This window comes from Bradyrhizobium sp. Leo170 (assembly GCF_004296405.1).
GTDB lineage: Bacteria > Pseudomonadota > Alphaproteobacteria > Rhizobiales > Xanthobacteraceae > Bradyrhizobium.
Genome location: NZ_PSRR01000008.1, coordinates 1 through 55779, shown reverse-complemented (window position 1 = coordinate 55779; position 55779 = coordinate 1). Strand labels below are relative to the sequence as shown.

The 55779-nt window shown below is 60.4% G+C and carries 59 protein-coding genes and 1 tRNA gene (1 of these 60 only partly in view); 31 read left to right on the top strand and 29 right to left on the bottom strand.

Translation table 11 applies throughout. The features are described from left to right. The 9 genes in view from CWO89_RS03125 to CWO89_RS03090 are tightly spaced (at most 38 nt apart) and all read right to left on the bottom strand, a layout consistent with a single transcriptional unit that may run on beyond the window. Positions 1 to 541: the 5' portion of a 2,5-dihydroxypyridine 5,6-dioxygenase NicX family protein gene (locus CWO89_RS03125; RefSeq protein WP_130577199.1), read on the bottom strand. It extends 512 nt beyond the left edge of the window; only the first 541 of its 1053 coding nucleotides appear in the window; the start codon lies at positions 539 to 541; its stop codon lies off the left edge, out of view. Beyond that, positions 522 to 1412: an alpha/beta fold hydrolase gene (locus CWO89_RS03120; protein ID WP_130577198.1), complete on the bottom strand. Its 891-nt coding sequence runs from the start codon at positions 1410 to 1412 to the stop codon at positions 522 to 524. Before CWO89_RS03120 ends, CWO89_RS03125 begins: the two co-directional genes overlap by 20 nt. After that, positions 1409 to 2125 carry an isochorismatase family protein gene (locus CWO89_RS03115; protein ID WP_130577197.1) on the bottom strand — a complete coding sequence of 239 codons (717 nt, stop codon included), beginning with the start codon at positions 2123 to 2125 and terminating at the stop codon, positions 1409 to 1411. Before CWO89_RS03115 ends, CWO89_RS03120 begins: the two co-directional genes overlap by 4 nt. Positions 2126 to 2158: 33 nt before the next feature. Then, complete coding sequence (locus CWO89_RS48780) at positions 2159 to 2692, bottom strand: FAD-dependent monooxygenase (protein ID WP_283813495.1); 534 nt, start codon at positions 2690 to 2692, stop codon at positions 2159 to 2161. Beyond that, the gene (locus CWO89_RS48775; protein WP_283813494.1) at positions 2689 to 3369 is read right to left on the bottom strand and encodes an FAD-dependent oxidoreductase; all 681 of its coding nucleotides are present in this window, start codon (positions 3367 to 3369) and stop codon (positions 2689 to 2691) included. The genes CWO89_RS48780 and CWO89_RS48775 overlap by 4 nt, the downstream gene beginning before the upstream one ends. Positions 3370 to 3407: 38 nt before the next feature. After that, a complete protein-coding gene (locus CWO89_RS03105; RefSeq protein WP_130577196.1) occupies positions 3408 to 3896 on the bottom strand; it encodes a (2Fe-2S)-binding protein in 489 nt (162 codons plus the stop codon). 1 nt (position 3897) lies between these two features. Continuing rightward, positions 3898 to 4767 (bottom strand): FAD binding domain-containing protein, encoded by an 870-nt coding sequence (locus tag CWO89_RS03100; protein ID WP_130577195.1) that lies wholly within the window; start codon positions 4765 to 4767, stop codon positions 3898 to 3900. A gap of 2 nt (positions 4768 to 4769) precedes the next feature. Continuing rightward, positions 4770 to 5207: an SRPBCC family protein gene (locus CWO89_RS03095; protein WP_245475674.1), complete on the bottom strand. Its 438-nt coding sequence runs from the start codon at positions 5205 to 5207 to the stop codon at positions 4770 to 4772. Between the two features lie 15 nt (positions 5208 to 5222). Beyond that, positions 5223 to 7463, bottom strand: a complete 2241-nt coding sequence (locus tag CWO89_RS03090) for a xanthine dehydrogenase family protein molybdopterin-binding subunit (protein ID WP_245475673.1) — start codon at positions 7461 to 7463, stop codon at positions 5223 to 5225. A gap of 208 nt (positions 7464 to 7671) precedes the next feature. Between CWO89_RS03090 and CWO89_RS48770 the strand changes: the two genes are divergently transcribed. Together CWO89_RS48770 and CWO89_RS03085 are read left to right on the top strand one after the other, a co-directional pair. After that, positions 7672 to 7800: a hypothetical protein gene (locus tag CWO89_RS48770; protein ID WP_283813493.1), complete on the top strand. Its 129-nt coding sequence runs from the start codon at positions 7672 to 7674 to the stop codon at positions 7798 to 7800. A 130-nt stretch (positions 7801 to 7930) separates the two neighbouring features. After that, positions 7931 to 8398, top strand: coding sequence for a MarR family winged helix-turn-helix transcriptional regulator (locus CWO89_RS03085; RefSeq protein WP_165420968.1), 468 nt, complete (start codon positions 7931 to 7933; stop codon positions 8396 to 8398). A 352-nt stretch (positions 8399 to 8750) separates the two neighbouring features. On the opposite strand, the gene CWO89_RS03080 is transcribed toward CWO89_RS03085, so the two are convergent. Beyond that, positions 8751 to 9320, bottom strand: coding sequence for a branched-chain amino acid ABC transporter permease (locus CWO89_RS03080; RefSeq protein ID WP_245475671.1), 570 nt, complete (start codon positions 9318 to 9320; stop codon positions 8751 to 8753). A gap of 222 nt (positions 9321 to 9542) precedes the next feature. After that, entirely contained in the window at positions 9543 to 9905 is a 363-nt protein-coding gene (locus CWO89_RS03075) for a flavin reductase family protein (RefSeq protein ID WP_245475669.1), read from the bottom strand. A gap of 20 nt (positions 9906 to 9925) precedes the next feature. Here CWO89_RS03075 and CWO89_RS03070 point away from each other — a divergent pair, with 20 nt between their 5' ends. Continuing rightward, the gene (locus CWO89_RS03070; RefSeq protein ID WP_130577220.1) at positions 9926 to 10261 is read left to right on the top strand and encodes an Lrp/AsnC ligand binding domain-containing protein; all 336 of its coding nucleotides are present in this window, start codon (positions 9926 to 9928) and stop codon (positions 10259 to 10261) included. Positions 10262 to 10285: 24 nt separating this feature from the next. After that, entirely contained in the window at positions 10286 to 11362 is a 1077-nt protein-coding gene (ribB, locus tag CWO89_RS03065; protein WP_130577192.1) for a 3,4-dihydroxy-2-butanone-4-phosphate synthase, read from the top strand. Between the two features lie 9 nt (positions 11363 to 11371). Here the strand turns inward: ribB and CWO89_RS03060 are convergent, their stop codons facing one another. After that, a complete protein-coding gene (locus tag CWO89_RS03060) occupies positions 11372 to 12217 on the bottom strand; it encodes an AraC family transcriptional regulator (RefSeq protein ID WP_130577218.1) in 846 nt (281 codons plus the stop codon). A gap of 93 nt (positions 12218 to 12310) precedes the next feature. Here CWO89_RS03060 and CWO89_RS48765 point away from each other — a divergent pair, with 93 nt between their 5' ends. The 5 genes from CWO89_RS48765 to CWO89_RS03035 all read left to right on the top strand — a co-directional run bounded on the left by CWO89_RS48765 (position 12311) and on the right by CWO89_RS03035 (position 16290). Further along, positions 12311 to 13642 carry an FUSC family protein gene (locus tag CWO89_RS48765; protein ID WP_130577191.1) on the top strand — a complete coding sequence of 444 codons (1332 nt, stop codon included), beginning with the start codon at positions 12311 to 12313 and terminating at the stop codon, positions 13640 to 13642. Next, positions 13582 to 14388, top strand: a complete 807-nt coding sequence (locus CWO89_RS48760) for an FUSC family protein (protein WP_283813492.1) — start codon at positions 13582 to 13584, stop codon at positions 14386 to 14388. Before CWO89_RS48765 ends, CWO89_RS48760 begins: the two co-directional genes overlap by 61 nt. Then, entirely contained in the window at positions 14385 to 14603 is a 219-nt protein-coding gene (locus tag CWO89_RS03045; protein WP_165420967.1) for a DUF1656 domain-containing protein, read from the top strand. Before CWO89_RS48760 ends, CWO89_RS03045 begins: the two co-directional genes overlap by 4 nt. Then, positions 14600 to 15574 carry an efflux RND transporter periplasmic adaptor subunit gene (locus CWO89_RS03040; protein ID WP_130577217.1) on the top strand — a complete coding sequence of 325 codons (975 nt, stop codon included), beginning with the start codon at positions 14600 to 14602 and terminating at the stop codon, positions 15572 to 15574. The genes CWO89_RS03045 and CWO89_RS03040 overlap by 4 nt, the downstream gene beginning before the upstream one ends. A gap of 512 nt (positions 15575 to 16086) precedes the next feature. After that, entirely contained in the window at positions 16087 to 16290 is a 204-nt protein-coding gene (locus tag CWO89_RS03035) for a hypothetical protein (RefSeq protein WP_130577188.1), read from the top strand. Here CWO89_RS03035 and CWO89_RS03030 read toward each other — a convergent pair. From CWO89_RS03030 to CWO89_RS03020, 3 genes are all read right to left on the bottom strand, one after another. Then, positions 16272 to 18557: an AAA family ATPase gene (locus CWO89_RS03030; protein ID WP_130577187.1), complete on the bottom strand. Its 2286-nt coding sequence runs from the start codon at positions 18555 to 18557 to the stop codon at positions 16272 to 16274. The genes CWO89_RS03035 and CWO89_RS03030 overlap by 19 nt on opposite strands. Positions 18558 to 18751: 194 nt before the next feature. Continuing rightward, positions 18752 to 18826, bottom strand: a tRNA-Glu gene (locus tag CWO89_RS03025). Between the two features lie 53 nt (positions 18827 to 18879). Continuing rightward, a complete protein-coding gene (locus CWO89_RS03020; protein WP_130223081.1) occupies positions 18880 to 19215 on the bottom strand; it encodes a hypothetical protein in 336 nt (111 codons plus the stop codon). Between the two features lie 117 nt (positions 19216 to 19332). Here CWO89_RS03020 and CWO89_RS03015 point away from each other — a divergent pair, with 117 nt between their 5' ends. Both CWO89_RS03015 and rpoH read left to right on the top strand, forming a co-directional pair. Then, on the top strand, positions 19333 to 20337 hold the full coding sequence (locus CWO89_RS03015; protein ID WP_130577216.1) for an RluA family pseudouridine synthase: 1005 nt from the start codon (positions 19333 to 19335) through the stop codon (positions 20335 to 20337). 191 nt (positions 20338 to 20528) lie between these two features. Then, positions 20529 to 21425, top strand: coding sequence for an RNA polymerase sigma factor RpoH (gene rpoH / locus CWO89_RS03010; protein ID WP_130577186.1), 897 nt, complete (start codon positions 20529 to 20531; stop codon positions 21423 to 21425). Between the two features lie 88 nt (positions 21426 to 21513). Here the strand turns inward: rpoH and CWO89_RS03005 are convergent, their stop codons facing one another. The 3 genes from CWO89_RS03005 to CWO89_RS02995 all read right to left on the bottom strand — a co-directional run bounded on the left by CWO89_RS03005 (position 21514) and on the right by CWO89_RS02995 (position 24389). After that, positions 21514 to 22137: a peptidoglycan recognition protein family protein gene (locus tag CWO89_RS03005; RefSeq protein ID WP_130577185.1), complete on the bottom strand. Its 624-nt coding sequence runs from the start codon at positions 22135 to 22137 to the stop codon at positions 21514 to 21516. Between the two features lie 23 nt (positions 22138 to 22160). Then, positions 22161 to 23378 (bottom strand): GGDEF domain-containing protein, encoded by a 1218-nt coding sequence (locus CWO89_RS03000; RefSeq protein WP_130577184.1) that lies wholly within the window; start codon positions 23376 to 23378, stop codon positions 22161 to 22163. A gap of 621 nt (positions 23379 to 23999) precedes the next feature. Then, a complete protein-coding gene (locus tag CWO89_RS02995; protein ID WP_130577183.1) occupies positions 24000 to 24389 on the bottom strand; it encodes a response regulator in 390 nt (129 codons plus the stop codon). A 126-nt stretch (positions 24390 to 24515) separates the two neighbouring features. Here CWO89_RS02995 and CWO89_RS02990 point away from each other — a divergent pair, with 126 nt between their 5' ends. Beyond that, complete coding sequence (locus tag CWO89_RS02990; protein ID WP_130577182.1) at positions 24516 to 25370, top strand: SDR family NAD(P)-dependent oxidoreductase; 855 nt, start codon at positions 24516 to 24518, stop codon at positions 25368 to 25370. A gap of 269 nt (positions 25371 to 25639) precedes the next feature. Here the strand turns inward: CWO89_RS02990 and CWO89_RS02980 are convergent, their stop codons facing one another. The 3 genes from CWO89_RS02980 to CWO89_RS02970 all read right to left on the bottom strand — a co-directional run bounded on the left by CWO89_RS02980 (position 25640) and on the right by CWO89_RS02970 (position 28350). After that, positions 25640 to 26128: a DUF417 family protein gene (locus CWO89_RS02980; protein ID WP_130577181.1), complete on the bottom strand. Its 489-nt coding sequence runs from the start codon at positions 26126 to 26128 to the stop codon at positions 25640 to 25642. A gap of 237 nt (positions 26129 to 26365) precedes the next feature. Then, positions 26366 to 27226: an alpha/beta fold hydrolase gene (locus CWO89_RS02975; protein ID WP_130577180.1), complete on the bottom strand. Its 861-nt coding sequence runs from the start codon at positions 27224 to 27226 to the stop codon at positions 26366 to 26368. A 119-nt stretch (positions 27227 to 27345) separates the two neighbouring features. Further along, a complete protein-coding gene (locus tag CWO89_RS02970; protein ID WP_130577179.1) occupies positions 27346 to 28350 on the bottom strand; it encodes an alpha/beta fold hydrolase in 1005 nt (334 codons plus the stop codon). Positions 28351 to 28770: 420 nt separating this feature from the next. On the opposite strand from CWO89_RS02970, the gene CWO89_RS02965 reads away from it, so the two are divergent. Then, positions 28771 to 29505, top strand: coding sequence for a sigma factor-like helix-turn-helix DNA-binding protein (locus CWO89_RS02965; RefSeq protein WP_245475667.1), 735 nt, complete (start codon positions 28771 to 28773; stop codon positions 29503 to 29505). Between the two features lie 92 nt (positions 29506 to 29597). Next, a complete protein-coding gene (locus tag CWO89_RS02960; protein ID WP_130577178.1) occupies positions 29598 to 30257 on the top strand; it encodes a CGNR zinc finger domain-containing protein in 660 nt (219 codons plus the stop codon). Between the two features lie 68 nt (positions 30258 to 30325). Here the strand turns inward: CWO89_RS02960 and CWO89_RS02955 are convergent, their stop codons facing one another. Then, entirely contained in the window at positions 30326 to 31216 is an 891-nt protein-coding gene (locus CWO89_RS02955; RefSeq protein WP_130577177.1) for a cyclase family protein, read from the bottom strand. Positions 31217 to 31247: 31 nt separating this feature from the next. Next, positions 31248 to 31862 (bottom strand): SRPBCC family protein, encoded by a 615-nt coding sequence (locus CWO89_RS02950; protein WP_130577176.1) that lies wholly within the window; start codon positions 31860 to 31862, stop codon positions 31248 to 31250. Positions 31863 to 32197: 335 nt separating this feature from the next. Here CWO89_RS02950 and CWO89_RS02945 point away from each other — a divergent pair, with 335 nt between their 5' ends. The 7 genes from CWO89_RS02945 to CWO89_RS02920 all read left to right on the top strand — a co-directional run bounded on the left by CWO89_RS02945 (position 32198) and on the right by CWO89_RS02920 (position 38229). Then, positions 32198 to 33337: an MFS transporter gene (locus tag CWO89_RS02945; RefSeq protein WP_245475665.1), complete on the top strand. Its 1140-nt coding sequence runs from the start codon at positions 32198 to 32200 to the stop codon at positions 33335 to 33337. Next, positions 33334 to 33501 carry a hypothetical protein gene (locus CWO89_RS47530; protein WP_245475663.1) on the top strand — a complete coding sequence of 56 codons (168 nt, stop codon included), beginning with the start codon at positions 33334 to 33336 and terminating at the stop codon, positions 33499 to 33501. The genes CWO89_RS02945 and CWO89_RS47530 overlap by 4 nt, the downstream gene beginning before the upstream one ends. Before the next feature lie 46 nt (positions 33502 to 33547). Beyond that, positions 33548 to 34297, top strand: coding sequence for a maleate cis-trans isomerase family protein (locus CWO89_RS02940; RefSeq protein ID WP_130577175.1), 750 nt, complete (start codon positions 33548 to 33550; stop codon positions 34295 to 34297). A gap of 112 nt (positions 34298 to 34409) precedes the next feature. Then, complete coding sequence (locus tag CWO89_RS02935) at positions 34410 to 35150, top strand: GntR family transcriptional regulator (RefSeq protein WP_245475661.1); 741 nt, start codon at positions 34410 to 34412, stop codon at positions 35148 to 35150. Further along, complete coding sequence (locus CWO89_RS02930; protein ID WP_130577173.1) at positions 35147 to 35920, top strand: aspartate/glutamate racemase family protein; 774 nt, start codon at positions 35147 to 35149, stop codon at positions 35918 to 35920. Before CWO89_RS02935 ends, CWO89_RS02930 begins: the two co-directional genes overlap by 4 nt. Beyond that, a complete protein-coding gene (gene hydA / locus CWO89_RS02925; RefSeq protein ID WP_207234383.1) occupies positions 35920 to 37329 on the top strand; it encodes a dihydropyrimidinase in 1410 nt (469 codons plus the stop codon). Before CWO89_RS02930 ends, hydA begins: the two co-directional genes overlap by 1 nt. A 15-nt stretch (positions 37330 to 37344) precedes the next feature. Next, positions 37345 to 38229 (top strand): alpha/beta fold hydrolase, encoded by an 885-nt coding sequence (locus CWO89_RS02920; protein WP_130577171.1) that lies wholly within the window; start codon positions 37345 to 37347, stop codon positions 38227 to 38229. A 74-nt stretch (positions 38230 to 38303) separates the two neighbouring features. Here CWO89_RS02920 and CWO89_RS02915 read toward each other — a convergent pair whose 3' ends face one another. Both CWO89_RS02915 and CWO89_RS02910 read right to left on the bottom strand, forming a co-directional pair. Next, positions 38304 to 39170: a hypothetical protein gene (locus CWO89_RS02915; RefSeq protein WP_165420966.1), complete on the bottom strand. Its 867-nt coding sequence runs from the start codon at positions 39168 to 39170 to the stop codon at positions 38304 to 38306. Positions 39171 to 39235: 65 nt separating this feature from the next. Continuing rightward, positions 39236 to 40285, bottom strand: a complete 1050-nt coding sequence (locus CWO89_RS02910) for an AraC family transcriptional regulator (protein ID WP_130577170.1) — start codon at positions 40283 to 40285, stop codon at positions 39236 to 39238. Positions 40286 to 40621: 336 nt separating this feature from the next. On the opposite strand from CWO89_RS02910, the gene CWO89_RS49060 reads away from it, so the two are divergent. Then, entirely contained in the window at positions 40622 to 41008 is a 387-nt protein-coding gene (locus tag CWO89_RS49060) for a helix-turn-helix domain-containing protein (protein WP_130577213.1), read from the top strand. On the opposite strand, the gene CWO89_RS46805 is transcribed toward CWO89_RS49060, so the two are convergent. Next, complete coding sequence (locus CWO89_RS46805; protein ID WP_207234387.1) at positions 40890 to 41216, bottom strand: hypothetical protein; 327 nt, start codon at positions 41214 to 41216, stop codon at positions 40890 to 40892. The two genes, CWO89_RS49060 and CWO89_RS46805, sit on opposite strands and share 119 nt — an antisense overlap. On the opposite strand from CWO89_RS46805, the gene CWO89_RS02900 reads away from it, so the two are divergent. From CWO89_RS02900 to CWO89_RS02880, 5 genes are all read left to right on the top strand, one after another. Further along, entirely contained in the window at positions 41210 to 41878 is a 669-nt protein-coding gene (locus tag CWO89_RS02900; RefSeq protein ID WP_502702884.1) for a hypothetical protein, read from the top strand. The genes CWO89_RS46805 and CWO89_RS02900 overlap by 7 nt on opposite strands. Positions 41879 to 42029: 151 nt before the next feature. Beyond that, entirely contained in the window at positions 42030 to 43460 is a 1431-nt protein-coding gene (locus CWO89_RS02895; protein WP_130577169.1) for a DUF1254 domain-containing protein, read from the top strand. A gap of 228 nt (positions 43461 to 43688) precedes the next feature. Beyond that, on the top strand, positions 43689 to 44702 hold the full coding sequence (locus tag CWO89_RS02890) for a SphA family protein (RefSeq protein WP_165420970.1): 1014 nt from the start codon (positions 43689 to 43691) through the stop codon (positions 44700 to 44702). A 241-nt stretch (positions 44703 to 44943) separates the two neighbouring features. Continuing rightward, complete coding sequence (locus CWO89_RS02885; RefSeq protein WP_165420965.1) at positions 44944 to 45462, top strand: GNAT family N-acetyltransferase; 519 nt, start codon at positions 44944 to 44946, stop codon at positions 45460 to 45462. A 211-nt stretch (positions 45463 to 45673) separates the two neighbouring features. Then, positions 45674 to 46759 carry an IS5 family transposase gene (locus CWO89_RS02880; RefSeq protein WP_502702883.1) on the top strand — a complete coding sequence of 362 codons (1086 nt, stop codon included), beginning with the start codon at positions 45674 to 45676 and terminating at the stop codon, positions 46757 to 46759. A 123-nt stretch (positions 46760 to 46882) separates the two neighbouring features. On the opposite strand, the gene CWO89_RS02875 is transcribed toward CWO89_RS02880, so the two are convergent. Then, the gene (locus CWO89_RS02875) at positions 46883 to 47893 is read right to left on the bottom strand and encodes a pyridoxamine 5'-phosphate oxidase family protein (RefSeq protein ID WP_130577165.1); all 1011 of its coding nucleotides are present in this window, start codon (positions 47891 to 47893) and stop codon (positions 46883 to 46885) included. A gap of 209 nt (positions 47894 to 48102) precedes the next feature. Between CWO89_RS02875 and CWO89_RS02870 the strand changes: the two genes are divergently transcribed. After that, positions 48103 to 48858 (top strand): AraC family transcriptional regulator, encoded by a 756-nt coding sequence (locus tag CWO89_RS02870; RefSeq protein ID WP_349644860.1) that lies wholly within the window; start codon positions 48103 to 48105, stop codon positions 48856 to 48858. A gap of 64 nt (positions 48859 to 48922) precedes the next feature. On the opposite strand, the gene CWO89_RS45670 is transcribed toward CWO89_RS02870, so the two are convergent. Next, complete coding sequence (locus tag CWO89_RS45670; protein WP_165420964.1) at positions 48923 to 49138, bottom strand: hypothetical protein; 216 nt, start codon at positions 49136 to 49138, stop codon at positions 48923 to 48925. Positions 49139 to 49339: 201 nt separating this feature from the next. On the opposite strand from CWO89_RS45670, the gene CWO89_RS02860 reads away from it, so the two are divergent. Next, the gene (locus tag CWO89_RS02860; protein WP_130577164.1) at positions 49340 to 50992 is read left to right on the top strand and encodes an alpha-keto acid decarboxylase family protein; all 1653 of its coding nucleotides are present in this window, start codon (positions 49340 to 49342) and stop codon (positions 50990 to 50992) included. 110 nt (positions 50993 to 51102) lie between these two features. Here the strand turns inward: CWO89_RS02860 and CWO89_RS02855 are convergent, their stop codons facing one another. Continuing rightward, positions 51103 to 52329, bottom strand: a complete 1227-nt coding sequence (locus CWO89_RS02855; RefSeq protein ID WP_130577163.1) for a cupin domain-containing protein — start codon at positions 52327 to 52329, stop codon at positions 51103 to 51105. Between the two features lie 519 nt (positions 52330 to 52848). Between CWO89_RS02855 and CWO89_RS02850 the strand changes: the two genes are divergently transcribed. Continuing rightward, on the top strand, positions 52849 to 53208 hold the full coding sequence (locus CWO89_RS02850; protein WP_245475660.1) for a hypothetical protein: 360 nt from the start codon (positions 52849 to 52851) through the stop codon (positions 53206 to 53208). Positions 53209 to 53422: 214 nt separating this feature from the next. Continuing rightward, positions 53423 to 55483 carry a DUF1217 domain-containing protein gene (locus CWO89_RS02845; protein WP_130577162.1) on the top strand — a complete coding sequence of 687 codons (2061 nt, stop codon included), beginning with the start codon at positions 53423 to 53425 and terminating at the stop codon, positions 55481 to 55483. The last annotated feature ends 296 nt before the right edge of the window (positions 55484 to 55779 follow it).

Sequence of the window (55779 nt, the reverse complement as noted above, 5' to 3'; positions counted from 1 at the left end):
GCTCATCCGTGTATCCGTATTCGGAAATGACCGGGTATTGCTTCAGGCCATAAGTTACATCCGTTCCGCCGGGCGACGTGATCCGCATTTTGCTGGCCGACTGCAGGAGGGTTCGAGAGAGCTCCGTTCGCCGGCGCAGATCTTCGGTCGGGAACATCTTCTTGAGGATGTGGAATGGCTCCATCACGCGCAAGATGCGCGTGCCCGCTTCCTGAATTTCGGCTTGCTCACGAGAGAACAGCAACCCCAGGAGATCGATCACCATATCCACGCGCTTGAGCGTATCGATCGCCGGCTGGTTGCCCGTGAGCGCATGCCGGCCCTGCAAGCCCGCGACCTTGCCCTGGCCGTACTTGGGCACGTTGAGATGAAAGGTCGTTGCGCCCAGGCTTTGCGCGGCCAGCATGAAGGCTTGGGCGTATTCCTGCTGATCCTCGCCGCCGCTCAGGACCGCAACGACTTCGCCCTTCTTCACCTTGCAGAGCGTCAGCTCGGCCTTGAAGAGCTCAAGCATTTCAACATCAACGATTTGTCGGGACATCTTCACTGATCTCCTGTTTGCCGAACGTAGACACGCGGCCGTCGAACCGATCGCGCGGTCGCGCTAGAAGCTCTTCAACGATCGAAAGGAAGCCGTCGGTATCGTCGATCTGCATTTGGTGACCCGCGCTTTCCAGCGTCCTGATCGCGATGGACGGCAGCAATCTGCGAATTTCTTCTTCATCTTCGGGCCGAATGACCCCTCCCCGCCCGGCGACGATCAATGCGGTGGGGACGCTGAGATGGGCGAGGTCGCGGTGAATATCATCGTGATGAAAGCCCTTGTGGCTCTCGATGAGCGCGCGCTCGTCGCAGGTATGCATCCACTCGGCCCGGGTGCGGATGTGCTGCTCGGGCCACCACGGAGCAGAGGGGCTTCGCAGCGCCGCGTCGGCTTCTCCGCGCTTCGCGCTTTGAAGCAATTTGAGAAGCGGTTCGACCGGAATCGGATAGGCGCGACGTCCAGGACCGGAGACCGGCGGATCGACCAGTATCAGTTGGTCCATGGACGATGGCCGCCAACGCGCGGCGCGGATTCCGATGCGGCCACCCATCGAGTGGCCCAGCAGCGTATAAGGGCCCATTCCAAGCACTTCAGCGAACCCGATGAGGTCGGATGCGCATGCGTCGAGCGAATAGTTGAGGTGCGGGCCGCCTTCAGAAAGGCCGCGACCGCGGACATCGAGCACGAAAACGTCGTGTGCGGAGCACAGGCGCTCTGCGATGAAGGCCCATTGCGCCGCAGTCGTCGAGATGCCGGGGACAATGACGATCGCCGGCCCGGACCCGCCGAACCGCAGATAGTGCTGCCGAATGCCGTTGGCGCGCACATGCGCGCCGTAAAGCAATCCGGATGCCGCGGCGCCGCTCACGTCTGCTGATCCTTTATGCGGTCATCCGACAGCGCGTGAAGCCGCTCGATGGCGGCCTGCGTCGGCATGACATCCGCGTATTTGCTGGCGATATCGAACAGGTTGACGGCGTGGGATGTGGGCGAGCGGTCGTAGACGGCGTCGCTCGGCACAATCGATTTGAAGTTCAGCGCGCACGCATCCACGACCGACGCCCGCACGCAGCCGCTGGTCGTGCAGCCGGTCACCACCAGCGAGTCGACGCCGGCACCGATCAGATAAGTCGCAAGCGGAGTGCCGAAGAACGCGCTTGCCTGCGTCTTCGGTAGGAGCAACTCGCCGGGCTCTGGAGCCACCTCGCGGACGAAGTCATAGCCCTCGGGCGGGATCCGCATGATACCAGGGATCTTCGCGGAGAACGCGCCCTGGTCCTGGCCCACCTTCCGCGCGACATGCGGGAAAATCACCGGCCACTCTTTCTCGCGAAACAGCCGTACCAATTCGGCGATGTGTGCGATCGCATGCCAACCGGCCTCGCCGCAGCTGGTGGGGTATTGCTTGATCGCTTCGCGGATCGGCATCGGCCGGTCGCCGACCGAACGATACTGCACGTCGATGACCAGCAATGCTGGTCGTTTGCCGAATCCCGCCGCGCCACCCAGCCCGGCGAGCGCATAGGTCTCGCGCTCGTCCAGCGGTATCACATCGTCCCAGGGTTGCTTGGTGCCAGTCACTGTTGCGCTCCAGCGGTCCCAATCGTGAGCACGTCAGTGAAGCGGCACGGTGGTCGCGTCGTACTGGTAGATCCAATCGTATCGCGCAGCCGTCGCTTCCGGCGCCCATTGCGTCTTGATGTAGTTACCCGCTGTTTCGGCCTTGCACAGTGCCTGGTTATGGAAGATCGGCAGCATGCCGGCCGCGGACTTCACGACCTTGGTGGTACGATCGAGCCGCAGGCCCTGATACGTCTTGAGTGCCGCCGCGATGTCATCGGGATTCTCCTCGAAACAACGCGCGAGGACGGATGCATCCTCCAGGGCCATGTTCACACCCTGCCCGAGGTACGGCAGCATCGAATGGCAGGCGTCGCCGAGCAGGGTGATGCGTCCCTTCGACCACGTACCCAGCGCCGGCCGCACGAACAGGCCCCACTTATTCAGGGTATCCACATTCTTGACCAGCTCGATGATGTCCGGATGCCAGCCCTCGAAGTCCTTCAGGCATTCCTCGACCGAGCCCTTCTCCGACCAGGATTCGAGCAGCCAATCGTTATGGTCGACCTGGCCCGAAAAGGTCATCATGACCGTGTTCTGCCAGCGCACTGGATAGGCCGTGACATGCGCGGTGGGCCCGATCCAGGTTGCCACCTCGGGTTCGCGCTGATGCGGCGCAAGGCGTCGACCGGCACGAGACCACGCCAAGCGATGGCCTTCGTGTACTGGCTCTCGATGTTGCCGATGAGACCAAGACGAACCTTCGAATGAGCACCGTCTGCGCCGATCAGGGCGCGTCCTTCGATTTCGGAGCCGTCAGCGAGCTTGGCCCGAATCCCTTCGTCGTTTTGACTGAAGCCGACAACGTGGCCGTTCAGATGAATGGCACCCGGCTTCAACTGACGCACGCCGTCAACGAGGATCTTCAGCAGGTGAGCGCGCAGCAGCAAATAGGGCTGGTTGCGCGCCGCGTCGGAGCTGCGGTTGTAGAGGGGCCACCTATCACCGGTGTTCCAGAGGCGGATCGAGCGTCGCTCGGCCGCAATGCAGTTCTGCTCGACCTGTTCGGTGAGGCCGAGATCCCGAAGAACGCGCACGCCGTTCATGGAGATCCAAAGACCCGCTCCCACCTCGCGCAACTCGGACGCTTGCTCAAACACGTCACAGTCGATGCCGCGACGAAGCAGCGATAGTGCCATCGCCAAGCCGCCAATGCCGGCGCCGGCAATGAGGACGCTTGATTTACTGACCTGTTCAATGCTCATGACATCTCCAAACGATAATTGCGCTATCTCGCAAGGGGTTAGGCGGCATCTTCGGAGACTTGCTCGACTGCAAGGCTCCTTACGGCCTCGAAAATCTTGGTGTATCCGGTGCAACGGCAAAGGTTGCCGTGCAGGTAGTGACGGATTTGTTCGTCGGTGGGGTGCGGCGTCGCCTTCAGCAACGCTGTGACCGCCATGATGAAGCCCGGCGTGCAGAATCCGCACTGAAGGCCACCGTGAAGCACGAACGCCTTCTGAATCCGCGATAGGCCATCGGACGGCGTCACGCCCTCAATTGTCGTGACTTCGCGCTGATCGACATCGACGGCGAGTGTGGTGCAACTCGATATCGGTTCACCGTCGAGCAGAACGGTGCAGGCGCCGCACACCTCCATGTCGCAGGAGCGCTTGGTTCCCTTCAGGCCAAGGCGATCCCGGATAAGATCGATCAATAGCGTATGGGTCGGAACCTCGATCGCGATCGCCTGACCGTTCAACGAGAATGAAATGGGCAGCACATGTGTCATTTCACGCGCTCCCGCCTGCGGCGATCGCTTCTTCGGCGTTTCGCAGAAGCAAGACACCTGCAAGGTGGCGCTTATAGTCGGCGCCGCCATGCCGATCCTCGTTGACTTCAAGCTCATCCAGCGCCGTCGGGAGCACCGCCTCGATAGCCGGGCGGACTTCGGCGACGGATATGCCCTGGAGGGCGTCTTCGACGGCCTTCAGGAGCTGAGGTCGCGAACCGAGCGCTCCGACCCGCACGCGGGCGCTTGTGATCGTCCTTCCGCCGGCGCCGAGCGACCAGGCCATCGCGACATTCACCGAGGGCCTCTCACCATGCTTGAACCGCCGATAGGTCACCGGCCCGGTAGGGCGCGGAAACGCAATGACCGTCAGCAACTCATCCGGCTCCCGCACCGTTTCCAGCTCGCTCCGGATGAAATCGTCAGCGTGAACGACACGCGTGCCGCTGGGGCCAATAAGCACCAGCCGCGCGTCCAGCGCCGCGAGCATAGTCGGCGGATCGGCGTGGGGCTCTCCGAAGCACAGATTGCCTCCGATCGTTCCGACGCTGCGGACCCTGACGTTTGCGACGTTGGCACAGAGCGAGGACAGCGCCGGCACGTACTCGCGAATAACAGGATCACTGGCGATCTTCTTGTGCGTACAGCGTGCACCGATTTCGATGTCATTCGCATCGTTCAGAGCAATGCGATCAAGTCCAACGATTCCCTTGATGTCGACAAGCCGGTCCGGATGGATGACGCGCATCTTCATCGCCAGCAGCAGTTCAGTTCCGCCGGAGTAGAACATGCCGTCGCCGGACTCCCCGACCGCACGCACGGCGTCGGCGATCGTCGAAGGCCTCTCGAATTCGAAGGGTGACGGCAGCATGATCAGGTCGCGCCCAGCATTTCTTTGAGCCGCTTCTCGAACTCTTCGAAGTTCTGATCGACGCGACGCTTGATGACGCCGAACCCCATGGTCGCGAGGCGGCCTTGCACGTCGACCTTCGCGTCCACAGCGAATGTGGACCCCGCCCCTTCCGGCGTCACGGTCACGTCGAGAACAACCGCCAGCCTCGTCCCGGTGATCTTGTCGCGACCCGTGGCGCGCGTGCGGACGTGAGACGGCTCCGTTACCGATTCAACGATGATGTCGGCCGGGACCTCGACCTTGAAAGGACCGATCTTCTGTTTGACGGTCGCTTTGTAAGTTGCAAGCCGCTCGATTTCCTCGACGTTTTCGCAGCCGGGGATGCAACCCGATATGCGAGGGATGTCGAGCAGCGTGCTCCAAAGCTCCGCCGGCGTCGCTGGCACCACCATCGACATATTGAATTCCATGATTCAGCTCCTCTTCTGCAGGGCGCGCCATACCTTTTCGGGCGTCATTGGTAGGTCGGTGATCCGAATGCCGTAGGTGGAGAACAGCGCGTTGGCGATCGCTGGCGCGACCGGGAGGATCGCTCCCTCGCCCATTCCCTTGGCGCCGCCTGGACCAGGTCCGTCGCCATTTTCGACAAGGATGGTGTCAAACACGGGGGGAACGTCGGAGATGCGCGGGATCGAATAATCGATCGGCGTCGCATTGATGGGTTGGCCATCCTCGAACTCCAGCACTTCATAAAGCGCGTGTCCGAGGCCCATGACGGCAGCCCCCTCGTCCTGCCCTTCCGCGGCGACGCGATTGATTACGCGGCCGACGTCAGCGGCGCTGGCATATCGAGGGACTTGGATTTCGCCGGTGTCTTCATCGACAACGATTTCAGCGAGGCCCGCCGAAGTCTCCCAGAACAGGGGGGACTCGACCAAGGCGCCCTTCTTCGAGCGCGGCGTAATCGCGCCGCGGCCGATGACCTCTCCCGAGTCGACACCCAACGTGCGGTGAAAAATCTGATGGAAGGTGAGAACCTCCGATCCAGTCGATACACCACCCTCAACGAGCGACAGGTTCTCCCGGGGAAGCTCCCAGACGCCAGCAACCATTTCGAGGATCTGATCAGCCGCGTCGAGCGCAGCATTTTCGACGGAAAGGCCGACGACAACGGTCGATCGGCTTGCGCCGGTGCCCCAATCGTAAGGGGCGACGGCGGTATCGGTGCGCAAGACGGTTACCGCCGAGGTCGGCTGCTTCAAGGTCTGCGCCGCGATCCGCCCCATTGTCGCGTGTGCACCCTGGCCGACTTCGATGCTGGAGACCGAAACGAGGATCGACCCGTCGATCTTGAGACGTACGATCGCGTTACTGATCGGCGTATTGGCCGGATCGGTTGCGGCGACTGCCAGTCCGCGCGCCTGCCGGTTGGATGCTTGCACCTCCGATGCGAACGACTGGGTCACCCGACCCATCAGCTCGCCCATATCCATGTCGAGCGCCCGCAAATCGGGGCGGATGCGTTCACCGCGGGACGCCAAATTCAGCAACCGAAACTCGGCCGGATCCATGCCGATTGCCGCCGCAACATTATCCATGTGCGATTCTTTGGCCCAAACAGCTTGCGGTCCTCCGATCGAGCGGAATGCCGCACCTGGAACGGTGTTCGTGTAGACCGCGCACGCCTCGAGACGCAGATTGGGCACCACGTAAGGGCCCATGATGCGATTTGCCGCTTTCGTGGCGACGGCTGAGCCTGTGTCGGAATATGCCCCGCCATCGAGCAGCAGTTCGGCGCTCTTGGCGACGATCCGTCCCTTGGCGTCCACAGCCGTTCGAATCGTAATGTCAGCGCCCAACCGTCGGCAGGTGAGCATTGAGTCGGTCATGGATTGCGCAATGCGAACGGGACGCCGCACCTTCCACGATGCAGCGGCAACCAAAGGCTCGATCTTCACCGAGGCCTTGCCGCCAAACCCTCCGCCGACAAACGGAACGATCACGCGGACCTTGGCCAACTGCAGCCCATAGAGTCGCGACAGCACCTTCTGAACAGCGGTCGGCGTTTGTGCACCTGCCCAAACCGTCAGGGAGTCCCTCTGGAAATCCGCAATGACCGTATGCGGCTCCATTGCGAAGTGAGAAATGGCTGGAAAGGTGAAACGATCTTCGTGGATGTAGGCCGCGGCCGCCTCCGCAGCCTCAACGTCTCCGACGTTATTCCGGTAAGTGTGGAATATATTGCTGTTCTGGGTCGGCCGGGCGCCGCCCTTAAAATAGAAGTCTTCGAGATTTTCGTGGCGCTCATGGATGAGCGGCGCGTCTTCCGCCAGGGCTTCCCGGATGGTCGTTGCGCGCGGAAGCTCGTCGTATTCGACATCGACCATTTCTGCGGCATTTTCCGCGACCTCGATCGTCTCCGCGATCACCACTGCGACGGGCTCGCCCACATATCGCACGCGGTCGGTCGCGATGATCGGCCGGTCTTTAAGCACGACGCCCCAGCAACCGAACGAAGCGACATCTTCGCCGACGAGCACGTCCACGACGCCGTCCATCGATCGTGTGGCGCTCGTATCGATCGAAACGATGCGCGCGTGAATGGCCGGCGAGCGAACCACAAACCCGTGCAGCATTCCCGGAACCGTCAGGTCGGTAACGTACTCGGCGCGTCCCGTGACCTTCTCAATCAGGTCGGGTCGAACGGAACTCATGTTGTCAGTTGCCGACATCCGCAAATCCGATGGTATCCAGATGCCTCCGCCGAAGGTTGCAGGGGCCTGCTTGGCTCCTCACGAAGGCAATCCGCGGACGCTAAGCTATTTAGCACTCGCATACAAGCGCTACGCTTGTACACAATTGGTGAGATCGTGTGCATCGGCCCAGAATCGGAGGCAGGGCGCAACAATTCGCTTGCAGCCAATGTTCACCGCCGCGCGGTTTCAATCCTTCGATGTTCTAGATTTCAGCGCCCGGAAGACCGATGCGCCGGAAAAAGGGCAGCCGTCGCCGGAGCGCCTCGACGCGGCAAAGCGCGATAAAGCAGACTGAGGTCGAACAAAGATGGATTCCTGAGTTCAACGAATGTAGACAAACGACCGGCGCCGAAGACTTTCGGAGCTGAACATTCACACTTTTCTCAAAACGAGCTAAGGCAACGTGCCGCGAGGGGACGAAAGTCGTGCAACCGAAAACAAAGGGGCGCTCGGCGGAGAGGCTGAAGGAAGCTGTACAGTCCTACAGGCTGGATGACGCACCGGGCTTCTTATTGCGCGTCGCGCTCCGTACTCACACGTCCATCTTTGCCGCGAAGATGATTGAAGGACTAACTGCACCCCAATTCTCAACGCTGGCGAAATTGAGGGAGGTCGGACCTTGCTCTCAAAACCACTTGGGACGGCTGATTCACTACGACTCAGCCACGATCACCGGCGTTATCAATCGTCTCAAATCCCGCGGCCTGATCAAGAGCTCCGAGGATCCTTTAGATCCACGACGGCGAGAAATCGATTTGACTGAAAAGGGCAGGCGGGTAGCGGACGCCGCGATCGAGACTATCGGCGAGATTTCAAGCGAGACATTCGCTCCCTTGACCCGGGAAGAATTTCGAACGCTTACCGAAATCCTCAAGAAAATCATACGCCGCTGAGCCGGCCGCGGTCCACATTACGATCATCGATGAGCCGAATTCGCTGGCCAAACGTTTTTAGCCGACTGTGGTGAGAGAAAATGGCCCGGCGATGGAGCCGGGCCAAGTAAGGGGAGGAAGCGAAAGATAGGGATCTCTCGCGAACGCCGAATGCAGATTTCGATCGAAGATGGCTCAACGAACGATCTCAGCGGCAGAACTATCGGACATTCCGCACAGCATTTTGTACCGAAGATGATGCCACTGCATGACTTTTCCGACATCTATCGCACGGATCTCGGTCACACACCGACAGTGCCGCGAAGAGATCAGCTGCGACCAAACCTGCTACAGTGAGATATTACCTGAGTGACTATACCCGCGGAATGTTCAGCCCTACGACCAGGCCGCCCAACCGATTGTCTGCGGCCGCTCTCAAGGACCGGCCAAACGACGAAAACTTCAGATACGCTCCCAGCACGACGATGAGCACGCCTGCAGTCGCCGCCGCTTGCAGCCTCGCCAGATCCAGCGTCAAGAAGCCAAGCGATACGGTACGAAACGACAGCTGGGACGCAGTGGGACGGGGATCCGGTCCGAACGTCACCAGCAGGGCGCCGCTGAAAAGCAGCGATAGACCGATAAAGACGATGAATTGATAGTGATGGGGTCGGTTGACGAACCGCTTCACGATCACGGTCTCCAACAGGTATCCGAAGGCGAACATCACGACCGCTGCTATCGCCGCCGCGACAATGATTGGAACGTCCCAAATGCGGACGGCCCAATACCCGATGTAGACGCCGAAGACGACCATCTCACCATGCGCGAAGTTGACGACGCGCATGACGCCGAAAATGATCGTCAGGCCGAGCGCGACGAGCCCGTAGACCAGACCGAGCAGTATTCCGCTCGCGAGAACATTGAGCCAAAGCGACAACATTAGCGGCCACTAAACGGTACGAGTGGACATTGCGGCTTCGACACCGCGACGCTCGATGGCGCGACAACCTGCGGCCGATTACGTTTCGCTTGGATCATGACTACCCCGCCATTGATGCTCTGTCCTGGTTCGTCGAACTTTATTGGCCTCCCGGGGAGGAAATCATCTTCGGATTCCACTGCTGCTTGACGCACTCTCGCGGCATCGTTGTCTCGCACTAAGCTAGTGTCGTGGGTCTTGAATTCTGGGCACTGCAAATGCGCCCCTCACATAGACAAGAGGCTCCCGATCGGCGTTTGTCGCCTGCGCCACGACCTCGCCGACAAATATCGTGTGGCTCCCCGCATCGTGCGTCTCGACAACGCAGCAATCAAAACTGCAGATCGCCTCGATCAGGCTTGGCGCTCCCGTGACAAGCTCTCGCCACGAGCCTTCAGTAAATCGTATGTCGCCCTTGCTCCCGTCCTGCCCAGCAAATTTCTGGGCCAGCGCGGAATGATGCGCCGCCAGAATATTCCAGCAGAACAATCGGCTATTCTTGATAGTATCGTGCGCGCCAGCGGACTTATTGACGCAGACGAGCACGCTTGACGGCTCAGTCGACAATGAACAGCCTGCGGTCAACGTCAGACAGCGACTATCTGCTCCGTGTCATGGTTTCCGACATAGAGGACCTCGAAGACCTCATCGTCAACAAGATCTCGCGTATACCCGGCGTCTCGAGCATTCGTTCAAATCTGGCGCTGAAGCGGATCTCCCACAAGACGGTGCTCCCGATTGACACCAGCCGTCCGGTCACGATCAAGGCGTGCAATAGTACTTCGAAGTATATGGAGAGGCCCGCGAAGCCTCGGTACGACTCGGCCGCCCAAGCACGGGGTGATAGCGCGATGGGCGGTGAGGCCTTCCGCACCCTCAGCCATAGCGTGACCGGTCTCTGACGACCGAGCTGGTGCGAGCGGCACATGACGGCTTCGATTTCCGACGTTTTGAAAGCCCTCTCCGATGGGGAGATAGTCGTCGTTACTGACGATGACGATCGCGAAGGCGAGGGCGACCTCGTCGTGGCGGCATCGCTATGCACCGCCGAAAAGATGGCGTTCATCATCCGCCACACGTCCGGCATCGTCTGCGCGCCCATCACCTCCGAACACGCGCGTCGTCTGAGACTTGATCCAATGGTCAACAACAACGACGCCAACCATGCCACCGCCTTTACCGTTTCAATCGACTATAAACCTGATGGCGGCACTGGAATTTCTGCTGAAGAACGCGCTTCGTGTTGCCGCGCTCTGACCAACCCTAACGTCGGCGCAAGTGACTTCGCGCGTCCCGGCCATATCTTTCCGCTCATCTCGAAGGAAGGCGGCGTTCTGATGCGATCCGGCCACACTGAAGCCGCGGTCGACCTATGCAAGATGGCCAACTTGTCCCCGGTTGGCGTCATCAGCGAATTGATGAACGACGACGGCTCGGTGATGAAGGGTTCGCAAGTTCTTGAGTTTGCGGACAGGCACAACCTCAAGCACCTGACGATCGCCGACATCATCCGTTTCCGGCAAGCGCGTGAGAAATTAATTGAGCGGGTCTCAAGCGTCACTGCCGATAGTCTAATCGGTCCGCTACAAGGATACTCCTATCGATCGCCGTTTGATCCAATTCACCATGTTGCGTACGTGTATGGCGACATAGGAGATGGCAGGAACGTGCTGACCCGCTTCTACAAGCCGAACATCATACGCGACATGTTTTCAGGTCAGGCTCAAGCGAAGATGAACGCTGTGTTGCAGCGCTTCAAGGAGAACGGAAGCGGCGTGCTCATCTACCTGCGAGACGGTGCCGCTGGCGTTCCACCGGTACCGCTGGCCCCGTCAAGCTCCTCGGAGGGCGATCGCAATCGGCAATGGCGCGAGATCGGGGTCGGCGCCCAGATTCTGCGAGATCTGGGTATAACCTCCATCCGCCATCTGACATCATCAGTTCATCACTTCAAAGGGCTGTCCGGATTCGGAATCGAAATCGTTCGAAACGAACGACTTTGATTTCGATCCTCACGGTGACCGCTCGCGGCTTAAGTGCTCCGCACTTTCAACACTCTCGCCCTGTTTGTTGACGCGATCGGAGAAATATCGTGCCGGCGATTTGCCGAGCGCCTTCTTGAACATTGTGATGAACGCGCTGACAGACTCGTAGCCGAGCGATTCAGACACCGACTGCACGGAATCTCCCGCGGATAAGCGCTGAAGAGCGACGATGATATGAAGTTGTTGACGCCAACGACTGAACGTCATGCCGGTCTCGGCGACGACAAGGCGCATCAGGGTCCGCTCGCCGAGAGCAATGGTTTCGCCCCATTCCGCCACGGTACGGCGATCGCCGGGATTTTCCATCAAGGTATCGGCGATCGCGCGTAGTTTCGAGTGACGCGTGACCGGAAGATGCAGTTGCTCGGTCGGCATCTCGATGAGCTCGTTCAGCAGGACGGCGACGATCTGAGCCGTTGGTCCTTCCGGATCGTAGAGCGGCGGCAGCGTCGCAAGGCGATGAATCACTTCGTGCAGGAGAGGCGTGATCGACAGCGTGCAGCACTCCGTCGGAACGGGCGCCGCGTCCATGTCTACGTACAGAAAGTGAATGCTGGCATTGGCAGTCACGCGATTGCTGTGCGGCATGCCACCGGGAATCCAGACGCCGCATCGCGGAGGCACCATCCAAAGCCCGCTGGGGACCTCGCAAGTTACACCGCCGCGCTGCGTCAGGACCAACTGCCCTTTCCGATGTGTGTGGATCGGAAGCTCGTCCTCCTTCTCTTGAGTATCGACCATCAGTGCGACGACCGGACGATTCAGCGCGTCCGGATCGAATTCACGGTAATATTGGAGGAGAGAGCCGCGCATTGTCATGATTTAGCAATTATTTGGTAAAGTAGCGAAATTCTCGTTGCGCGACAAGTTCTATCGTCCGGGTGCTTCACAGACCCGACCTGGAACATGACCCGAACCCTTCTGTCTCGCGTTTTCGGAGACGCCGCGCTCACTTTCGACCCCAAATGGGCGCTGTTTTCGGCCAATTCGTTCATCGCGGCGATGCTCGCGATCTATCTGGCGTTTCGTCTCGGGCTACAGCGGCCATCTTGGGCGATGCTCACTGTCTATCTTACCGCCCAACCGCTTGCTGGCGCCGTCCGTTCGCGTGCCGTTTACCGCCTGCTCGGCACGCTGCTCGGGGCCTGCGCAGCCCTGACGTTGGTTCCAATCCTGGTCGATCAGCCGACCTTGATGTCCGTCGCCATCACCGGCTGGGCGACGTTCTGTCTGTACGTCTCCCTGCAGGACCGGACGCCCCGCAGTTACGCCTTCATGCTGGCGGGATACACCGCGACGACCGTCGCGTTCTCAAGCGTAACTGCTCCGGAATTGGTTTTCGACACCGCCCTGGCACGCGTCGAGGAAATCGTCCTCGGCATCTGCTGTGCAACGATCGTCCACACCCTGCTGTTTCCGCGCGACGTCACGGGCGCGCTGATGAAGTCAATCGACGCCGCTGTTCGCGATGCTTCCGCTTGGACGGCGGATGCCTTGCTAAATCACGCACCGACGAAAGCAGACTCCGCACGCTGGCGGTTGGCGGCAGACGTCACCCACTTCGAAATGCTATCGACTCATCTCCGCTACGACACGGCTGCGACAAAGCCGGAGATATCGGCGATCCGTGCCTTGCAGGACAAACTCGCGCTCGTGCTGCCCATGCTGACGGCGGTCGAAGACCGGCTCGCCGCGCTCGGCAACCGGTGCACGCCGGAGCTGAATCAACTTCTCTCGCAACTCGGCGAATGGGCGCGCGATCCAGTTGAATCGCGGCTGAGCGCGGACGAGTTGCTGCGCCGCTGCGCGGAATTCGAAGCCGCACTGCCCGCTGCGCAGGACGAATGGGATAGGCTTCTCGCATCCAGCACGATCGCCAAATCGGCGGCGTTGATTGAAGCATTGGCTGCGGCCCACGAATTGTCCGCGATCATCCATGGATCCAAGGCGACTTCCGAGCTGACTGCGGCACCTCGCCCCAAGATCCGCCGCGCCAGGAGAAATCTCCATCGTGATCAGGGTCTCGCTGCCTTGTCCGTCGTCGCTCTCTTCGCGGCCGTGCTTGGCTGCTGCACCGTCTGGATCGCAACCTCCTGGCCGGAAGGCGCCACCGCCGCAAGATCGCAGCGATCGCTGCAGCGCTCTTCAGCAGCCTCGACGATCCAGCACCGACCCTGGTGTCCTATACGATCTGGACAGTGGCGTCGCTGCCGATCGCGGCCATCTACCTGTTTCTGATCTTCCCGGCGATCGACGGATTTCCAATGTTGGCAGCCTCGCTGGCTCCGTCGTTCCTCGTCCTCGGTTATCAGCAGGCCAATCCGCGTCACGCTCTCAAAGCGTTGGCCCTCGTCCTCGGCCTGATCGGGGCGCTTGATCTTCAAAACAGGTTCTCGGCCGACTTCGCTTCGTTCATCAATGCCAACGCTGCCGCGGTCGTCGGCCTCGCTGCCGCGTTCCTGGCCGTGCGTACATTCCGCTCGGTGACGGCAAAGCGCGCGGCCCGGCGCCTGCTCCGGCACGGATGGGTCGACCTGGCGATCCTCGCCGGCGCCCGCCAACCAATGAACCGCGAGCGGTGGCTGGGCGTGATGCTCGACCGCCTCGGCCTGGTCGTTCCCAGATTGGCGCTGTCCGGCACGGACGTGGAGGCGGAAGCCGGCCGCTCGCTGGCCGCGCTGCAGATGGGCCTGGACTTGCTCGACCTGAAATCGAGCGTGGTGGGTTTCGACGACCAGCTCAGCAAGAACCTCGAGAGTCTGACCCCCAAGCTGTCGCGCGCCTTTCGATGGTTCGCGACAGGGAACAGCGAGCTTCATCCGACCGAGGCGCGGGCCCTGCTCGCGGCAATCGATGTGGCACTGCGCGAGCACGGCGCATGGGAGCCCGCAATTCGACGAACGCGGCTGACTGCATTGGTCGGCCTCCGCCGCGCGCTCTTTCCGAATGCGCAAGCTCCGTCTTTCGACCGAGTTACGCAATGAACGAAGAGATCAACATCGCTGGTGTGTTCGTGCCGACCTTTGTCTTCGCCTGCGTCTGCGCCCTCGGGCTTGGAGTCGCCTTGTCTGCAGCGCTCAAGCGATTCGTGTCGCCGGATATCAAGAGTTTCGCGTGGCACCCGGCGCTGTTCGACTTCGCCATCTTCGTGATCCTCGTCTATATCTCCTACGCTATATTGGGAACGTTACTACCATGACCGCGAGAAGCTTGATCCTGCCGCGCATCGTCATCACCGCGTTGGCTCTCACCATCGCGGCACCGGTCGGCATCGACATGTGGGACCACTACGCAAATGCGCCCTGGACGCGGGACGGTCACGTCCGGGCCGACGTTGTCGCCGTTGCGCCGGACGTCTCCGGTCTCGTCGAAGAGGTCCTGATCAAGGATAATCAGGCGGTTCGCAAGGGGGACGTCATGCTCCGGCTGGATCCGGAGCGTTTCCGCCTGGCCGTCCGACAGGCGGAGGCCGTAGTGGCAAGCCGGGAAGCCGCCGCCGAGAGAGCCGCGAGCGACCGCGCCCGCTATGACAAACTGAGCGACGGGGTCGTTTCTCAACAGCAGCACGAGACCGTCCGCGCTGCTGACCTTCAGGCCAGGGCTGCCTGCAATCAGGCCCTAGCGGATTTGGACGTCGCGCGTCTCAATCTGGCCCGATCCGAGATCCGCGCGCCGGTGAACGGTCGCGTGACGAACTTCGATCTGCGTCCGGGCTCCTATCTTCCAGCGGGCCGAGGCATCATGGCCTTGATCGACACCGATACCGTGCGCATCGAAGGCTATTTCGAGGAGACCAAGCTCGCACGCATCCATGTAGGCGATGCTGCCGATGTCAGGTTGATGGGCGGCTCGACCCTGAGAGGAAAAGTTGATAGCATCGCCCGAGGAATCGAAGATCGTGAACGAAGTTCGGGTGCGAGCATGCTTGCCAATATCAACCCGACGTTCTCATGGGTCAGGCTTGCGCAGCGCGTTCCCGTCCGGATCAAGCTCGATCTGAAAGACAATGCGGACGAATTGATCGTCGGCCGGACCGTCACAGTTCAGATCGACGGCGACACCGGTCGCACTCCTGTGGTCACGTCGATGCTCGGGTCTGGTCTCTGGCGCCTCTTACGGGCATTCGATCTGGAGGACGGTCGCGGGCGATCAGCAATGCGTAAGCTTTGAACCAGCTCAAGTTGGCAAACCTGCGCTCTGTGCCAAGAACAGTGTCTGGCCTGACCGGAAGTCATCGATCTCGGATCAAACCGGCGCTGTTCATCCCAAAGCGCCTAGGGCTCTGCAGTGGTAGACTGCCGATTCAGCCCGAGATGCCGCTACATCGAACTCATCGACACGATTGCCACTGCGTGAGACCCGCGCCGAGTGCGACCATCGTGGGTACAAAATCGCAGAAAATCGTAGTTTGGCGTGCAAAATCGTGGCCCGTGGTAGCGGGGGAGGGACTCGAACCCCCGTCATTCGGATTCTTCGTTCTCGAACTGAAATAGGAGTGCGCTTCCCGATCCAAAACGAGGGGCCTGTCCATCTTTAGCGAGCGAGTCCAGCTTTGGATCGCGACACTCTGCTTATTTCGAACCAAGCCACCGCATACGGGGGCTGCGTCGTACAATGTCGTAGAACATCGCAGAATATCGTGGCCTGGCGCGCCACTTAGAACAAAACTGCGAAGGTCGGCCATGCAACTCGATACCCGCTACCATGCGTATCGCACCGTGCCTTTGCCTGCGGATGACGTTGGAGAACTTCCCTTCAAAGGTGCGCGCTCCCAAAATATCGAAAACAACCCCATGCAAAGTTGCCGGCGGCCGCTGGCGCTCGAATGGCAACTTGACACGTCGGGCAAATCAGCGGCATTCCTTCATCATCCCGCAATCTTGTAACGCCCGTCGGTCCGCAATAGCGGGCGCGTCGGTTGCGATTGCGGTCCAAGAATCCTCACCCGAATCCTCACCCACGATTGAAATTGCACCGGCTCCGCGCGGCGAACGATGGCCTGCGCGTGGCCGAACCGCGCGCGCTCGCCGCGCGCGGGTGCCAGGGAGTCAGCCCCTTCTACCGGACTATGCAAGCCACGGAGTATAATTGGGCTAGGAATGGTGTGCTGGGCCTGAAACCACACCAACAGCTTCTCGAGGAGCGCGAAATCCTTCTCGGACAAGAGCTGGAAAAATTCGTTTGTAACGGATGAGAACCGGGACGTGAAAGGTGGTGCGGTCAACCATTCCCGACGCCATTGCGGACGTAGTGGCTCTTCCTCCAGGACACGATAACCGGCCGTCCATGCGCCACGATCCGAAAGACGGCTTTGAGCAAGTAGCCCGACAATCCGTCCTAGGAGTGGCGGCTCTCCCGCTTCGCTCAGCGCATGGTGCCAATCATCTCCGAGCTCAATGAGCAAACGAAAGAAGGTCCACTCAAAGAAGATATCGTGGGTGAACGAAAAAGCCGCGCCGACGTTCTGCTCACGGATAACGTGATCGGACCAGAGGGCTGAAATTTGCGCGAAGGTGCTGTCCTTTAGGCGTCGCGCAACGATGTTCTTACCGAGATCGCGCACGCCTGTCTCAGCCAGGTCGAGCAGTGCTCTCTGCCTCTGCGGCACAGTTTCTGGCAGCGCATCGTGTCCCGCGCGAGCCCACCACGCTGCGATGAGATCAATTTCGGTTTGCGGCGCCGTTTCGTCATCGGCCAAGCCGCCGTGCGCCAACACAGCAGCGAAAAAGGGGCGCCGCGCAACTTCCCTGACTGTGGCACTACCGAACAGAAGCCTTCTGAGATAAGGCTTTTGTTCAGCTAATGTCTCCGCTTCCTCGTCGGAGAAATGGCCAACAACAATATCGCCGATGCCGGTACCGCGGTAGAAGGTGCTTGGAAACCAAGCTCTGTACGGTTCGAGCCCCTGATCGCGTGAACTCGCAACTACCTTCCAGTTCGCAAACTCCTTACTTCCCTCGATCGTGTGCAGAATATCGGTGATGATTCCCTTCTGATCAGGACGTATACGGTCGATCCCGTCAATAAACAGAATAGGCTCACCGGCAGTGCCGATCTCCGTAAGGAGCTGTGGCAAGGAGTGCCGAAGCCCGAGGGCTGACGCAAAGGTCGACCAGCCGTTACCCATCAGCCGATCCGATTTCAGGAACAGAATTGGTCCCTTTTGAGCGGCATCAGCAGCGAAATGCTTAAGGATAACGGACTTACCGCATCCGGGAAGTCCACTGATGTTCACGAGACGGTTTCCCGCAATCCTTTCGCGAATGGTGCTTTGAAAGACGCTGCGTGTGACGTGAAAGTCGTCAATCGTCTCTACTATGTCGGCCAAGCCTTCCATCGCGAAAGAACGAAGCGCGTCGATATCTCGCGAATAGTTCGGTGCAACTTGCAGCCGAACCGTACCGCGTAGCTGGCCGAGAAGCGTCGCACGAGTCCATTTTCGTGCCGTGCCTGCACCATCTCGCACTAGTCGGCAAAGACGGTCGAAGAGAAGAAGATTCTGACCATCTTCGTTTTCAGCCACGATCTGTTGGAGCCGATTTACCAACTCGGCTCTCAGAATGCCGCCTTCTTCCAGCCCGTCCATTTTCAGAACAACGAACTGGCGATAGAAGTGCAACTCTTCCTCAGTCGTCGCTGCCCCGGTTAGAGGCTTAAGTTCAAGGCGAAGAGCACGCTCCGTAGCGGCGGCAGAGCCTTGGTCGGCAAATCGGCTTTCAAAATCTACCGCGCTTGGGCTTGCCTTGGCCCAGTCAACGATCCGGCTGAGCGCCCGAAAGCGATCCTGGGCAACTTGCTCGGTCGCGAAACCATAAGCGTATGTCTCAGTAAACCCAGCGGCACCGCGCGAATCGACCGCCGCGGCCATAATCTGGCGAAAGTCTTCGTTGTTCGCGGTAATACGAAGTGATCGCTTGACCTGCAGGGCTAGCGGGCGCTTGCCAATATTGTCTTCAAACTCGACCACCACGTCATCCATCGGGTGGCCATGTCCAGACTGCTGAACGGCAACTGAGACCACCACCCCGCTTTGGCCGGCAGCGTGCTCCTCGCGCAAAAGCGCTGTGAGATAGTAGGCGACGACGGTGTCTTCATAGGTAAAACCCGCCCCACCGGTGAGTTCGGTTGAAGTCGCTTTGATGCTCGGAGTCATGGCTTATTGCTTGAAATGCGGGCGCGGAATCTCGCAGAGCACCGCGAGAATAAGCAACTGTGAGGCGATTCGGATGGCTCATTCTACAGCTTCGACGAGCCCGCCGTTCATGTGCCCAGTAGAAAATTGCAACGCTTGGGGATCGCCCAGATCGGTAAAAAGGTTTTTCGTCGTAACGGATGGTACTGCGTGGCTGGCGCTCCCTAGGGGAATCGAACCCCTGTTTCAGCCTTGAGAGGGCCGCGTCCTAACCGCTAGACGAAGGGAGCGTTGCGGTCTCAGGCAATAGCCTCGAAAACCGAAAACTGCAAGCGAGGTCGGCTCAGGGTTCGCTGACGAAGCGCAGTTTTCCTGCGGGTTTCAGCGTTTTCGCGTCGAAGGTGCGGATTTCGGTGGCCCCGCCTATATCAAGGGTCACCACCAGGCGGTCGCCGGCGATGCCGGTGGACACGATGCGGGCGCCCTTCGGCAGGGTTGCCGTGATGTCGGTCGTGGCGGCAGGGCTTCCCTCCCCGCGGTAAAAGCGATACCCGACGGCGATGAGGACCACGGCCACTGCCAGCGCCGAGGTCAGGCCCGCGATCAGCATCATCCGCCGCACCCGCGCGATCAGGGCGGCCTGCTCTTGGGTCGGTTCAGGGATCGTTGCGTCGGTCATGGGCGGCTCTTTAAACATGATCTGCGGAAGTGGAAACCGGTTTTGCCGAAGAAAGTAAGCGTGAACGAAGAAGAACAGGGCGCCCCATGCCCTGATATCGCCTCTGGCGCCCAACGGCTGGCCGTCGTCGTTCAGGGCGATGAGGGGTCGTCCCGGCTCGACCGGGTCCTCGCCGCGCGCTTGCCGGAATTGTCGCGGTCGCGGCTGAAGGCGCTGATCCTCGCCGGTTCCGTCACGGTGAAGGATGCTCCCGTCCGTGACCCTGCGTTTCACGTCGCCGAAGGCGACACGGTCGAGGTCGAGATTCCCCAAGCGGTCCCGCCAGAGCCCAAGGGCGAGGATATCGCGCTCGATATCATCTATGAGGACGACGACCTCATCGTCATCGACAAGCCGGCCGGCCTTGTGGTGCATCCCGCCGCCGGCCATGAGAGCGGCACACTGGTCAACGCCCTGATCGCCCATTGCGGCGCCAGCCTTTCCGGCATCGGCGGCGTGCGGCGTCCGGGGATCGTCCATCGGCTGGACAAGGATACCACCGGCTTGATGGTGGTCGCGAAGAACGATCAGGCCCACCAGTCGCTGACCGCGCAATTTGCCGACCATGGCCGCACCGGGGAGATGGAGCGCGGCTATATCGCCTTCATCTGGGGCGTGCCGAACCGCCAGCGCGGCAGCATCGATGCGCCGATCGATCGTCATCCGTATGCTCGCGAGAAGATGGCGGTGCGCGAAGGCGGTCGCGAGGCGATCACCCATTGGGAGCTGCAGGAAGTGTTTCAGGGGCGCGACGGCAAGCCGGTCGCCTCCCTGCTGGCCTGCCGGCTCGAGACCGGACGCACCCATCAGATCCGGGTGCACCTCTCCCATATCGGCCATCCCTTGCTAGGCGATTCGGTCTACGGCCCGCATTTCAAGACCAAGGCCAGCCAACTGGGGCTCGAGGCGCAAGCCGCGCTGGCCGCTCTCGGCCGCCAGGCCCTCCACGCGTACCTCCTTACCATCGAGCATCCCAGGAGCGGGGAAATTTTGCATTGGGAAGCGCCTCTACCGGAGGATCTGCTTCTCCTGAAACGCAGCCTTGAGGGTGGCGCTATGACGCACCCCTTGAAAAAGATCTGATATGACAATAGGTTATACCAGCCACACGCGGACGTGACGTCAGCAATCCTTCCCTATCACGACCCATTGGGTGTATTGTGCACCTGCGTTGAATATCCAACGCGGAACATCGCAAGCCGGCCGGCTTTAACACAGCGGCGGCCTGCCGGGCCCGCCGCTATCGGGGGCCTGAACCACTGGAGGGCGCAAGTATGGCCCGTACAGCCACTTTACCGGTTCTCAATGGAGAATCCGGTCTTTCTAGATACCTCGCCGAGATCCGTCGGTTCCCGATGCTGGAACCGCAAGAGGAATATATGCTCGCCAAACGTTGGCGCGAGCACGACGATCGCGACGCGGCACATAAACTCGTCACCAGCCACCTCAGACTCGTGGCCAAGATCGCCATGGGCTATCGCGGCTACGGCTTGCCGATATCCGAAGTCGTTTCGGAAGGCAATGTCGGCCTGATGCAGGCGGTGAAGCGGTTCGAGCCCGAGAAGGGCTTCCGTCTCGCCACCTACGCCATGTGGTGGATCAAGGCGTCGATTCAAGAGTACATCCTCCGTTCCTGGTCGCTCGTGAAAATGGGCACGACCGCGAACCAGAAGAAGCTGTTCTTCAACCTTCGCAAGGCGAAGAGCAAGATCTCCGCATTGGACGAGGGTGACCTTCACCCCGACCAGGTGAAGCTGATTGCGAGCCGCCTTGGCGTGACGGCTCAGGACGTGATCGACATGAACCGCCGTCTCGGCGGGGACGCGTCGCTCAACGCGCCGATCCGCGACGACGGCGAAGCAGGCGAATGGCAGGACTGGCTGGTCGACACCGCGCCGAATGCGGAAGCCCTGATGGCGGAGAGCGAAGAGTTCGATCATCGCCGCCAGGCTTTGACCGGCGCCATCAACGTGCTCAACCCGCGCGAACGCCGCATCTTCGAGGCGCGGCGCCTCGCGGACGAGCCGATGACGCTGGAAGACCTCGCCGCTGAATTCGGCGTGTCGCGCGAACGCGTGCGGCAGATCGAGGTCCGCGCTTTCGAGAAGGTGCAATCGGCCGTCAAGGGCACGATCGCCAAGCAGGAAGCGGCGCTCGAAGCCGCGCACTAACAGCACCAGACAAATCACTCGGTCAAAGCCGGCGGCAACGCCGGCTTTTTCTTTGCGGCCATGAACTCGCTGAACGCGCGGCTCCCGCCTACTCGCCCCACTCCTTAGCCATCTTCGCCAAGGCGCAGCCCTCGCAATAGCGGGCGTCCTTGAAGTCGATCCAGTTGTGGGCGTAGACGCGTTCGAGCGGGATGTTGTAACGGCTGCGCAGCACCTTCACCAGGATCCGCCACGCCGCGACTTGCGCCTCCGTCGGCGGGCGCGTCACGTCGGGATAGTTGCCGGCGAATTCGACGCCGATCGAATTGCCGGCAACGACCTGGTGATAGGTCGCGCCGTTGTCGATATATTTGTTGTCGTTGCGGTTGGCGCCGTCGCCATGGGTCGTCACCAGCTTCTCGTCGACCGCCCAATAGACCGTGCCGTCGGTCTCGACCCACACCATCACGCCGCGCCGGCTCGGGTTCTTCGATTGCGCCTGTGCGCCGCCGCGGGCCGAGCCTGCCGGGCCCTCGGTCTGGTGCACGATGATGTTGCGCCAGGGATGGGATCTTGCGACGTCGCCCCAGGGCGCCAGCCACACCATCTTCAGACCGGGGATTTCGGGTGCGCCCGAGGATCGCGCGATCGCCGCAAGGTCAGGCGTCTGCGCGAAGACCGACGTGACGAGCGCGGCGGTGCAGAGCGCCGCCGCGAGCAGGCGAAGGTTCATGCATCAGCCCCCGTGAGGCGGCTTCACGCCGTTTTGCGCCGCGCGATGTCAGGCATGTCGGCGATCTCGGGCACCAGCGACGGGGCCGGCTCGGAGATCGCGTAGCCGTCGCGGCCACGCTTCTTGGCTTCATAGAGCGCCCGGTCGGCGGCGGCGATCAGCCGGTCCGGATAGGCGCCGATCTCCATGGTCCATTGCGCGACCCCGATCGACACCGCGATCGGGATCTCCTTGCCCGAGCATTCGGCCGCATCGGCCCGGCACACCTCCAGCACGCGGCGGGCGATCATCGCCCCCTCGCCCAGCGTGGACGACGGCAGCACGATGCAGAACTCGTCGCCGCCGCTGCGTGCCAGCATGTCGGCCGGCCGCAACCTCGTCTGCGCCATCAGTGAGAAATGCTGCAGGCAGGCGTCGCCGGCGGCATGGCCATGGGTGTCGTTGATGCCCTTGAAGCCGTCGAGGTCGATCACGAGCAGCGCGAACGGCTCGCCGCTGCGCACCGAGCGGGCGCATTCCTCGGTCAATCGCTGCAGCAGGTGGCGGCGGTTGCCGACCCCGGTGAGGTCATCGAGCAGCGCGAGATCGGCGACCTCGTTGCGCAGCCGGTCGATCGCCATCAGCAGGAAGCCGAAGTTCCAGGCCATCGACAGGAATATCACGATCAGGATCAGGGCTGCCTGAAGTCCGTTGAAGTCGACGATCGAGAGATCGCCCCCGACCTGCAGCAGCGCGAGGGCGGAGCGAGCGGCATAGGCGATGATGAGAAGGACGCTGCAGATGGCGGCCAGCCGGGCGCCGGGATTCTGGTCTTCGCGCCGCATCATCACCAAATGCAACGTGATCGCTGCCGGGACGATCTGTCCCAGGGAATAGATGGCGATCCGCATCGGCATGTCGTCCTGCACGAACTGGAAATAGGCGAGGCCGATGCAGGTCAGGCCGGTGCCGAGCGCGGGGGCGCGCCAGGAGATCGGGATATTGTAGAACCGCTGGACGCCCATCACGACGAACCAGCACGCGAAGATCAGAAGCGCATTGCAGCCGATCAGCAGCAAGCGGAAATCGACCACGCCGCGCAGCATCGAAGCCGCGGCGCCCGCGGTTGCCGCAAACGCCGCGCCGGTCCAGAACCGCGCCGCCTCGAATTTGGGATAGCAGCGCAGCACATAGACCCAGACCAGGCCGAGCGCGAAGAAGTTGGTGACAGACACCGTCCACAGCGTCGGAACACTCAGCACCGCAAATCCAGGATGTGCATCCTGCCCCTTCCCAAAGGTGAACGGGCGAACCGTGACGGCTCTCTTTCGGCCGGCAACATGCCGTCGTCTGGCTTAACGGAATCTCAATTCGATCGCCTACTCGGTGCTTTGGTTTTGAAACAATGAAGATCGAATTTCCGCAGCATTAACCTTACCCGCCCGGCCGTTCGATGACGCCGAGAGCGTGTGGCGCGGGGTGGAGCTTGGCAGGTTCGGCAAAAAAATCGCGTAAAATGCGTAACAGTTGTGGATAACACGATGACAGTGAGGTGACAGCCCGCGGCAGCGCGCCGCGAATCTGCTGAGCTTCTCAACCGAGGATGTTGCGAGGTTAGCCCTCCGCCAAGCATGCCTCAGTGTCGCGTTTCAATCCATTTAACCCTGAGAGGATACTATGGCTAAGAAAGCGAAGAAGGCGAAAAAGGCGAAGAAGGCCACCAAGAAGAAGAAGGCCAAGAAGTAGCTGTTTCAGCCCGGGCGGCGGCGCGCGCTCGCCCTGCCCGGGCGCTCAAACCGGGGTTGATCAAACCGGCGGGCTTGCGGCCCGCCGTTTGATTTTGCGCCCCCGATCGGAGCCCACAACGCGCATCGGATTATGCCCTAGCGCCCGCCAACCCGCGCCAGCACCATCCGCTCCGCCTCGCGGATCACATCCAGCGGCGCCCATGGCTTCGACCAGAATTTCGCGCCATCCGGCAGCTTCCGCCTAAGCGGCTTGCCCGAGGTGACGATGACGCCGAGGGCGGGATTGCAGCGCTTGGCGATATGGGCGAGCTCAACGCCGTCCTTGTAGCCCGCGAGCTCGACATCGGTCATCATCAGATCGAGGTCCTCGCCGTCGCGCTGCAAAACCACCTCCGCAGCTTCAGCGCTGGCGCATTCGATCACATCGAAATCACTCTCTTCCAGCAAGAGCCCGATCATCTGCCGCTGCATCGGGTCGTCTTCAACGACGAGCGCTCTTGCGCGAAGCGGCCTTGCTTGTTCCATTGGCGCCTCCGTTCGTGAAGTAAAGAAGGTTAAAACCTGCCCCCCGAACTGGTTCAGTTCCAATCCCGAAAAACTTGCGGAACCCTGTGCTACAGATAGGTCCCTCATCCCTGGGAGCCGAAAGCAATGACTGCGATCTCCGGAAGCGCGGTGGCTGTCACGGGCGCCGCCAGCGGCATCGGCCGGGCGCTCGCGCTCGAGCTTGCCGCACGCGGCGCCGATCTCGCGCTGGCCGACCGCGACGAGGCCGGCCTTGCCGCGGTGGCCGCCGAGATTGCGAAAACAGGCGCGCCGAAAGTCACGGTGCATCGCGTCGATGTCGGCGAGGCCAATCAAATCGCGGGCTTCGCGGAAGCCGCAACCAGCGCGCATCCGTCCCTCAACATCCTCATCAACAATGCCGGGGTCACCCTGCTCGGCCAGTTCCACGAGATCGACCAGGCCCAGATGGAGTGGCTGTTCAACATCAATTTCTGGGGCACAGTGCATGTGACGCGCGCGTTCCTGCCGCAGCTTGCGCGGCAACGCGAAGCGCATATCGTCAACGTCTCCTCGATCTTCGGCATCGTCGCACCGCCCGGCCAGACCGCCTATTGCGCCTCCAAATTTGCGGTGCGCGGCTTCTCCGAAAGCCTGCGGCATGAGCTTGCCGCCGCACGCAGCCCGGTGCGGCTGTCGGTGGTGCATCCGGGCGGCGTCGCCACCAACATCGTCCGCAATTCCCGCACCGGCGCCGGCGTATCAGACAATGCGCGCCGCGCACAGTCGATCGAATGGTTCGATGCGGCTGCCAGGACGACACCGACTGCCGCCGCGCGCTCCATCATCGAAGGCGTCGAGAACAACCGGCCGCGCATCCTGATCGGCAGCGACGCGCACGTGATGGACCTGCTGCAACGCTTCCTGCCGGCAACGTATTGGTCGGTGTTGCAGCGGCGGCTCGGGAAAGAGACGGCGCAAGCGGGGAAGTCCTCGCGATAGCGCCGTAGGGTAGAGCGGAGCGAAACCCATCGCGATGGAGCAAGCCGCGCGAATGATGGGTTTCGCTGCGCTCTACCCATCCTACGACCGTCGTCCCGGCGAAAGCAGAGTCCCATAACCACAGATGCTTGTCGTGGCGCGAGCAAGCGGTTGTAGAGGTGTAGGGTGGGCAAAGGCGTACTTGCGCCGTGCCCACCATCCAGTGCTGTGCTCGCGATGGTGGGCACGCTTCGCTTTGCCCACCCTACGGCGTCGTCGCGACTTATGATTCACATGCTGCGTGATCGGATGAAAGATCGCGGCAAGGAGGCGAGGAACAACACGAGGCAGACGCAGAGCAGGACGATATCCTTGAATATGAACTCGCCGGTCAAGTTCCAGGCCATCGGGTCGCTCGACCAACTCCAGACAACGACACCCGGCGTCGTGAAGAAGAATGACCAGGTGATGGCGAACGTGATCACGCCCAATAGCGAACCGATGGCTGACAAGATCGGGCTGAACGCGCCTGCCGCAAGCAGCACTGCGATACCAAGCTCGGCAACGCCGAGGAAATACGCTTCTCCCCGGAGACCAAATACCGACAACCACGAAATGAATGGACTATTGCTGATGAATTGAACGATGCCCTGCGCGGACTGCAACGTGAATTTCTGCATGCCAAACGACACGAAGATGACAACCATGACCCAGCGCAGGATAGCCAGCGGTCGGTAAGACCCGTCGCCCTTTTCGGCGACGTTGAAAGGTGTCTTCATGTGGAGCACTTCTCTCCTTGAGTGACTACATGACATCCCTTACGCGCGGTAGTGCCCGTCGTTACGAGTACCTGCAGCTTCCTGGTTCACAACGATGTGTATCAGGATGGATCGCGAACGATTGGTTCGGCGACGTCCTGCGAGCTCTGGAGCCCGCCAAATTTCTCGAGAAAGTCGCGCGCATCGACTCTCGGGAGAGGGCTGTTCGCGCCACACGGCGGCGGCCGATCTATCGGCTCACTTCAAACGCGAAAGAAAACCGCGGATCGCTGCGGCGATCTCCTCGCAGTGTGTCTCAAGTGCAAAGTGCCCGGTATCGAAGAAGCGGACTTCCGCGCCCGGAATGTCCCGCTTGAACGCCTCCGCGCCTGGCGGCAGAAAGAAAGGATCGTTCTTGCCCCATACCGCCAGGAACGGCGGCTTGTGCTTGCGGAAGTATTCCTGAAAAGCCGGGTAGAGCGCGACATTGCTCTTGTAGTCGCCAAACAGGTCGAGCTGGACCTCGTCGGCGCCAGGGCGGGCCAAATAGAAGTTGTCGAGCGAATAGCCGTCCGGAGACACAGCGGTGGTATCGGACACGCCGTGCGTGTATTGCCAGATCGTCGCCTCAGGCACGAGGAAGGATCGGAGTGCGCTGCGATTGGCCTGCGAGGGATCCTGCCAGTAGGCATGGATCGGATTCCACCCCTCGCTCAGCCCCTCCTCATAGGCGTTGCCGTTTTGCGAGACGATTGCCGTGATGCGTTCGGGATGGCGAGCAGCCAGTCGAAAGCCGGTCGGTGCGCCGTAATCGAACACATAGATTGCGAAGCGGGTGAGACCGATCACTTCGGTGAAGCGCTCGATCACTTCGGCCAATCGGTCAAACGTATATGAAAACCTGTCGCGAGGCGGCATGTCGGATTGGCCGAAGCCAGGCAGGTCCGGCGCTATGACGCGAAAGCGATCCGACAACGCCGGGATCAATTCGCGGAACATATGGCCGGAAGTTGGGAACCCGTGAAGCAGTAGCAGCGCTGTCGCATCGGCCGGCCCGGCCTCCCGATAGAATACCTTGAACCCGTCGACGTCCGCCTTCCGGTAATGAACCTTGGTCATGAGAAGTTCCCGCCTGCTTGGAGACTAGTAACCTGATTATAACGTTTTGACCGGTTACTACATCCGATGTGGTCGATCCAGTTCATTCGGCTCAATCCCACGTGACTGCCCTTGACGCATCAAGCCGATAGAAAGGCGTCCAGGAGTTGGGTTGTGTCCGTGGGGTTTTCTTCGGGAAAGAAGTGGCCGCCTTTCATGGCCTGCCCCTGCACATTGTCGGCCCACCTCCGCCAGATTCCCAATGGGCCACCATCCTGTCCGTAGAAGGTATCGAGCGGTCCGCCGACAGCCCAGAGATGCAGCATCGGGCACGTGATACGCCGCGAGTCTTCCCTGTCCTTCTTGTCATGCTCGATATCCAGGGATGCAGCCGCGCGATACTCCTCGCAGATCGCGTGCACGCGAGCCGGATCGCGATACGTTTCGATGTACGCTGCCCTGACATCGGGACCAAAGGAGCCCTGGCCAAACGGATTGTCGAATACCGCACCGGGTGCGCCCAGAAGATACTTTTCCGGAAGCGGCTCCTTCTGGCACAGAAGGATCCAGGGCCAGTACGTCGTGGCGAACTTTGCATTGGCGCGGGCCCATCCCTCCGAGATCGGGATGACGTCAAACACCGCGAGACGCCGCACCTTTTCAGGATGATCGAGCGCGAGGCGATAGGAAACGCGGCCGCCACGGTCGTGTCCGACCAGATCGAATTTCGAAAAGCCAAGCTTGTCCATCATCGCTACAAGCTCGTTCCCCATTGCTCGCTTTGAATAGGGGTAGTGATCTTCGGCGGAAGCGGGCACGCCGCTGCGGCCATAGCCGCGCAGATCGACGCAGATCACCGTGTGCTTGCTCGCCAGTTGTGGCGCTACGTAGCGCCACATCAGGCTGGTTCGCGGAAACCCATGCACCATGAGCAGCGGGGATCCCTTACCGTAACGCCTGATGAAAATGGTGTTGTCGCCGGTGTCGATCTCCGCCGTCTCAAACTGATCGGAAGCGGCCGATGCGGCCTCGCCGACAGGCTGGGCGGCGGCGCGTTGCGAGAGCGTGAGCGATAATGCGGTACCGGAAGCGGCGGTAATTGCTCGAAGCACAGTGCGACGTGCGACGTCTGTCTTGTCGATCATCTGCTGGAGTCTCCCTGACAACGGCTGCGGATGAATGCCAACCGCGCTGACTTGACCACATGAAGTTCCCGCCTCTCAGGCGTAGTAACTTGTCTGTTACGCAGTCGGCGGTTACGTCACTTCTTCTTGATATGGCTGTTCCGGCCCACCTTGACCGGTCTCACGTGACCATCTTTCGTTGGGTGAACTGGTTTGGTTACAGGGAACGCCGATCGTCAGGGAAATTTTCGCGTGCCGCACGGCGGGATTGACCGTCGCGATGTGCAGAGCCGGAAACAGCCGAACTACTCCTGGGCGTGTCCAGGTGCCGTTCGATTGTTGATGTGGACGACGGGGCGATCGCCGCCAGCGCCTACGGTCTTCTCAGAAAGCCGTTCGAAACCAGCGCGTTTCTTGATTGCGTCGAGAGGAGCCTCTCCAATGGACACCATCCACGATAGAATAACCGATTGCGCTGCATCCGCCTTGACGCAGCGCGCCCGGAGTTCAGCCGAGAAGCTCCTGTCCTTTGACGTCGCAGGACGTTCGTCGCGAAGCGCGCAGAACGCATTGCAGTCCACGAATTGGGATAGCCGGTCCGAGCGATGGGGTCGCCTGATGGTCGCCGCGCAGGATGGTGACAGCCGGGCCTACGAGCAGTTGCTCCGCGAAATAGACGTCTGGCTCCGTCGTTATTATGCACGGCGGCTTCCCTATCCTGTATCAGATGATGCAAGACAGGATGCGCTTCTCGCGATCCATGCCAAACGGCACACATACGCTCCGTCGAGAGCGTTCGGGGCCTGGGTCAGGGCGATTGCACGCTACAAGGCAATCGATCGCATACGTGACGCGTCTCGATTCGCCGCGCTCCCGCTCGACGAAGACATATCGATCGGGGACCACGAGGGGACCGCGGTAAGTGCCGCCACGATGGACGATTTGCTTGGCCGGCTGAAGCCCGCGCAAGCCATTGTGATCCGCCTCGTGAAGCTCAACGGCCTGAGCATTGCCCGCGCGTCCGACGTCACAGGCCAGTCTGCGCCGCTCGTCAAGATCAACATCCATCGAGGCCTGAAGAGATTAGCTGCCCTGGTCTCCTGCGACGTCGTTGCCGCAACGACGCCCGCTCATTCTCAGAAACGCCGCAGCACGCGAGGTGCAAAGAGCATCTAAATGGGTTTGTGCAGGTTATTGCAGACAAGGTACCAGCGGCTATATTTCGCCTTGCCGGCTTATCGATAATTGCCGGCTTCTCTGGGACCCCTGTGACAACCAAGCGCTCGCCAGCTTTCTTCATCGCCGATAACCCGGGCCTGGACTTCTTGAATTCCATTGCGGTCCCGGTGGATGTCAAGGTCGAGTGGCTGGCCTCGGGAGACGATCTTCTGGCGTGGCTGAAACAGGCCGGATTGGTGCCGGACGAGGTGCTGAACGCTTTTCGCAAGAGCGCCCTTCCCGGCGAGCTGGACGCCATCGCGGCACAAGCGCGCGCGCTGCGGGACTGGTTCAAACCCTTTGTCTACAAACATATGGGTAAGCCCATTGGGCAGAATGCACTGCGCCAACTCGAACCGCTCAATCAAATGCTGGCGCGCGACGACGAATTCGGCCAGGTCGTGGTGCGTGATCGGCCTAACAACCGGCACCATGGCCATGGAGGGGTTTCCGGCCTCGTCTGGCGCCGCGAGCGGCGCTGGCAATCACCAGAGTCGCTGCTTCTCCCATTGGCGCGATCGCTGGCCGACCTCGTCTGCACCGAAGACTTCACTTACGTGAAGGCCTGCGAGGGACCGGACTGCACGCTCTTGTTCGTCGATCGAACCCGAAGCCGCGCGCGCAGGTGGTGCAGCATGGCGGTGTGCGGCAATCGGGCGAAGCAGGCCGCACATCGGAAGCGCGCCCAGCAAGCAAGACGTTCGAAGTAGATGTATCCGCCGGACGCAGGGATCCGCCATAGCGGCGGTCCCGCCGCCCTCACTTATCGCGCAACTGGTCAACGGCCGTCCGGGCCACCTGACATCATCCCGGACGGAATCTGGCGTGGCCCAAAGATCGCCTTCGCCACGTCACCGACGGCCTCGACGTTCTCCTCCACATCCTGGAAGCAAACGATCCTGCAAGGGCAGGCTTCGAGCCCCTCATAGCGCCATGGAAAAGCGCCGATGACGGCGCGCTTGTTCAGCATCAGCTCGATGTCGCCGCCGACATTCTCAGCGTGAATGAGCCCTTCCTGGAATGCCTGCGAGTGAAACGGAAAATAGTCTTCGACGACTTTTCGCCCCGAACGCTTGTGCGTGTACGAATTCTTTCCGAAGAACTCGTCGCAGCTCATTCCGACCTTGGCCTCGAACTGCTTTGCGAGGTCAGGCCGCATGCGCCGGATTGTGGTGTTCATCGCGTGATCGCCGGAACCGCAGTCGATCCCGAACCATTTGATCTTCTTCTTCAGCATCCAATCGAGAAGCTCCTGCTTCCCTCCGGGATGCATGCAGAAATACTTCACCAGGTCCTGCTGCGGCTTGCCTTCCCAATAGCGGTGCCAGCCGGTGTGAATGATAAGGATGTCGCCGTCCTTTACGTCAACCGGCGCACTCTCGATCATTTCGGGAGTGATGACAGCCCAATCTTCCATGTGCTTGGACACGTCGACGACTGCGCCCGGTCCGACCAGGAAATCCAGCGGATAGGATGCCATGTCGCCCATCCCATCCGTGCCGTGCATCGCACCGTCAATGTGGGTTCCGACATGGAGCGCGGAATCGATCCGCTGCGCGACGATGTGGATCGTCTGCAGATTTTGCGCGTAGTACATCTTGTTGCCGGCATATCCGACCCAGCCGGGCGTGTGCACATTCATCAGATGAGACAAGTCGACGATCTTCATCGCGCGAATTCCTTTGCTTACGTTGATTGGCTTACGCAGCCTTCTTGAAGAGCGAGTTCAGCCACCCTTTCAGAGCCGCAAGAAGCAGCGAGGTGGTGTTGAGCGGCTTGACCGCTCCCGAACCAGGCGCGAATTGCGGGGCCGACTTCGTCAATGAATCCGCCTGAGGACTACCTGCTTCGGCCGCCGCCGCGGCGCTTCTGGCGCCGAGTTCGGTCTCGGCATTTCTTACAAATTCACGGACAAGCTGATTGGCGATCTCGGTGATGAGCCCGGTTCTTCCAAACTGAGCGATGGATCCGGAGAGCTGGACGTCGGCGAGGACGTCAACGCGAGTGGCGCTTCCCTCAGGAACAAGCGTGCACAGCATCGACATTTTGCCGCGGCTGGCGCCTTTCCTGTCGACGCCCTTCCCCTCGAACTCGACCTTCTTTGCCTCTTCGTCGTATTTGACCTTTGCTTCGCCTTCGAAGCTCGCCTGGAATGGGCCCACTTTGGCGGAGACCTTTCCACTGATCGAGCCGTCGTCCTTCGTACCGAGATATTCTGCTCCAGGCAGGCACGCGGCGACGCTCGGAACGTCGTGGAAGAACGTCCACACCGTGGGGAAAGGTTGCGATACAACGAAGTTCTGCTTGATCTCCATGCCTTGCCTTGGAAGTTGTCAGAGCATCCGGTTCAGCGATCTCATGTATTTTTTAACTGTATTCAAATCTATACAGCAAAATTGAAATACGCAATCTCATTTGGTCAGGCCCCGCCGGCCGCCCAATTCGTAATCAGCTCCGCGATAAAATTTCAGCACCGCAGGTAACAACGATATTGAAATATTATATATATCAGTATGATATGTCGTATTGCATGCAGCATACAAAATGTTGTTGCCGCTCATCTTCGACTGGACCAGACTTGGCCACGTCAGGGGACGAATGAACGTCAATGGAGACGCTCGCTGGAAGTCTGCCGGCATGGGAGGGAGCAATGAGCGAGCAGGTGTCCGCCATCGGAGCGACAGGCGCCGTCAGACCGACCGGTGTGCGCTGGAACATCTTCCTGCTGATGTTGTTCCTGATCTCGATCAACTACATCGATCGCGCCTCGCTCTCGGTGGCGATGCCGCTGATCTCCAAGGAGTTCGACATTGATCCGGCGATGCAGGGCCTGATCCTGAGCTCGTTCTTCTGGACCTACGCCGCCATGCAGATTCCCGGCGGCCTGCTCGCCGACCATTACAAGCCGCGGATCGTGATCGCCCTGGCGACGATCTTCTGGGGTGCCTTCCAGGCGATCGCGGCAGTGGCTACCAACTGGTGGGTGTTGCTGCTGACCCGGCTTGGGCTGGGCGCATCGGAAGCGCCGATCTATCCGGCGGGCGGCAAGCTCAACGCCATCTGGATGACGCAGAACGAGCGCGGGCGTGGCGCGACGCTGCTCGACGGAGGTGCGCCGCTCGGCGCCGCGCTCGGCTCGATCGTGATCGCGTGGCTGATCGCGGCCTTCGATTCCTGGCGCACTGCCTTTGTCATCGCCGGCGTCGGCACGATGCTGTGCGGCCTGTGGGCCTGGTACTACATCCGCAACGAACCGCGCGAGCACCCCTCGCTCAATGAAGCCGAAGCCCGCTACCTCGAACAGGCGCACGCGCTGGAAGACGCCGCCACGCCGCCCTCCTCCGGCGGAAGCTGGATGGCCTATTTCCGCTTCCGTTCGGTCTGGTGCATGTGCCTGGGCTGGATGTTCTTCAACACCACCTTCTATGGCTTGCTGACGTGGATGCCGACCTATCTGTTCAAGGTGCACAATTTCGACATCAAGGTGCTCGGCGGCGCATCCTTCATCATCTTCTTCGCGGGCTTCGCGGCGAACTGGTCGGCGGGTGGATCGGCGACACCTGGCGCAGCCGCGGTGGTGCGCCGAACCTGGTATTCCGCACCCTGTTCGGCATTGCCGCCATCATGGCGACGGTGTCGATTTTCCTGGTGGCCTATGTGCGCGATCCGGTCACGGTCGTGGTGCTGCTGTCCTCCACGCTGTTCTTCCTGCGCTGGTGCGGGATGTACTGGGCCATTCCTTCCGCGCTTGCGGGCCGCGACAAATCGGGTTTTCTTGGTGGCTGCATGAATCTCGGCGGCAACATTGCGGGCATCATGACGCCGCTGATCGTCGGCTTGATCGTCCAGGCCACCGGCTCCTACTTTCTCGCGCTGATGTTCTTCGCCGCGGCCGGCGTTGCGCTGTTGATCTGCTCGACGCTGATCGACTACAGCCGCAAATTGCCGGTCTAGATAGGACGGATCGGCGCCGATGGCTGCGTATCTTTGAGGCTGCAACATGACTGCTCCGGTCCGGCTCGGCATGCTGACCCCTTCATCCAACACCGCGCTGGAGCCGATCACCTATGCGATGCTGGCCGGCATCGCTGACGTCTCGGCGCATTTCTCGCGCTTCAAGGTGACTGAAATCGCGCTGTCCGAATCCGCCCTCCGCCAATTCGACGACAGCGAGATCCTGCGCGCCGCCGAACTGCTGGCGCATGCGAAAGTAGACGTCATTGCCTGGAACGGAACATCGGCGAGCTGGCTCGGCTTCGAGCGTGACGAACGCCTGTGCGAGCGCATCACGGCCGCGACCGGCATCAAGGCCCGCACCACCGTGCTCGCCTACCGCGACCTGTTCCGGCGCCGCAAGGCGGAGCGCATCGGGCTGGTGACGCCCTATCGCCGCGACGTGCAGGACAAGATCATCGCCAACTGGGCCTCCGAAGGCCTGCATTGCGTCGCCGAGCGCCATCTTTCACTGCAGGACAATTTTTCCTTCGCCGAAATGCCGGAGACCGAGGTGGCGACACTGATCGAAGAGGTCGCGCGCGAGGGCTGTGATGCGGTCGCGGTGGTCTGCACCAATATGCGCGGCGCCGGCGCCGCCGCGCGGCTCGAGGCGAAGCTTGGTGTCGTGGTGTTCGATTCGATCGCGGTCACCCTGTGGGCGTGCCTGGCTGCAACCGGCGTCGATCCGTCGCGCGTTCGCGGCTGGGGCAGCCTGTTTCAAATCCCGATCGAGGGCCACAGCCAATTTTATTGACGCGCTTCACAGGACACTCGAAGGTGCGGAGATTCGATGAGCGGAACGAAAACTGACCGTGACTGAGACCAAAACGACCAAGACCAGGAAACAGCCCAAATCACGCCGCGGCGTGACGGCGCTGCAACGGCGACGGCTGCGCGTGCCGCGAACCGGCCTGCATGAGCAGGCCGCGACGCGTCTTCGCACATTGATCGTGCGCGGCGATCTTCAGCCCGGCGAGCAATTGCTCGAAGCCGATCTGTCCGAGGCGCTCGGCATCTCGCGCACGCCGCTCCGCGAGGCCCTGAAGCAATTGGCGGCCGAAGGTCTGGTCGAACTGCGGCTCAACCGCAGCGCCGTCGTCGCGCCGTTCCGGCGCGAAGAGTTGACCGATCTGTTCGAGGCGGTGAGCGGGATCGAGCGCTGCGCCGCCGAGCTCGCCGCGACGCGGATGGTGGAGCGCGACGTTGAGCGACTGGAGGCGCTACAGGAGCGCATCGAATGGCACCACGAGCGCGGCGAGCTGCGCGAATATTTCGAGACCAACCAGCAGATTCACAGCGCCATCGTCGACTTCGCCCGCAACGCGGTGTTGAAGGCCACGCACGATATTTTGCTGGCGCGGGTGGAACGCGCGCGCTTCTTTGCCCTGTCGGTCCATGGTCGATGGGATGAATCGGTGCGCGAGCATCAGGACATTCTGGCCGCGCTCAAGGCCGGTGACGCCGACCGCGCCGGACGGCTGCTTGGCCACCATGTCCGCCGCACCGGCGAGATCATGGCCACCACGCTGGATGGCGAGACGGATGATGCCGGCCCGGCGAAAGCCCGGCCCAACATGCGCGGCATCACGAGAAAGGCCGCGCCGTGAAGATCCTGCTGCTCAATCCCAACACAACGACAGCGGTGACCGACCTGCTCCATGCGGCCGGCGCGCAAGTAGCCACGCCCGGCACCGAGCTGGTGGCGATGACGGCGAGCCGCGGCGTGCCCTATATCGCAACCCGGGCCGAAGCGCAGATCGGCGGCGCCATCGCGCTGGAAATGCTGGCCGAGGCCAGCACCGGTATCGATGCAGCGATCATTGCCGCCTTCGGCGATCCAGGCCTGTTCGGAGCGCGTGAACTGTTTGACATTCCAGTCGTGGGCCTGGCCGAAGCCGCGATGCTGACCGCCTGCATGGTCGGTCAGCGATTTGCCATCGTGACGTTCGCTCGCGCGCTCGCGCCCTGGTACCAGGAATGCGTCGCCATGCACGGTCTCGGCGCGCGTTGCGCCGGCATACGGACGCTCGACGATGGCTTCCGATCCATTGCGGATGTTCAGGCCGAGAAGGAAGACATGCTGGTGACGCTCGCCAACCGCGCCGTCGAGCAGGATGGCGCCGATGTCGTCATTCTTTCCGGAGCGCCACTGGCGGGCCTTGCTGCCAAGGTCAGCCATCGCATTCCGGTGCCGGTGATCGATCCGATCGCCGCAGCGGTGCGGCAGGCCGAGACGCTCGCCGTTCTGAAGCTGCGCAAGCCCGTCGCCGGGACATTCCGCCGTCCCGATGCGAAGGCGACCATTGGGTTGGCGGAGCCGCTGGCCGCTGTCATCGAACATCGGAAGCGACATGACGCTGAAGGAGGGTCCAACTGATGCCGTTCGACACCATCATCCGCGGCGGCACCGTTGCGACCGCCGCCGACACCTTTGCCTGCGACGTCGGAATCCAGGGCGGCAAGATCGTGGCCTTGGGGCGCGATCTCGGCACGGCGGAAACGATCATTGACGCCACCGGTCGCCTGGTGCTGCCCGGCGGCATCGACAGCCACGTGCATTTCGCCCAGCCATCCGGCGACGGTATCGTCATGGCCGACGGCTTTGCCAGCGGCACGCGCTCGGCGGCGTTCGGCGGCAACACCACCGTGCTGCCGTTCTGCCTGCAGGAGAAAGGCCAGACGCTGCGCGAGGCACTGCGGCGCTACCACGCGCTGGCGGAGGGCGAATGTCACGTCGACGTCGCCTTTCACCTCATCGTCACCGACCCGACCGAGCAGGTGCTCGGCCAGGAGCTGCCGGCGCTGGTGGAGGACGGCTACACCTCGCTCAAGGTGTTCATGACTTATGAGGGGCTGGCGCTGTCGGACCGCGAACTGCTCGAAACCATGTCGGTCGCGCGCGAGACCGGCGCCATGCTGATGGTGCATGCGGAAAATTTCGACGCCATCCGCTTCCTCACCGATCGCCTCGAACGCGCCGGCAAGACAGCGCCGCGCTTTCATGCGACCTCGCGGCCAATTCCGGTCGAGCGCGAGGCCACGCATCGCGCCATCTCGCTGGCCGAGCTCGTCGACGTGCCGATCATGATCGTGCATGTGTCGAACCGCGACGCGATGGAGGAAATCCGCCGCGCCCGGCAACGCGGATTGAACGTGATGGGCGAGACCTGCCCGCAATATCTGGTTCTGACCGAGAACGATCTCGAACAGCTCAACATGGAAGGCGCCAAGTATGTGTGCTCGCCGCCGCCGCGTGACGTCGCGAGCCAGCAGGCGTGCTGGGAAGGCCTGCAGCAAAAGGTGTTCTCGGTCTTCTCATCCGACCATTGCCCGTTCCGCTATGATGACCCGCAGGGAAAGCTCGTGCCCAAGGGCCGTACCAGCTTCCGCTGGGTGCCGAACGGCATTCCCGGCGTGGCGACACGATTGCCGATCCTGTTCTCGGAAGGCGTGGTGAAGGGCCGCATCGACCTCAACGATTTCGTCGCGTTCAGCGCGACCAATCACGCGAAAATCTACGGCCTTTATCCGCGCAAGGGCACGATCGCGGTGGGATCGGACGCCGACATCGCGCTGTGGGATCCGAAGCGCAAGGTCACGATCCGCCACGGGCTTATCCATGATGGCGCGGATTACACGCCCTATGAGGGGCTCGAGGTCACGGGCTGGCCGGTGCTGACCATGGTGCGCGGACGCGTGGTGGTCGATGATGGCATCCTGGTCGGGGCGAAGGGCCATGGCACCTACCTGCCGCGGAGCAAGCCCGCGGCGACGACCAATTTCTGACGGAGGGAGATCGACATGCCCTATGCGACGACGGACGACGGGGTGCGCCTTTATTTCGAGGAAACGGGAAGCGGCCGCCCCGCCATCTTCGTTCATGAATTCGCCGGAGATCTGCGCAGCTACGAGCTGCAGATGCGGCATTTCGGCAAGCGCTATCGCAGCATAGCCTTCAACGCGCGCGGCTTCCCGCCGTCCGACGTGCCCGAGCAGGTCTCATCCTATTCGCAGGCACGCGCGGCCGACGACATCCTCGCGGTGCTCGATCATATCGGCGAGCGGCAGGCGCATATCATCGGCCTGTCGATGGGCGGCTTCGCGACCCTGCATTTCGGCCTGCGTCATCCCGAGCGGGCGCTGTCACTTTGCATCGGCGGCTGCGGTTACGGCGCCGAGCCCGACAAGCGCGAGACGTTCCGCGCTGAGGCCGACGTGATCGCCGACATGATCCGGCGCGACGGCATGCCGGCGTTCGCCGAGCGCTATGCCTATGGGCCGACGCGCGTGCAGTATCAAAACAAGGATCCGCGCGGTCACGCCGAGTTCAAGACCATGCTGGCCGAACATTCGGCGATCGGATCGGCCAACACGCAGCAAGGGGTGCAGAAGGAGCGGCCTTCGCTTTATTCGCTGGTCGAGGAGATGAAGCGCATCACCGTGCCGACGTTGATTATCACGGGCGATGAGGATTGGCCGTGCCTGCTGCCGGGCATTCTCATGAAGCAGAGCATTCCGTCCGCCGCGCTCGCGGTGATGCCGAATTCGGGGCATGCGATCAACATCGAGGAGCCGGAGGAGTACAACCGGATCGTCGGCGATTTCCTGGCCCAGGTCGATTGCGACCGCTGGCCGCTCCGCGATCCACGGGCTGTCAGCACCTCGATCACCGGAATGAAGGATTAATGGCGCTCGTGGATTGAAAAAGCAACAGACACAGTGTCGTTTTGGTGCTTGTCGGCTCACGCCAGGAGCGCCGGCTAATTGCGGACTGCGTACAGGGGCGTTCTGACCGTCAGTTGATAGGCGGGCTTCGGCACCCACATGATTTCGGCTGTGAGGCCAAACAGCCTATTGTCGTTATCGTCCATGCGATCGAGATCGAGCCGAACGATCGGTTGTGTGAAGGGCTGAATGGGCGCAAGGGTTAGAAGCTGCGCCCCTTCGAAGGACTGCACGCCCACGCGGCCAGTGAATTTCCAATTATTGGACCATTGATAGTAGCCGCCGACATAGGCGATCGTGTTCGGGTTGATCTTCACGAGCGGAGTGCCGACGTCAGTGCGTGTGTCCTGGAAGCCGGCGAGGATGCCTCTGGTTTCATCGGAATCAAGTGCATAATCGAATTCGAGAATGTTGTTGAAAGAGGTTGTGGCCAGCGGACCATTGGGGATCGACTGTGTGATCGTCGATTGCAGCGTCACGGTCGGGAAGGTCCCGCCGTTCTGCTGGTAGAGATCCGCCTGGAAGCCGATGTTCCAGCTTGTGACTTGAAAGGATGACCACCCAGTGCCTCCGAACTCCGTCGAACTGCCGGAGACGCCTCCGTATAGCGAGACACTGTCCGTGACATCGACCGTCAACGGAAAATCGACGTTGAGCGATTTTGCTGCTGGCAGGCCGGTCGGAAACGCCGCGCGGTTCGGTGTTGCGAGCGTTCGCAACGCATTGAACAGAGTTGGACGTCCAAAGCCGAATGCGAGCGATCCTGCCGGCACCTGCGCGTAGATTGTCCTCAGATCAAGATAGATCGCCGGTATCGACGCGCTGATGGCGCCGTCATCATCATTTGCGCCAAAGGCTGTTCCAGCGGAGAGGATCAATGTCGCGTACAGTCCAGCTTTCAAGATCAGCCTGAAAGCTGAAAATTCTGTGCCGCTGCATTGAGGAGCATCCAAGGCGTAAATCTTCTCTAGAGACGACCTTCATCAAGTTGGCAGGCGCGAAGGTCGATCTCAGCCTGTCCGCTCCTCGACCTTTCCCGAAACTCTCGCGGGGTGAATCCGGAAATCCGTCGGAAAGCGCGAGCAAAGTGGGCAGGGTCTGCATAGCCCGATGAGAATGCTACGTCGATGATCTTGTTCTCGGTATCGCTTAGAAGCTGCATCGCATTGTTGAAGCGGACCTGCTCAAGCAGGCCCGAGTATGTCAGCCCGGCCAGCGCGAGCTTCCGCTGCAGACTCCTGACGCTTAGTCCAACCATCTCGGCAGCCTGCACTATCGCCGGGCCTCCTTCATCAAGATACGATGGTAAAGTCAACTTGAGAATGCTGACGACGTCGTTGCTGAAAGGCTGCCGCTCGGTCTCGTGCAAATTAGACCGGACAACATCTGCTCGATTGGGATAGCTCAAGAATTGCAGCGGCACTTCGATCCATGAGGCTTTCTGACCTGACATGAAGCGTGTATCCGGCCAATGCGATTGAACTTCCTTGCTCGGTACATAATTGGCTTCAAACGCGATCACTCTTGGAGTCCAGTACGCGCCCGCGAACTGACGGACGATGTGCAGGACGAATATGTTCTGAAGCCATTGGGACATCTCAAGATGGGAAATACCTTCCGTTCCAATGAGCCTGCTGCAAATTTTCACGCTTTCGTCGTACGGCTCCAGCCATAGACGCAGATTTGTATCTTCGACCGGCGCCCACTTGCACATCTGCTGAAGAGCAACCAGCAGAGTTGGTGAATGCCGGATTCGAACTCGCATGGCATCGCTCAAATGATCGAATGAGAGCCTCTGGGCTGCGCGAAAGGCGATCTCCGACAGCCCCTGCTTTTCCTGGGCGGCCGTCGCAAAGCGAACGGCCGGCAGCAGCAGCACGTAGTGATCGGCTTTTTCCTCCAAAGACGTAGGGAGCCGAAATTTGGCGAGAAGCGCCGCGGTGGGTCCGCCGATCTCTGAATGAATCTCAGCAAATGGCATGAGAAATTGGCAACGCGTCAATGGAATAACGGTCATCACTACCTGCCCAAGAAGTCTGCCGCGGTGGCAGACTAGAGCATTTTCGGTTCTGATTGAATCAGAACCGAAGCTCTAGATTCTTGTTTTGACGCGTTTTCTTCACGCGAACCGGTATCCACTTCGCTCGAAAACGCTCTGGCAGGCTGGCAACTGTCTTGCCTTGTCGATTGTCAGGTCGTGCCTGGCACGGCATGGCGCGCAAGGCGCTCGAATATTTCCATTTGACGAAAAATTTTGGCGGCTGATGGCCAGATTGGTCCTGAAAATGCGTGTAAGCTCGAAGCATCGGTTTTTCTCTTGAGGGAACATGGGCTTCACGCCTCACACAAACCGATGAGAGCTGTCCGTTTGCCTTCATCTCAGGCGGTCCGAGCGGCCATAATCGCGGCACTGCGACACGGTGACGCAACTCTCGATAGCACAGCTCGCGCCTGCAAAATCAGCACGCGCACCTTGCAGCGCCATCTCGGTCGCATGGGCACAAGCCACAGCGCAATGCTTGCGGAAGTTCGCTTGAGTATCGCTTGCCGCTTGCTCGTGGACTCAAGCAAGCGCCTGTCCGATATCGCAAAATTCCTCGGCTATACGAATGCAAGCAGCTTCAGCCGCACTTTCGTGCGTTTGATGAAAGTTCAACCCGTTGTTTACAGACAGCAGCAACTTGCCCGTAAGCAGGAGCGGGCACGCCTTCGCAGAAGAACTTGCGCGACTGACCGCTGAACTGATCCGGACGATTGGCGCGAAATGGCAAGACTCGCGATCTGAATTGGCGCGAAATGCTTAGCCAAGCTGCTTGCCGATTGCCCGGCTGCTGGGGAGCCACTTTTTTGAAGGCGCAGAAGAAGATGCGCCGGACGATTTTTGAAAGCCATAGGAGCCGGCCGAAAAGAAACAATCCCTCTTTCAACGGAGAGAATAACCATGACACTTCGTGCTGCTCTATTCGCATTTTGCGCCGGCGGATTGCTGGTCTGCCCCCAAGAACTTTCTGCTCAAACGGCACCCGAACGCAAGCCGCATATTCCGCTTGAGAAATCCATAGGCCAGGCAAAGCCGGAAGTCGTGCCGTCCCTCTTCGTCCTCAATTCGCGCGGTGCGAGCTTGAAAGACGGCAAGCTTGTGCTGACGGGAATTTCGCCGAATGCCATCGTGTTTGCCGATCGACCTGTTCGGGCAGCCGGTCACGATCTCACGACGCGAATTGTCGAGGATTGGGGCAACGGCAGCGACAACTTCGCCAAAGATCCACCGAACGCTACGGTTTCCGGTTTCAAGAAAGACGGATCGTCGGTGATCGACGCCGTTGTCGTGCTGAAATCGCCCAAGCTTGAGGACGACAAGCTGACTTTCGATGTCGATATTCTCGAAGGCGATCTTGTGGGAGCTGATGGACCGGCATCGGTTTTTATCGACATCATTGGCCGACCGTTCACTCCGCTGTCCTTTGCGGGCGTCGCCCGCCGAACGGCCTGGCGCGGTGCTTTCTACCGAGGCGCGGCCTTTGCGGGAGCGGCCGCTGTGGCCGGAGCCGCGGCCTATGCGTACTACGCGCCCCGGTGCGGATACTATCCTTATCCGCCTTGCTATTGAGCTGCGCTGACTGGCGGCATCGTAGCTGCCGCCCGCGCAATTCATCCCGACCGCCTCGTCATTTGGTCAGTCGCTGTCAGCCTCATGGCATGAGAGCCACATCTGAAGTCATCAGCCGTCCTTTGTATTTGTTTCAAGAAGGAGATAAACGATGAACATCACCCGTCGATCCCTTGCGTTTGGTGGAATGGGGCTGCTGGCAGGAGCGGCCGCAACACGATCAGTCCTTGCCCAGGATTCTTTCCTCGGAGTGGGTCAAGGCTTGGAGGATTTCTGGCTCGCGAGCGACGCCTACATTTTCGGCTATCCGTTGGTGACGATGGAGATGACTCGCCGGGTCATCACCAATGTTGCTGAACCCGTCGGAACGCGGGGGCCGATGGGCCATATCATCAAGCTGCGCCAATATCCGGACGCTTCGTTCAGGGATGTCACCGCGCCGAACGCGGACACTCTCTACACAACCTCCTTCTTCGACGTCGGGAAAGAGCCGTGGGTCCTCAGCATCCCGGACATGAAGGGGCGCTATTTCTTGATGCCAATGCTGGACGGCTGGACGACGGTGTTTCAAGTCCCAGGGAAGCGCACCACCGGTACCGGCGCGCAGACTTACGCGATCACCGGACCCGGGTGGAAGGGCACGCTGCCAGCCGGCGTGAAGGAGTACAAATCGCCCACCAATATCGTGTGGCTGCTTGGCCGCATCTATTGCACCGGCACGCCGGAGGATTACGCCGCCGTCCACAAGCTGCAGGATGAGTGCAAGCTCGTACCGCTCAGTGCTTACGGCAAGCCGTACACGCCACCTGCGGGAAAAGTCGATCCGTCGATCGACATGAAGACCGCGGTCCGCGAGCAGGTCAATCGCATGGACGCGGTGTCGTATTTCAAGCTGCTGTGCGAGCTGATGAAAGCTAATCCGCCATACGCAGCGGATGCGCCCCAACTTGCCAAATTTGCCCGCATCGGCATCGTTCCCGGGCAGGATTTTGACGAGAGCAAGCTCAAGGCGGACTTCCTGAAGCGCTTGCCCGAGGTGTCGTTCGACAGGATCATGCTTCAGTTCAAGATCAACAAAGCCATCAGGGATGAGAATGGCTTTGCCTTCACAACGAAGACCGGCATCTATGGCACCGACTATCCGATGCGAGCCCTGGTGACCGCGATCGGACTCGGCGCCAATCGTCCGCAGGATGCGGTGTACCCGGTTTCGCAAAAGGATGCGAATGATCAGAAGTACAACGGTGCGAACAAGTACGTCATGCGGTTTCCCAAAGGCCACCTGCCTCCTGTGGAGGGATTCTGGTCGCTCACGATGTACGATAGCAGCTACTTCTTCGTGAAGAATCCGATCAACCGCTACTCGATCAGCGCTCGTGAAGACCTGAAGGAAAACGCGGACGGCTCGGTCGAGCTCTACATTCAAAAGGACTCCCCGGGCAAAGACAAGGAGTCAAACTGGCTTCCCGCCCCTGAGGGAGATTTCATACTCATGCTCCGCATGTACTGGCCTGAGGAAACGGACCCGTCCATCATCAACGGCACATGGACGGTTCCTGCCGCCAGGAAGGTCGGGGCTTGAGAACTTGAACTCAGGCCGGCCCCGAGTGGGCCGGCCTGAGCCGAAGTGTTCCGGCTTTGCGCTGTACCGCCAAAACAATCACGCGGGCAGCAAAGATCGTTGCGCGATACGCATAAAGGGCGGGGGTGTGATATGTGGCTTTTTGATCTTCGAAAAAAGGGACAGTCCAACAGGCGCGACAAGACAAGGCCCGGGATCCGTTTCCGATTCAGAAACTCAGTCATCGCCATGGCAATGGCGATGACATCCATTCCGTCTGCAACCGTCCACGCCGACGAAGGTGGTGTTTCATATTGGCTTCCCGGCCGCTTCGGCAGCCTTGCAGCAACCCCTCAGGTCCCCGGCTGGTCGATGGGCGAGGTCTACTATCACAGCAGCGTAAGCGCTTTCGGCCGTACGGCGGCCGCGCGGGAAATCCAGGTCGGCAGGATCCCCGCTACGGTGAACGTCGACCTGAACCTTCGTCTGAATGCGCAGGCCGATCTCGTGCTACTCAATCCCACCTACACGTTTGCAACGCCAGTGCTGGGCGGACAACTTGCCATCGGCGTAATCGGTCTGTTCGGGCGTTCCAGCGCAAATCTTGACGGAACGCTGACGGCAGCAGTCGGCCCGCTGGCGATGACTCGCACAGGCAGTATTGCCGATTCAATCACATCGGTCGGCGATCTTTACCCGCAGGCAACTCTCAAGTGGAACGCCGGGGTGCACAATTTCATGGCCTATGTGACGGGAGATATTCCCGTTGGGGCGTACAGTCCGACCCGCCTCGCCAATCTCGGCATCGGCCATGCCGCCGTTGATGCCGGCGGCGGCTATACCTACTTCAATCCGCAGACGGGGCATGAATTTTCTGCTGTCGCGGGCTTCACCTACAATTTCAAGAATCAGGATACGCAGTATCAGAACGGTATCGACTTCCACGTGGATTGGGGTGCCTCTCAGTTTTTATCGAAGCAGCTTCTCGTTGGTTTGGTGGGTTATGCCTATCAGCAGATCACTGATGATTTCGGCGCGCACCCCGTCCTAGGAGGCTTCCGATCCCGGGTATTGGGAGTCGGTCCTCAGATCGGCTTTCTTTTTCCTGTTGGTGACATGCAGGGATATTTGAACCTAAAGGGATATGGCGAATTTGCCGCGGAGAATCGCCCGGCCGGCTGGAATACGTGGCTGACGTTCTCGATCTCGCCAACGGCGCCGACCAGCACCGTGACGCCAACCCGGCGGATAGTGACGAAATAGTCATGGTCACGGCGGTGACACGAGCCTACATCGCCAGATTTGCCGCGCCTTTCCGGATGTCGCCTGCTGGCCCCGAATGGACGCGTCGGCGGCTTCGATCGAAGTCGGCTCCTGAACCCAGAGCTGAAAACTACCCGCTCAGCGACCTTGCTGCGTGGACCGGCAATTGGCTGCATCCGCTACACTCCTTGAAATTCGATCCGCGGCGGCCATTTGGGTGATGTTGGAGCAGGGACCAATCATGACAAACAATCTCATTAGGCCTGCACGTGTTGACGAAGCCGAGGAGCTTTCGCAAATCGCAGTTCGCGCGACCAGGAATGACGGGTACGACGATGATGCGATCGTCCGCTTCATGCCCGCACTCAAGGTCAACCTTTCGCTTATTGCCGCCGGACTGGTCTTTGTGGCCAAGAGCGAAGCCGGCGTTTCGCACGGCTATGTGGCTGTAAGACCGACGGGAATCGGAGGCCTAACTCTCCTGGATAGTATTTTTGTTGATCCAGCCTATTCGCGAAGGGGCGTTGGCACACGACTTTTTGCCACCGCAGTGGAGCTTTCGAGAAAGATGGCAGGAAATGTGATCCTGATTAACTCGAGCCCAAGTTCTGTCGATTTCTACGCCCGTCTTGGCGCCAACAAGATAGGCACTACACCGTTCGTATTCTCCCCTGACGTACAACTATCGATGTTCGCGTTTGCAATTCCGCCGTCCGTTGAGCATGGCACCGAAGCTGTGCGCGGGAGCCGGTCGTCCTAAGAGGTGGACCTGTCCTCGCAATCGCTTTGAACGGATCATGCTCTAGATTGAATCAGAACCGACGCTCTAGATTCTTGTTTTGACGCGTTTTCTTCACGCGAACCGGTGTCCACTTCGCTCGAAAACGCTCTAGCAGTCTGCTGAAGAAACCCCCTCGCCACGGAGGGGGCTTGATGATTCACTTTATCATCTCGAATCGGTGGAGATGATCGTGCGCGGCAGGTTTACGGATCAAGGCGGCCTGTTTTCGTACATCGCGCCAGATAAGCGTGTGCCAGCGAACCATCCGCTGCGGAAGGTCCGGGAACTTGTCCGGGATGTTTTGAGTGATTTGAACCGCAGCCTTGGGAGGCTCTACGCCAGCGAGGGACGTCCTTCGATCCCTCCGGAGCAATTGCTGAGCGCCCTGCTGCTGCAGGTGTTCTACGGCATCCGCTCCGAACGGCAGTTGATGGAGCAACTGGACTATAATCTTCTGTATCGCTGGTTCGTGGGACTGTCGCCGGACGATCCGGTCTGGGACCCGACCACCTTCACCAAGAACCGGGAGCGGCTGCAGAACGGCGATGTGTTCACGAAGTTCATGACCAGACTTCTGAACCATTCTCAGGTCAAGCCGCTGCTGTCGGACGAGCATTTTTCGGTGGACGGGACGCTGATCGAAGCCTGGGCTTCGCAGAAGAGTTTCCGCCCCAAGGACGGCAGCGGCGACGATGATGACGGCGCCAACTTCCACGGCCAGAAGCGCAAGAACGACACCCATGCGAGTACCAGCGATCCGGACAGCAGGCTCTATCGCAAGGCGGCCGGACGCGAGGCCAAGCTTTGCTATATGGGCCACGCCACCACGGAGAACCGGCATGGGCTGGCGGTGGCCGGCAGGGTCACGCATGCCAATGGCGTCGCCGAACGCCGGGCTTCGGAGATCATGCTGAAGGCGAGACGTAAAGCCGCAGGCCGCCGCATCACGGCCGGTGAGGACAAGGCGTACGATACCGCCGATCATGTCGCCAATCTTCGCGCCATCGGCGTGACGCCGCATGTGACACAGAACCTGGCCATCACCAAAACCGGCAAGACCCGCAACAGCGCCATCGACCAACGAACCACGCGGCATCCGGGGTACGGCATGTCGCAATCACGCCGGGCGATGGTCGAGTGCATCTTCGGATGGAGCAAGCAGCATGGCACCATGCGCAAGACCAAACATCGCGGCATCGCTCGCGTCGCCGCCGACTTCCTGCTCAATCTGATCGCCTACAACCTGATCCGCATTCCCAAACTACTTGCCGTTTAGCCACCCCGCGTCAGGTTGCACCCAACAACAGGCTAAAAATTACATCCAACTCCACCGCACCGCTCCAACAACGACCGCCGACAGTACGAAAAACTCTCCATTTCAAGGTTTTTCAGCAGACTGCTAGTAGAGATTATTTTTGTATTCGTGCTCCAGACCCTTCTTCAGAAGGCCCGTCGCACCGGGAACAGACAACGCAGCGCTCGTAAGCCGGGCTCCCAATCCACTGGCCTTGTTGAGCTTGATGTGCTCGGTGAAGACTTTCGCGGGGTCGATGGCGGGGCGGCCGGACATTGGCCAGAGATGCGTTCGAACGAGGGCGGGGCTTTCGGACATCGTGACGCTGAGATCGTCGATCCCTATGGCGAGCGCCGGCGTCTTGTCCTGCACCCGGAATTGCGCGCGCATCGCTTCGTCGTCGGTCATGTGAGCTGTCCCCGACAACCTCACGATATGGCTCGAACCAGGGATGAGCAGCGCGGCGGCGACGCGGGGCTGAGCGATGATGTTGCGAAAACTATCGACGCGACGGTTTCCCGGACGATCGGCAAACCAGAGCCGCGAGCCGTCAAGATGCGCCATCATGCCGGCAGGATCGCCCTTCGGGCTGAGGTCGGCGCGGCCTTGAGCGTCCGTGGTGGCCAGCGCAAGGAAACGGCAATCGGCGATGAAGGCCGAGAGATCCGATGGCGCCGCGGCGATCGGCGCAGCCGTCCAGAAATCCGAGCGGATCAGAGCCTTGCCGCAATGACCGTAGCATTCCTCCACCGCGACACAGATTTCGTCGTGCCGAACCTCGGCCACCCTTCCGTTGACTCGCAACGTCTCGGTGATGCCTGGAAGCGGAAACAGGGAGGCGAACCCGACACCAGGCCGGGCGAGTGCCGCATCATCGAGCAACGCGGTGGGTAGCCGCAGTTCGTGCGCGCTGGCCGATGCGAAGCCGCACTTTCCGCCCGCCATTGTCACCGCGATGCCCGAAGCGTCACCGAAGGCGGTAAAGCTGAACGGCGAAAGCCGGATCCAGTGCAACGCACCTTCATCAAGATGATCAATCACCTTGAGCGTCATCGGCAGGGGCGTCTTGCCGATGATCGCTTCAAGTTCGGCGACAGAGGCGATCTGTTTGCTCATCCAAAATCCACCAAGAGTTCAGCGCTTGCGCCAATGACGGCTTAGGACGGATAGGCCTTCACGCGATTGGCAACATCAGCCAATTCTGACATTATATTCTGAATTCCTGCCAATGCACTTCCACGGAAATTGGAATCGATTGGAATGCCAATCCTTACCGATCTGAGCGACCGAACTGGCTTCGTCGACCCGGATGAGGTGGCGCGCGCGTGATCACCTACGGCATCACGACGGTCACGACCGGCGTTGAGCTCGATTTTCACAGTCACCGGAAGGCGCAGCTCCTGCTGTCATTGCGCGGCGTTCTGACCTGCGAGCTGGAAGGCGGCCTTTGGATCGTGCCGCCGCAAAGCGCAATCTGGATTCCGGGCGACGTATCGCACAGCGTCAAGGCGGCAGGCGAGATCGAAGGCTATAATGCGTTTATCGATCCCGCCGTCGCACCGAACCTGCCCGCAAACTGCTGCACGATCTCGGTCACGCCGCTCCTGCGGGAGCTTCTGGTCCGGTCTGCCAGTTTCCCGATTGCTTATCCCGAGGGTGGCATGGAGACGCACCTTGTGGCCCTCCTGCTCGACGAAGTCGCGGTGGCGCCGGTGGGCAAGTTGCATCTGCCGATGCCAACGGATCGCCGGCTGCGCAAGATCGTCGACATGATGATGGCCGATCCTTCGGACCAGGGGACGATGGAGATCTGGGCCAAGCGCGCCGGGCTTAGCGAGCGAACACTGGCGCGCATGATTGCCCGACAAACCGGCATGACCTTCGGCCGCTGGCGGCAGCAGCTCAACATCGTGCTCGCGCTGCAATGGCTGGCGAGCGGCGCAACGATTCAGCAAGTGGCCATGGATCTCGGTTATGAGAGCGCGGGCAGTTTCGTCACGATGTTCAGGAAGGCGCTCGGCACAACGCCAGGCCGCTATATGGCAGAACGGCAGGGGCCGCTTGCGTCTGCTCGGATTTGAAAGCACTGGAGAGATGCCACAGCAACATTCTGTCACCTTTTCGATGATCGGGTTGTTGCGGCGATCACGCAGCCGTCACAGGCGCAAGCACAGATTTCTCTTTTAGTTTATCGGCGACCTTCGATTGCCAGCGGCAGTTTCCCCGGAAGCTCAACGCCGAGTGAATTGTGATCGCGGCACGGTCAATTATTGCCGATGTAACCAGATTTACGCGCAGGGTTATCGTGCCGTAACAGAGGAAAACCACATTTACTTCTGCGAGCAGGTTGTGGAGTTTCATGTGGACAGGTCTTCTTTCAATACTTCCCTCTCAAGCACGCCCTCATTGTGGACGCAGTGGGAAAACGAGCGTGAAGTCAGGCGAGCGGTCCGCGCACTCGCTGCGCTTGATGATCAAACCCTGCGCGAGATGGGTATTCGAGACCGCTCACAGGTCGAGTTCACCGTTCGATTTTGTCGCGACTGTTGACGAGACCGCGTGATGCCCAGAACCGTTATTCAGCATGTCCTTTCACGGCTGCGCGATGTCGGCATCACCGACGTCTTTGGTGTTCCGGGCGACTTCTCCTTTCCGCTCAACGATGCGACGTACAGCGAACCGGGTCTGCGTTGGATCGGGTGCTGCAACGAGCTCAACGCCGCCTATGCCGCTGATGGCTATGCGCGGATCAAGGGCGCCGGCGCGGTCTGCACCACCTATGGCGTGGGCGAGCTCAGCGCGCTGAACGGCATCGCCGGCGCCTACGCCGAACATCTCCCCGTTTTCCACCTGGTCGGAATGCCGCCCACGTCTGCGCAAGCCGCGCGCTCCGTGCTGCACCATACGCTGGGCAACGGTGAATTCGATCTGTTTCGCCGGATGAGCGAACCGGTGGTCTGCGCACACTCGGTCATGACGCCGCAGAATGCTGCATATGAGACCGAACGCCTTCTGTTTGAGGCATTCTATCACCTCCGACCTGTCTACATGGCCTTCCCCGCCGATCTCGCCGATCGACCCGTGCTTGGAAGCGCTCAACCTATTGCTGCTCCTGGAAGCGATCCCGTCCTTCTCGAGAAGGTTGTGAATGCAATCCTGTCAGGCATCGATCGGGCCAAGACGGCGTGCATCCTGCCAGGCCTCCTGGTGGCGCGTACCGGCCTGCAGCAGACAATGCAGGCGATTGTCGACGCATCCGGCTTGCCATTCGCCACCATGTTTCTCGACAAATCCGTGCTCGACGAAAGCCAGTCAGCTTATGTCGGAATGTATGCCGGCCGATTGATGAACGAGAACGTGCGCCAGTTTGTCGAGAGCTGCGATCTTGTGCTCGCCGTCGGCACGCTGTTCAGTGACCTGAACACCGGCGCCTTCACGGCCAAACTGGAGCCGGCGCGGCTTATTTCGATAGGTCATCACCACACCACATTGCAGGGGCGCACGCATTCCGGCCTCGAGATGGCCGATGTGCTCGCCGCCCTTGCGAAGCGCCTGAGCAAGCACAACAATGTCGTCACCCCGCCCCATGCCGACTCGCTAGGCGCGGGAAGCGGCGGTGGCGACGATCCTATCACGGCTGCCGCGCTATATTCGCGCTGGAGCAAGTTCATACGACCTGACGACATCGTCGTCGCGGAGACCGGCACCGCCTCCATGGGGCTGGCTTTCGCGCGGCTGCCGCAGGGAGCGCGCTTCCATAACCAGGGACTGTGGGGATCGATCGGCTGGGCAACGCCGGCCGCGCTGGGTGCCGCTGCCGCCGCCCCACACCGACGCACGGTACTCATCACCGGAGAAGGTTCTCATCAATTCACGGTGCAGGAAATCAGTCAGTTTGCCCGTCTCGGTTTGAAACCGGTGATCTTCGTGCTGAACAACGGCGGCTATCTTATCGAGCGGCTGCTCGCCAAGGAGCCTGCCATCGCCTACAACGACGTCCCATCCTGGCGATATGCCGAGCTGCCGCGGGTATTAGGTTGCGACGGCTGGATGACGGCGCGAGCGACGACTTGCGGCGAACTCGACCAAGCGTTGCGAAACGCCGCAGGTGCACACAGCGGCGTCTACATCGAGGTCCTTACTCCACCAGATGAAGCACCGCCGTTCCCGCTCCGCCTGCGCGACAATGCGAAATCCCTGTATCGCATGTCCTGAACGGCCGTCTATCGTCGGCGCAGTCGATAGATGGCCGCAGCGCGAGACGATGGGGCGACCGTGTGCCGATGCCTCCAATGACCTGCGTGTCGACGACTACCGACCCGCGGCTAATCCGGCACGACCGGCGCCTTGGTCTTACGTAGCTTATCCGTCACTTGTCGATCGAGCTTAAGATGCGCATCCACTAATGGCGGCGGCGTCAATGCCATCCATGTGTCGAGGGAGAAGTCGACAAAGTAAGGGCTCTTGAACGTTTCGAGGAATCGCAACGGGCTAGGGCCTGTATTCTCAAGATAGTGGCCCATCGCGACCGGCACGTAACCGACATCGCCGGCGCGGAGATCGAAGGTGCGCGCCTGGCCCTGACCTGCAAACACGCCCATGCGTGCTTGCCCCTCGATGACATAGAGCCACTCGTCCCCGTTGGGATGCCAGTGCAGCTCGCGCAATCCGCCCGGATTGACCTCGACCAGTGCTGCGGCCGTCGTGGTGTTGATCGGGAACACGGTGGAATCGCTGATCCGCACCGTCCCACTCGCGGTCTTGATGGGATCCTGCGCCATGAGCCGAGAACTGAAGCTCTGCGGCACGGGCGTTGCTTCCGGAATGTTGTCCGAGGAGAGCGGGCCCGGCAAGGGAGCTGGGAAAATGTAGCGCTGGCTTTCCTCAGGGGTCTGGTCGAACAATGAAGCTGGCACCCCAAAGTTCTTGCCGAGCACCTCGGTCGGTGTGCGCTTGAGCCAGTCGGCGATCATGAAGGTGTTGTCTTCATCGAAATCGCCGTCATCGAAAACGAGGAGAAACTCGCAACCGTCGGGACCGAGGCCCTGGATGGAGTGCGGAACTCCGGAAGGAAAGAACCAGAGGTCACCCGTACTGACGTCATCGATGAAGTAACGCCCTTTGGCATCGACTGCCGTAATGCGGGCTTTGCCGTAAAGCATATAGGCCCATTCGGAAGCCTTGTGCCAATGCATCTCGCGCACGCCACCGGCATTCAGCCGCATGTTCACGCCGGCAAGGGCCGTGGCAACGCCGAGTTCGCGCCGGGTCACCTGGCGGGTCCAGCCACCTGTCTCCAGCCGCATATGCGCATCGGAAAACGAGAAGCGCAGGTTCGGCAAGCTGCCGTGATCGGTCGAGGGCGGTACGAGCATATCCGGGTTTTGCCGGTCCCGCGTCAGATCTCGCGGACCGGGATCGGTGCCGCCGCGACCCGGCCGCTGGGGCTGCGGGACCGCGTCTGCGGATTGAGCCTGTGCGATAGCGGTGGTCGTGAGGAGGCTCCCGGCAGCGGTCGCTGCCAGCATTTGGCGACGAGAAATGGAATCCATGATGCTATGTCCTATGGTTCGAGGCTCTAAGCGGATGCTGCCACGGACGCGGGAACCTGAGATCCTCACAGCGTCATCGATTGCTGACTGCGGATGCAGGGCGCGACCGTTCACCATGCATCTGTATATGGGCGCACGGTCCTCGCGGCAGAATTGAAAAGATAGCAGTGTCGTCCTGCATCCGCCGCATCCGCGGGGGCCGGCAACTCCATTCCAAGGTCAATTGTCTTGCGTTCGAGAGCCGGGATTTTCGTCAGTAGACTGACTGAGCAACATCCTCCGGCTTGCCCTCAGCGGGTGCGCATTCTCTCTGCCATGGCGCCACCAGAATGCGGCCCGCAAGGCCGCTGCTATCCGCTGTAACGCCATAGTGAGGTGGCCTAACGGGATTTTACGGGACCGCCTGTGGAAGCCAGCCTACATCTGTCCCCGTCAGGATATCGCTGCGGATGATATCGCCAATGATCCGTAGTTTACGATGTTCACGCTGTTACCAGCGCAACCTTCGGAGATAATGTCATGAAACGGCTTCTGCTCGCACTCGCAATCGCCGGCATGGGCTCGCTCCTCGTTACCAATGCCGACGCGCGGTCTGCCTATGACGGCCCCTGGAGTCTCCTGTTCGTCACGCAATACGGTCCCTGCGATCCGACATACAGTTTCTCCGTCAACATCATCAACGGGATCGTCACTCATCCCAATCTGGTGAATTTCAGGGGGCGCGTGGCGCGATCCGGCGCCGTCCGCGCCTCCGTGACCGTGCACGAGAAATACGCTTCCGGATCCGGCAGGCTCGTCGGTCCATCAGGTCGTGGAACCTGGAGCGGTCATTCCGGCAATGCGCGCTGCGCAGGCTATTGGACGGCCCAGCGCAACTGACCAGCCTGCGCAACACTGATACGGCCCTGCTCTCGGTGACGTCTGTGTCGGAACATGGCTTGGCGGAACACCAACGGCTTTCGCCGGACGCCACCTTGATCCCCAGGCGCGGAAGCCGCCGATACTGCGCGACCGCCTTGTCCCGGCATCGCTGCCAGCTTCACGCAAGCAAGATGGTCATTATATCAGAGAGCTTTCCAAAAAGGATGTCTTGATGGTGTCGACGTACGCCAGCTACAATTCCGTCGTGCGCAACCTCCAGCAGTCGCTGACGCGAGTTGCGCAGCAGCCCGACGTGACACGAAGCGCCGCCTATTACAAAGACAACATAGGCAAGGTCAAAACCGTCGACGAGTTTCTGAAGAACGATCGACTCTACCAATATGCGATGAAGGCATATGGGCTGGAGGATATGATCTATGCAAAAGCCTTCATGAAAAAGGTGCTGGAGAGCAATCTCCTCGACGCGAACAGCTTCGCCAACAAACTGACGGACAAGCGCTTCCGGGATTTTGCTTCGGCATTTTCCTTCACAGGCTCGGATACGCCCGTTGCGCAATCGTCAAACCAGACTGACGAGATGATCGGCTTGTACACGGCAGCGGTCCAGAGGCGGGTTGACGCAATCGACGAAGACACGCGCTACTACAACATCGTGATCGGCAGGGTCAAAAACGTCGATGATCTGCTGAACGACGACCGCCTTCGCACATATGTGTTTGAGGCGTTCGAGATCGATGACAGCAACTGGTCGCGTGACACGATACGGAAGGTCTTGAGCAGCGATCCATCCGATCCAAACAGTTATGTTAACACCGTTTTGGGTCCCCAGAAGGATGCGATCAATGCCAGCCTCGGTCAAGCCCAGGCGGTTGCCACCGATGCCAATTCGAAAATTGCGCAGTACATGGCGCAGCTATCGCAACCTGGCGCCGATGTGACAGGCTTGAGAGCGAAGATTACGACCGAAACAAACCGGTTGGCGCAAAGCAAGGCAGACATATCGAGCTACCAAAACTCTCTCTCCACGATCGGCCACTATTTCGATCTCGCCGGCGCGTTCGAGTTTTCGGCAGATGGAACGCTTGCTTCCGGCAAATCCGCTCAGACCGACGCGAACCGGACCAGCACCAACGACAAGTTCGTTCTCACCAAGGGGGCAGAATATCTCGACGCGGAGGAAGAAAATGAAACCCTCGCGATCACGCAGTTCAGGGCCAATATTTCTAAGATAAAGTCAGTTGAACAGTTCATGTCGACGCCGAACGTCTATAACTTCGCACTCAAGGCGGCTGGCCTCGACCCGGAAAAAGTCTCGCCGGTCACGATCAAGGCTGTGCTCACCAGCGATCTGAGCGAGCCGACAAGCTATGCCTATACCCTCGGAGACGACCGATACCTACAGCTCGCGCATGCTTTCAACTTTGACGGCAAGGGCAACCTGACAACGCCCCTGCTGGCGCAGAACTCGGTTGAAGTCACGCAGATCGTCAAGGACTACATCGTTGCAAAAACGCGATTTGCAAGCGCCGCGGAGAAGGACAGCCTTCGACAAACGGCTGAGAAGGACGCCAAGTATTACCAGACCACGATCGCAGGCATCGAGAGCGTTTCCGAGCTGCTCTCGGACAGGAAATTGGTCGATATCGTTCTCGTCGCAAACGGCCTGGATCCCGCGAAGGTAACCAACGACTATCTCAAGAAGATCTTCAATTCCGATCTGAACGATCCCAAGAGCTTCGCGAACACCGCCAGCGACTCCCGCTTTGCCGAGATCGCGGCATCGTTCAATTTCGACAAGGAAGGCAACGTCGCCCGGATAGAGACAATAGGACCGCAGCGGCGAGACCAGCTCCTGGAAACGCAGAACAGCTACCTCCAGCAAACGTTGGAAGCGCAGCAGGGAGAGGCGAATGCGGGTGTTCGCCTGGCGCTGTATTTCGAACGAAAGTCCGCACAGATCACGTCCGCATACGATATCCTTGCTGACCAGGCTCTCGCGCAGGTGTTTCGAACCACCTACAATCTGCCCGACGAGATGGGAAGCATGGACGTCGATCAGCAAGCAAAGATCGTAGAAAAACACCTCAACCTGAAGGATCTCGCCGATCCGGAGAAAGTTGCAGCGCTGTTAAAGCGGTTTACTGCGATGTACGACGTGAAGAACAACAGCAGCCAGGCCACGTCACCAGCGCTCGCCATCCTGCAAGGGGCAGGCGCAGGCATCAGTCAAGACACGCTCCTGTCTATCGCGCTGTTGGGCAAGCAACGTTGAACAGCCGCAGCTCCCGGCAATATGGAGGCTGCATTCCGGATGCGCACCTGACGGACTGCTGCGATCGCGGAAGATCCGCTGCTAACACCAACATCACGTCCCGGTGGCCCAGGGGATCGTAGGTTTCACGCAAGGTTCGCTTGATATCCAGCAAATCAGGATTTGCCTGTCCGCCGACAAAACCATGGCCGAACCAGCAACCAACGAGACTGCAGCCCCAGCGACGCCGACTGCCCCGCAGCCAACCGCCACCGAGGACGGCAAGGGCGGCGCATCGCAGACGCGCCCCGGCAACA

Coding starts and splice junctions, on each gene's coding strand:
- CWO89_RS48780 (WP_283813495.1), bottom strand. CDS start 2,692: ATGATGACCTTTTCGGGCCAGGTCGACCATAACGATTGGCTGCTCGAA.
- CWO89_RS48775 (WP_283813494.1), bottom strand. CDS start 3,369: ATGAGCATTGAACAGGTCAGTAAATCAAGCGTCCTCATTGCCGGCGCC.
- CWO89_RS03105 (WP_130577196.1), bottom strand. CDS start 3,896: ATGACACATGTGCTGCCCATTTCATTCTCGTTGAACGGTCAGGCGATC.
- CWO89_RS03100 (WP_130577195.1), bottom strand. CDS start 4,767: ATGCTGCCGTCACCCTTCGAATTCGAGAGGCCTTCGACGATCGCCGAC.
- CWO89_RS03095 (WP_245475674.1), bottom strand. CDS start 5,207: ATGTCGATGGTGGTGCCAGCGACGCCGGCGGAGCTTTGGAGCACGCTG.
- CWO89_RS03090 (WP_245475673.1), bottom strand. CDS start 7,463: ATGAGTTCCGTTCGACCCGACCTGATTGAGAAGGTCACGGGACGCGCC.
- CWO89_RS48770 (WP_283813493.1), top strand. CDS start 7,672: ATGTTCACCGCCGCGCGGTTTCAATCCTTCGATGTTCTAGATTTCAGC.
- CWO89_RS03080 (WP_245475671.1), bottom strand. CDS start 9,320: ATGTTGTCGCTTTGGCTCAATGTTCTCGCGAGCGGAATACTGCTCGGT.
- CWO89_RS03070 (WP_130577220.1), top strand. CDS start 9,926: ATGAACAGCCTGCGGTCAACGTCAGACAGCGACTATCTGCTCCGTGTC.
- ribB (WP_130577192.1), top strand. CDS start 10,286: ATGACGGCTTCGATTTCCGACGTTTTGAAAGCCCTCTCCGATGGGGAG.
- CWO89_RS03060 (WP_130577218.1), bottom strand. CDS start 12,217: ATGCGCGGCTCTCTCCTCCAATATTACCGTGAATTCGATCCGGACGCG.
- CWO89_RS48765 (WP_130577191.1), top strand. CDS start 12,311: ATGACCCGAACCCTTCTGTCTCGCGTTTTCGGAGACGCCGCGCTCACT.
- CWO89_RS03045 (WP_165420967.1), top strand. CDS start 14,385: ATGAACGAAGAGATCAACATCGCTGGTGTGTTCGTGCCGACCTTTGTC.
- CWO89_RS03040 (WP_130577217.1), top strand. CDS start 14,600: ATGACCGCGAGAAGCTTGATCCTGCCGCGCATCGTCATCACCGCGTTG.
- CWO89_RS03035 (WP_130577188.1), top strand. CDS start 16,087: ATGCAACTCGATACCCGCTACCATGCGTATCGCACCGTGCCTTTGCCT.
- CWO89_RS03030 (WP_130577187.1), bottom strand. CDS start 18,557: ATGACTCCGAGCATCAAAGCGACTTCAACCGAACTCACCGGTGGGGCG.
- CWO89_RS03020 (WP_130223081.1), bottom strand. CDS start 19,215: ATGACCGACGCAACGATCCCTGAACCGACCCAAGAGCAGGCCGCCCTG.
- rpoH (WP_130577186.1), top strand. CDS start 20,529: ATGGCCCGTACAGCCACTTTACCGGTTCTCAATGGAGAATCCGGTCTT.
- CWO89_RS03005 (WP_130577185.1), bottom strand. CDS start 22,137: ATGAACCTTCGCCTGCTCGCGGCGGCGCTCTGCACCGCCGCGCTCGTC.
- CWO89_RS02995 (WP_130577183.1), bottom strand. CDS start 24,389: ATGGAACAAGCAAGGCCGCTTCGCGCAAGAGCGCTCGTCGTTGAAGAC.
- CWO89_RS02990 (WP_130577182.1), top strand. CDS start 24,516: ATGACTGCGATCTCCGGAAGCGCGGTGGCTGTCACGGGCGCCGCCAGC.
- CWO89_RS02980 (WP_130577181.1), bottom strand. CDS start 26,128: ATGAAGACACCTTTCAACGTCGCCGAAAAGGGCGACGGGTCTTACCGA.
- CWO89_RS02975 (WP_130577180.1), bottom strand. CDS start 27,226: ATGACCAAGGTTCATTACCGGAAGGCGGACGTCGACGGGTTCAAGGTA.
- CWO89_RS02970 (WP_130577179.1), bottom strand. CDS start 28,350: ATGATCGACAAGACAGACGTCGCACGTCGCACTGTGCTTCGAGCAATT.
- CWO89_RS02965 (WP_245475667.1), top strand. CDS start 28,771: ATGGACACCATCCACGATAGAATAACCGATTGCGCTGCATCCGCCTTG.
- CWO89_RS02955 (WP_130577177.1), bottom strand. CDS start 31,216: ATGAAGATCGTCGACTTGTCTCATCTGATGAATGTGCACACGCCCGGC.
- CWO89_RS02950 (WP_130577176.1), bottom strand. CDS start 31,862: ATGGAGATCAAGCAGAACTTCGTTGTATCGCAACCTTTCCCCACGGTG.
- CWO89_RS02945 (WP_245475665.1), top strand. CDS start 32,198: ATGAGCGAGCAGGTGTCCGCCATCGGAGCGACAGGCGCCGTCAGACCG.
- CWO89_RS47530 (WP_245475663.1), top strand. CDS start 33,334: ATGAATCTCGGCGGCAACATTGCGGGCATCATGACGCCGCTGATCGTC.
- CWO89_RS02940 (WP_130577175.1), top strand. CDS start 33,548: ATGACTGCTCCGGTCCGGCTCGGCATGCTGACCCCTTCATCCAACACC.
- hydA (WP_207234383.1), top strand. CDS start 35,920: ATGCCGTTCGACACCATCATCCGCGGCGGCACCGTTGCGACCGCCGCC.
- CWO89_RS02920 (WP_130577171.1), top strand. CDS start 37,345: ATGCCCTATGCGACGACGGACGACGGGGTGCGCCTTTATTTCGAGGAA.
- CWO89_RS02910 (WP_130577170.1), bottom strand. CDS start 40,285: ATGACCGTTATTCCATTGACGCGTTGCCAATTTCTCATGCCATTTGCT.
- CWO89_RS49060 (WP_130577213.1), top strand. CDS start 40,622: ATGAGAGCTGTCCGTTTGCCTTCATCTCAGGCGGTCCGAGCGGCCATA.
- CWO89_RS02900 (WP_502702884.1), top strand. CDS start 41,210: ATGACACTTCGTGCTGCTCTATTCGCATTTTGCGCCGGCGGATTGCTG.
- CWO89_RS02895 (WP_130577169.1), top strand. CDS start 42,030: ATGAACATCACCCGTCGATCCCTTGCGTTTGGTGGAATGGGGCTGCTG.
- CWO89_RS02890 (WP_165420970.1), top strand. CDS start 43,689: ATGGCAATGGCGATGACATCCATTCCGTCTGCAACCGTCCACGCCGAC.
- CWO89_RS02885 (WP_165420965.1), top strand. CDS start 44,944: ATGACAAACAATCTCATTAGGCCTGCACGTGTTGACGAAGCCGAGGAG.
- CWO89_RS02875 (WP_130577165.1), bottom strand. CDS start 47,893: ATGAGCAAACAGATCGCCTCTGTCGCCGAACTTGAAGCGATCATCGGC.
- CWO89_RS45670 (WP_165420964.1), bottom strand. CDS start 49,138: ATGAAACTCCACAACCTGCTCGCAGAAGTAAATGTGGTTTTCCTCTGT.
- CWO89_RS02860 (WP_130577164.1), top strand. CDS start 49,340: ATGCCCAGAACCGTTATTCAGCATGTCCTTTCACGGCTGCGCGATGTC.
- CWO89_RS02855 (WP_130577163.1), bottom strand. CDS start 52,329: ATGGATTCCATTTCTCGTCGCCAAATGCTGGCAGCGACCGCTGCCGGG.
- CWO89_RS02850 (WP_245475660.1), top strand. CDS start 52,849: ATGAAACGGCTTCTGCTCGCACTCGCAATCGCCGGCATGGGCTCGCTC.
- CWO89_RS02845 (WP_130577162.1), top strand. CDS start 53,423: ATGGTGTCGACGTACGCCAGCTACAATTCCGTCGTGCGCAACCTCCAG.